General features: G+C 68.3%; 38 protein-coding genes and 1 tRNA gene (1 of these 39 running past the window's edge). 21 read left to right on the top strand and 18 right to left on the bottom strand.

Going from position 1 to position 57,671, the window contains the following annotated elements; genetic code table 11:
• Window positions 1–2,255: 2,255 nt before the first annotated feature.
• The 3 genes from HUA78_RS43830 to HUA78_RS43840 all read right to left on the bottom strand — a co-directional run bounded on the left by HUA78_RS43830 (window position 2,256) and on the right by HUA78_RS43840 (window position 9,508).
• Window positions 2,256–2,329, bottom strand: a tRNA-Arg gene (locus HUA78_RS43830).
• A gap of 118 nt (window positions 2,330–2,447) precedes the next feature.
• Window positions 2,448–7,616 (bottom strand): Ig-like domain-containing protein, encoded by a 5,169-nt coding sequence (locus HUA78_RS43835; RefSeq protein WP_174478916.1) that lies wholly within the window; start codon window positions 7,614–7,616, stop codon window positions 2,448–2,450.
• Window positions 7,613–9,508 (bottom strand): OmpA family protein, encoded by a 1,896-nt coding sequence (locus HUA78_RS43840; RefSeq protein ID WP_174458791.1) that lies wholly within the window; start codon window positions 9,506–9,508, stop codon window positions 7,613–7,615. The genes HUA78_RS43835 and HUA78_RS43840 overlap by 4 nt, the downstream gene beginning before the upstream one ends.
• Window positions 9,509–9,765: 257 nt before the next feature.
• Between HUA78_RS43840 and HUA78_RS43845 the strand changes: the two genes are divergently transcribed.
• The 19 genes from HUA78_RS43845 (at window position 9,766) to HUA78_RS43935 (ending at window position 34,531) form a co-directional block, all read left to right on the top strand.
• Window positions 9,766–12,030, top strand: coding sequence for a type VI secretion system Vgr family protein (locus HUA78_RS43845; protein ID WP_141648217.1), 2,265 nt, complete (start codon window positions 9,766–9,768; stop codon window positions 12,028–12,030).
• 178 nt (window positions 12,031–12,208) lie between these two features.
• Window positions 12,209–12,793 (top strand): type VI secretion system lipoprotein TssJ, encoded by a 585-nt coding sequence (gene tssJ / locus HUA78_RS43850; RefSeq protein ID WP_371745809.1) that lies wholly within the window; start codon window positions 12,209–12,211, stop codon window positions 12,791–12,793.
• Complete coding sequence (gene tssK, locus HUA78_RS43855) at window positions 12,790–14,157, top strand: type VI secretion system baseplate subunit TssK (protein WP_174463750.1); 1,368 nt, start codon at window positions 12,790–12,792, stop codon at window positions 14,155–14,157. Before tssJ ends, tssK begins: the two co-directional genes overlap by 4 nt.
• Window positions 14,158–14,172: 15 nt before the next feature.
• Entirely contained in the window at window positions 14,173–14,904 is a 732-nt protein-coding gene (locus HUA78_RS43860) for a DotU family type IV/VI secretion system protein (protein WP_141648214.1), read from the top strand.
• Window positions 14,901–18,614 (top strand): type VI secretion system membrane subunit TssM, encoded by a 3,714-nt coding sequence (gene tssM / locus HUA78_RS43865; RefSeq protein WP_174466534.1) that lies wholly within the window; start codon window positions 14,901–14,903, stop codon window positions 18,612–18,614. The genes HUA78_RS43860 and tssM overlap by 4 nt, the downstream gene beginning before the upstream one ends.
• Window positions 18,614–19,549, top strand: coding sequence for a type VI secretion system-associated protein TagF (gene tagF / locus HUA78_RS43870; protein ID WP_174466533.1), 936 nt, complete (start codon window positions 18,614–18,616; stop codon window positions 19,547–19,549). Before tssM ends, tagF begins: the two co-directional genes overlap by 1 nt.
• A gap of 21 nt (window positions 19,550–19,570) precedes the next feature.
• A complete protein-coding gene (gene tssA / locus HUA78_RS43875; RefSeq protein ID WP_174478917.1) occupies window positions 19,571–21,427 on the top strand; it encodes a type VI secretion system protein TssA in 1,857 nt (618 codons plus the stop codon).
• A gap of 82 nt (window positions 21,428–21,509) precedes the next feature.
• Window positions 21,510–22,004, top strand: coding sequence for a type VI secretion system contractile sheath small subunit (tssB, locus tag HUA78_RS43880; RefSeq protein WP_141647905.1), 495 nt, complete (start codon window positions 21,510–21,512; stop codon window positions 22,002–22,004).
• A 24-nt stretch (window positions 22,005–22,028) separates the two neighbouring features.
• Window positions 22,029–23,513: a type VI secretion system contractile sheath large subunit gene (gene tssC / locus HUA78_RS43885; protein ID WP_141647906.1), complete on the top strand. Its 1,485-nt coding sequence runs from the start codon at window positions 22,029–22,031 to the stop codon at window positions 23,511–23,513.
• 117 nt (window positions 23,514–23,630) lie between these two features.
• Window positions 23,631–24,122 carry a type VI secretion system tube protein TssD gene (tssD, locus tag HUA78_RS43890; RefSeq protein ID WP_141647907.1) on the top strand — a complete coding sequence of 164 codons (492 nt, stop codon included), beginning with the start codon at window positions 23,631–23,633 and terminating at the stop codon, window positions 24,120–24,122.
• Window positions 24,123–24,196: 74 nt separating this feature from the next.
• Window positions 24,197–24,592, top strand: coding sequence for a type VI secretion system baseplate subunit TssE (gene tssE, locus HUA78_RS43895; RefSeq protein ID WP_141647908.1), 396 nt, complete (start codon window positions 24,197–24,199; stop codon window positions 24,590–24,592).
• Between the two features lie 28 nt (window positions 24,593–24,620).
• Window positions 24,621–26,375 (top strand): type VI secretion system baseplate subunit TssF, encoded by a 1,755-nt coding sequence (tssF, locus tag HUA78_RS43900; RefSeq protein ID WP_174458797.1) that lies wholly within the window; start codon window positions 24,621–24,623, stop codon window positions 26,373–26,375.
• Window positions 26,339–27,382 carry a type VI secretion system baseplate subunit TssG gene (tssG, locus tag HUA78_RS43905; RefSeq protein WP_174458798.1) on the top strand — a complete coding sequence of 348 codons (1,044 nt, stop codon included), beginning with the start codon at window positions 26,339–26,341 and terminating at the stop codon, window positions 27,380–27,382. Before tssF ends, tssG begins: the two co-directional genes overlap by 37 nt.
• An 85-nt stretch (window positions 27,383–27,467) precedes the next feature.
• Complete coding sequence (gene tssH / locus HUA78_RS43910) at window positions 27,468–30,125, top strand: type VI secretion system ATPase TssH (RefSeq protein WP_174478918.1); 2,658 nt, start codon at window positions 27,468–27,470, stop codon at window positions 30,123–30,125.
• A 6-nt stretch (window positions 30,126–30,131) separates the two neighbouring features.
• The gene (locus tag HUA78_RS43915; protein ID WP_174458800.1) at window positions 30,132–31,205 is read left to right on the top strand and encodes a hypothetical protein; all 1,074 of its coding nucleotides are present in this window, start codon (window positions 30,132–30,134) and stop codon (window positions 31,203–31,205) included.
• Window positions 31,206–31,326: 121 nt separating this feature from the next.
• Window positions 31,327–31,716 (top strand): HPF/RaiA family ribosome-associated protein, encoded by a 390-nt coding sequence (locus HUA78_RS43920; protein WP_254614770.1) that lies wholly within the window; start codon window positions 31,327–31,329, stop codon window positions 31,714–31,716.
• A gap of 116 nt (window positions 31,717–31,832) precedes the next feature.
• Window positions 31,833–32,384: a TlpA disulfide reductase family protein gene (locus tag HUA78_RS43925; protein WP_174458801.1), complete on the top strand. Its 552-nt coding sequence runs from the start codon at window positions 31,833–31,835 to the stop codon at window positions 32,382–32,384.
• Window positions 32,385–32,521: 137 nt separating this feature from the next.
• On the top strand, window positions 32,522–33,490 hold the full coding sequence (locus HUA78_RS43930; protein ID WP_217441895.1) for a nitronate monooxygenase family protein: 969 nt from the start codon (window positions 32,522–32,524) through the stop codon (window positions 33,488–33,490).
• A gap of 57 nt (window positions 33,491–33,547) precedes the next feature.
• Window positions 33,548–34,531: an alpha/beta fold hydrolase gene (locus tag HUA78_RS43935; protein WP_141647914.1), complete on the top strand. Its 984-nt coding sequence runs from the start codon at window positions 33,548–33,550 to the stop codon at window positions 34,529–34,531.
• Window positions 34,532–34,544: 13 nt separating this feature from the next.
• On the opposite strand, the gene HUA78_RS43940 is transcribed toward HUA78_RS43935, so the two are convergent.
• The 9 genes from HUA78_RS43940 to HUA78_RS43980 form a co-directional block, all read right to left on the bottom strand.
• Window positions 34,545–34,976, bottom strand: coding sequence for a hypothetical protein (locus HUA78_RS43940; RefSeq protein WP_141647915.1), 432 nt, complete (start codon window positions 34,974–34,976; stop codon window positions 34,545–34,547).
• Between the two features lie 31 nt (window positions 34,977–35,007).
• Entirely contained in the window at window positions 35,008–35,277 is a 270-nt protein-coding gene (locus HUA78_RS43945) for a hypothetical protein (protein WP_174463757.1), read from the bottom strand.
• A gap of 53 nt (window positions 35,278–35,330) precedes the next feature.
• Entirely contained in the window at window positions 35,331–37,325 is a 1,995-nt protein-coding gene (locus HUA78_RS43950; RefSeq protein WP_174463758.1) for an AarF/ABC1/UbiB kinase family protein, read from the bottom strand.
• A complete protein-coding gene (locus HUA78_RS43955) occupies window positions 37,322–37,582 on the bottom strand; it encodes a phosphopantetheine-binding protein (protein ID WP_121763088.1) in 261 nt (86 codons plus the stop codon). Before HUA78_RS43955 ends, HUA78_RS43950 begins: the two co-directional genes overlap by 4 nt.
• Window positions 37,579–38,865, bottom strand: coding sequence for a type III PLP-dependent enzyme (locus HUA78_RS43960; protein WP_174463759.1), 1,287 nt, complete (start codon window positions 38,863–38,865; stop codon window positions 37,579–37,581). Before HUA78_RS43960 ends, HUA78_RS43955 begins: the two co-directional genes overlap by 4 nt.
• Entirely contained in the window at window positions 38,862–40,400 is a 1,539-nt protein-coding gene (locus HUA78_RS43965) for a class I adenylate-forming enzyme family protein (RefSeq protein ID WP_174478919.1), read from the bottom strand. Before HUA78_RS43965 ends, HUA78_RS43960 begins: the two co-directional genes overlap by 4 nt.
• Before the next feature lie 20 nt (window positions 40,401–40,420).
• Entirely contained in the window at window positions 40,421–43,345 is a 2,925-nt protein-coding gene (locus HUA78_RS43970; RefSeq protein WP_174463761.1) for an alpha/beta fold hydrolase, read from the bottom strand.
• Between the two features lie 185 nt (window positions 43,346–43,530).
• Entirely contained in the window at window positions 43,531–46,842 is a 3,312-nt protein-coding gene (locus HUA78_RS43975; protein WP_254624229.1) for an RCC1 repeat-containing protein, read from the bottom strand.
• A gap of 325 nt (window positions 46,843–47,167) precedes the next feature.
• Window positions 47,168–48,514, bottom strand: a complete 1,347-nt coding sequence (locus HUA78_RS43980) for a family 16 glycosylhydrolase (protein ID WP_174478920.1) — start codon at window positions 48,512–48,514, stop codon at window positions 47,168–47,170.
• Between the two features lie 189 nt (window positions 48,515–48,703).
• Between HUA78_RS43980 and HUA78_RS43985 the strand changes: the two genes are divergently transcribed.
• A complete protein-coding gene (locus tag HUA78_RS43985) occupies window positions 48,704–49,492 on the top strand; it encodes a hypothetical protein (RefSeq protein ID WP_174478921.1) in 789 nt (262 codons plus the stop codon).
• Window positions 49,493–49,503: 11 nt separating this feature from the next.
• Here HUA78_RS43985 and HUA78_RS43990 read toward each other — a convergent pair whose 3' ends face one another.
• Genes HUA78_RS43990 through HUA78_RS44010 form a run of 5 tightly spaced genes read right to left on the bottom strand, consistent with a single transcriptional unit; the run spans window position 49,504 to window position 54,648 of the window.
• On the bottom strand, window positions 49,504–50,577 hold the full coding sequence (locus HUA78_RS43990) for a sulfate/molybdate ABC transporter ATP-binding protein (RefSeq protein ID WP_174478922.1): 1,074 nt from the start codon (window positions 50,575–50,577) through the stop codon (window positions 49,504–49,506).
• Window positions 50,574–51,425, bottom strand: a complete 852-nt coding sequence (gene cysW, locus HUA78_RS43995; protein ID WP_174478923.1) for a sulfate ABC transporter permease subunit CysW — start codon at window positions 51,423–51,425, stop codon at window positions 50,574–50,576. Before cysW ends, HUA78_RS43990 begins: the two co-directional genes overlap by 4 nt.
• Before the next feature lie 5 nt (window positions 51,426–51,430).
• The gene (cysT, locus tag HUA78_RS44000) at window positions 51,431–52,273 is read right to left on the bottom strand and encodes a sulfate ABC transporter permease subunit CysT (RefSeq protein WP_174458812.1); all 843 of its coding nucleotides are present in this window, start codon (window positions 52,271–52,273) and stop codon (window positions 51,431–51,433) included.
• Window positions 52,274–52,276: 3 nt separating this feature from the next.
• Window positions 52,277–53,305: a sulfate ABC transporter substrate-binding protein gene (locus HUA78_RS44005; RefSeq protein ID WP_174478924.1), complete on the bottom strand. Its 1,029-nt coding sequence runs from the start codon at window positions 53,303–53,305 to the stop codon at window positions 52,277–52,279.
• An 11-nt stretch (window positions 53,306–53,316) separates the two neighbouring features.
• Window positions 53,317–54,648, bottom strand: a complete 1,332-nt coding sequence (locus tag HUA78_RS44010) for an OprO/OprP family phosphate-selective porin (protein WP_174458814.1) — start codon at window positions 54,646–54,648, stop codon at window positions 53,317–53,319.
• A 388-nt stretch (window positions 54,649–55,036) separates the two neighbouring features.
• On the opposite strand from HUA78_RS44010, the gene HUA78_RS44015 reads away from it, so the two are divergent.
• A complete protein-coding gene (locus HUA78_RS44015; RefSeq protein ID WP_174478925.1) occupies window positions 55,037–57,628 on the top strand; it encodes a LamG domain-containing protein in 2,592 nt (863 codons plus the stop codon).
• Window positions 57,629–57,634: 6 nt separating this feature from the next.
• Here the strand turns inward: HUA78_RS44015 and HUA78_RS44020 are convergent, their stop codons facing one another.
• Window positions 57,635–57,671: the end of an aminotransferase class V-fold PLP-dependent enzyme gene (locus HUA78_RS44020; RefSeq protein WP_254624230.1), read on the bottom strand. It continues 1,661 nt past the right edge of the window; 37 of the gene's 1,698 nt are visible here — the last part of the coding sequence; the start codon falls outside the window, past its right edge — the gene reads right to left on this strand; it ends in the stop codon at window positions 57,635–57,637.

Raw genomic sequence — 57,671 nt, forward strand, 5'->3', positions numbered from 1 at the left:
GCCCGGAACGGGTGCTCACCATGCCCGGAACGGGTGCTCACCATGCCCGGAACGGGTGCTCACCTCGGGCCGGAATCGGTGCTCAGCATGGACCGGAATCGGTGCTCACCATGCTCCGGTACACGCAGCCTGCACTCGCCCCCATCGGGTGGTCAGCTCGGCACCTCAGCCGAGGCGACTTCTTCCCTGACACAGGGGGCTTACGGGTACCCGCACGTCACGGCGCCGGCGAATCGGCAGGTGGCCACCGAGGGCACACCCGGGGTGAACCACAAGCGCGTCCACCGGGCGATGAAGGCCACGGGCGTGCTGTTGGCGCGTCACACCGGCAAGCCCACGCGGGCACGATTGTGACTCTCAAGAGCAACCTGCGCTGGTGCGATCCACCGGCCGAATCCAGCCCGGAAGAGATCAACAGCCACTCCTTGAGACTCGGATTCAGCTTGGCCCATGTCCCTCCAGCGGTAGGCGATGCCGCTGGTACCTTCTCTCATGTCGCACAATGGACTGACACCAGACGCCTGGGTCAACCAGACTCGGGGCGGGTCACGCGTCCTCCTGCACGCGCGATCAGTGGCACGGTGCCGGCCCTCTATGGTCGCGTGAGGGCATGCGACAAGTATGGATAGTCCCCCTCCTCGCTCTCGTCGGAGCCATTCCCGGATGCAGCCTCTGCGACAACGAGGTCCCGCAAACACATAAAGGGGCGGTGCTCACGGGATGCTCGGGCCAGCCCAAGGACGAGATTGCCTGCTGCTCCTACAGCAGCAGTTCGTGCCTCTATACGCTCTGCCGCGACAGCACCTGTGGCGACTGGGAAGAGGAGAGCTGGTCGTGCAGCCAGACCCCAGGCCCATCGTCGAACTACACAGCAGCGCAACGCACTGCATGGGCAGCAGAGTTGAAACACGCCTCATTTCCGACCATCACCTTCAAAGCATATGACCCTCCACGTGACACCGAGTTGGCGGCTCAGTCTGAAACGTGGACTCGGGAGATGGCGTACTACCTTCTCCATGACCGATGGTTGCAGACACAAGCGAAAGAACGTGGTTTCACTGAGATAGTCGCAGCGGGCCAAACCATGGTGAACGGAGTCAGGCTTCATTTTGTTTGGGCAGCCAACCTTCTCACTGGTGAGGTGGCCACGAGCGGGTACCTCCCTGGCGGGGAACCGTAGCTGGCGACGTCGCAGGGGTCAGGGAAACCGATTCGGGCGTGTCGCCACGCTTGGCACCGTGCTGGCGCTCCCGGGATGCGCGCAGCACTCGCCCCTCCATGTCGTGCTGCACGCGGGCCCCTTGAACTTATCCTCGCGCTCGACGACGAGGTGGCCATCCTCGATGCCGGTGGAGTCTAGGATGAAGAGCGCAGCCAGGGCGCATGGCTCCAGCTTCTGGATGTCCTCGGAGATGATCATCGGGCGCCCCGTTCTTGCGTGGGGACGGTGAAGAGGGGCGCCAGCTCCGCGAAGACAGGAGCACGAGAGTGCATGGCCCTGTCTTCGCGTCGACCGAGTGAACTGCCTGGATCCTTCGGACCGCTGATTACGAGAGTTGAAGTTCTCGGCGGTGCCGTTCTGCCAGGGCTTGCCCGGTGCGATGTGCGCCAGCTCAATGCAAGCTTCCGCAGCCCACCGCAGGATGGCCGAGGCCACGACCTCCGGCCCGTTGTCACCGCGCATGTGGCCTCGGAGCCCCTCGCTAGCGCACCAGCTTCGACAGCACCTCGCCCGCCCTGGCCGGAGCCGCTAACACCCCCGACGTCGATGGCCATGGCGACCATCTGCTCTTCGCGGAACCGACTCTTCTGCACTGCCCGCCTCCGTGGTGGCCGGAGACGGCATCCCTTCGAGCCTCAAATGGTCCGAAAACCGCAGGGCATGTCACCCACGGAATCGAAATGGGCGACGGCAACAGTCGAAATGGCGGAGAGGTGCTTCTCGAGCCACCGCACTCGGGCACGAAGCGATGCGCCACCGGCGACATCAGCAGGACCCGCAGCCAGCCGGAGAACGCCGCCAGCAGAGGAGTCTTGGCGCTCAGGATGCGCGTTAGCCGAGCCAGGCCCGGAAGAAGGGCGGCTCATCGCACACCCTCCACCGCACATGGAACATGCGTCACCGCTCTCCCCTTGACCAGATTGGCGGTCAGAGAGCGTCTCAAGTGGGCAACAGGTGGGCGGGGTACCGGAGCGGGGGTCAGGGCCCGAGATGCTCGGGAAAAATCCCCAAGCATCCCGGGCGCTTCCCTCTGCGCGCGATACAGGATTCGAACCTGTGGCCTTTGGCTCCGGAGGCCAACGCTCTATCCAGCTGAGCTAATCGCGCAGAACCGCTACAGCGAGGGCACAAGTAGCCGAACTCCCCGGCCGACGCAAGCCCGCATTCCGCCCAGGGCTGACGGGAGAACACCCCACCGCAGGGGTCCCCCGCCCGCCCAGGAGCCTCAGCTCGCCCTGCGACGCCGGCCCACCAGCAGGACCAGCGCCCCCAGGCCCAGGAGGACGAGCGATGAGCCCCCTCCCTCGCCCGCCGAGGCACAGCTCAAGCCACCGCCTCGGGCATCAATCTCCAGCGACGGATCCAGCACGAAGTTGACCACGGAGGACTGCACCGAAACGTTCCCCGCGTCATCCGTCGCCACCAGCGTCACCGTATGGCTGCCGTAGTCCAGCTCGTTGCGAGGAACGAAGCGCCAATCACCGCTCGCGTCCGCCCGGACCTCACCGGTCTTCACGCCATCCACCAGGACGGAGACCATCGTCCCGGCATCCGCGTCGCCCTGGAACGTGGGCGTCCGCACCGACAGGATGTCGTTCACCCGAGGAACGGACAGCGAGGGCGCCCCAGGGGCCCTCAGGTCCACCTTCCAGCGGAACTCGGCGGGAGTGGGGTCCTCGTTGCTCGCCGGATCCCGCGTCTTCACCCGCAGGACATACTCAGTCTCTTCCGCATCCTCCCGGCCCAGTCCCGTCAGCCGGTACTCCGAGGGGTTGCAGCTCACGAAGTCCGCCCCATCCAGGCTGCAGAAGTACTGCATCTCCAGCTCGTCTCTGTCCTGGAACGACCCAAACGAGAAGACCGCTTCCACTGAGTTGGAGAGCTCCTTCGGCTTCGTCTCGATGCTGGTGTCCGGCGTTTTCGTATCGCTGGTCCACGAATGCGTCACATACAAACTCTCGAGCGTGAGGTTCCCCGCGATGTCCTTTCCCCTGATCGTCAGTGTGTGGGCCCCATCGCCGATATTGGGCCGGGTCAGCGGGCTCGAACAGGGCGTGAAGAGCGGCGTGTCGAGCGCGCATTCATACGTCTCCAGCACCTCCGACGTCTCGAACTGGAAGGTGTAGCCCGGCACGTTCGTCAACGTGGGAGGTCCCGAGAGAATCGACACCACGGGTTCATCGACATCCACGATCAGGGTGTAGGGCGCGGAGACCGGTCCCAGATTCGTCGCCAGGTCGGTGAGCGTGGCGGTGATGATGTACTGACCGCTGAGCAAGTCGAACGGGGGCGTGAAGCTCCATGTCGCGCCCGTGGCTCTAGCAGTCCCCCAGAACACCCCATCCTTGTAGAGCGTGATGGTCCCCTCCTCCGGGGTCTCGCCCTGGATGCCAGGCTTCTCCTGGTTGGTGGGGTGGTTGGCCCGGGGAGCCGTCACCGAGGGAGCCGTCGGAGCCGTGCGATCCACTTTCCAGCTGAGAGAGGCTGGAATGCCATCCCGCTCCCCCGCGAAGACAGCGCGAACCGAGAGCGTGTAGATATTGTCCGGCAGGCCTTCGTAACGGGCGACATCGTAGTCGTCACCAGGCCCCTTGGGACACGGAGCGAAGTCCGGGGGAGGGTTGTCCGGGTTGATGGACTTCTCGAGCTTGCACTCGAAGTCCACCACGCCCTTGTTCGACCACAGCGAGAAGATGGCCTCCGCCTTGTTGGTGAGTCCTCCGTCAGCAACGGGGCCCTCGAGGATCTCGGTATCCACCGCGCCGGTGCTGATGCTCCACGTGTGGGACGCCGGCGAGTCGTCACGGTTGCCCGCCGCATCCACGGCGCGAATCAGCAGCGTCTGAGAACCGTCACGCAGGTTGGACTTCTGGATGAAGCTCTCATCCACCTCCGGCCCCGGAGGAGGCCGCTCGCACGGGGTGAATACCTGCTCATCGTCCTCCGGCTGCCCCGGTTCCTCTTCTTCCGTTTTGTAGATGTGCCGGCACTCGTAGGTCAGCGCTTCAGGCCACGCGAGTCGGAACTCGGCCGTGGTGTCACCGACACGAAGGTCCGGAGCTTCGAGGATGGTCGTCTCCGGCTTCGTCACGTCCACGATGAACGACACCGGGTCCGAGTCCATGAAGCGCCCCGCACCATCCGTCGAGCGGACGAACACCGTGTTGGGCCCCTCATTCAGCGGCGTGGTGCGCAGGTAGGTCCACTGGCCGCCAGGTCCCACGCTCACCGTGACGGGCTCCGGCAGCGGTCCGAAATAGACCTGCACCGAGGTTCCCAACTCCGCGGTACCAGTCAACACGGGATACTGGGTGTTCACATACGTGCCGAGCGGCGCCACGATGGGCTTCGCCGGGTCCTTCCGGTCCACATGGAACGTGAGCGTGCCGGAGAACGCGCTGACGTTGCCCGCCGGGTCCTTCGACATGGCGCGAACCCAGTGGAAGCCATCATCCGCGGGCGACGGTGAATACGTCACCGACCAGGCCCCTGACGCATTCACCGTGGCCGGCGGCAACACCACCAAGTCATCCACATACACCGTCACCTCGGTGTTGGGATTGAGCCCCACCGTGGACTCGAGCACACCGTCCAGAGTGATGGGCACAGCGGTGTAGTGCTCGCCCAGGATATCTGGATTGAGCACGGGGCGCGCGGGCGCCACCGTGTCCACGGTGATGCCCACGTCCGAGGACTCCACGAAGTTCCCCGCCGCATCGGTCGCCCGAGCGCGAAGGATGTAGCGCTCCTGGTCCAGCGCGGCGGGCACGACACTCCAATTTCCCGAGGGACTGCTGGCCACCGTGCTCAAGGTCTGCAGTGTGGTGCCCGAACTCGTCAACCGCACGGTGACCACCACGCGTGCTCCCGCCTCCGTCGTCCCGGCGATTGTCGGCGTGAGTTCGCGCACCGCACCCGCGCTCGGGGACGTCACCTGGATGGACGCGGGGGCCGCGAGGTCCACCCGCCATGCGTGACTGATGGGCGACGGGTCCACGTTGCCCGCGGCATCGATCGCGCGCACGTGGAACTGCTGGGGGCCGGACGTCAGCCCGGTGAACGTGCGACTGCCTGACCCCGTCCCAGGACATGGCGTCGAGGTGAAGGTGACGCCGTCGACGGAGCACTGGAACGTCGCCGTGGAGTCATCCGGGCTCTGATAGTCGAAGAGCGCGCTCGACGAGTTGCTGTCGGTCGCGGGCACCGCGGTGAAGGATGTGTCGGGAGCGAGGGTGTCCACGCGCCACGCGCGCGACGCGGGGCTCGGGTCCGGCGTCCCCGCCGCGCTGTAGGCCGTCACCTCCAGCGTGTGGGCACCTTCGTCCAGGTTCGTATAGGTCTGGGTCGGACCGCAGGCCGTGGCCGGGCCAACGTCCAGCGAGCACTGATACGTGACCCCACCCGTGAAGGTGAAGACCGCGGTCTTCGAGCTCGTCGGCGCGCCTGGGGGACTGGCAACGGGCCCCCCCGTGATGGCGGTGTTGGGGACGGAGGTGTCCACCTTCCAGGTGTAGCTCTTCGGGTTCGGGTCCTGATTGCCCGCATCATCGATGGCGTAGACCGTCAGCCGGTGGTCCCCGTTGCCGAGCGCGCCGGACGAATACGAGGCCGGGCATGGACCGAAGGCCGCATCTCCCAGCGGCGGCGTACTGTCCAGCGCACAGCGATAGCTGGACGTCTCCGTCGAGGTGAAGGTGAAGTTCGCGACCGTGGCGCTGGAGATCGGCGGAACCCCATTGGGCGTGAGCGTCGTCGTCGGAGGAACGTTGTCGAAGGTGAAGTTGAACTCCGTGCCGATGGCGCTGTAGGCACCGAGGAACCCGGCTTGCGCCGCGACGCGATAGGCCGTGCCAGGCGTGCTGCTCGGAGGCACGAACGAGTAGACGAAGGCCTTGAGGCTGTCCGATGCCGTCCTCCCCCAATACGTGTACGTGAGGTTCGGGGTCGTGCCGGTGACTTCGTAGAGGATGACCTCCGACAGGCCCTGCTGCGTTGTTCCCCTCAGCAAGGGATTGTTCGTCCGAGCAGGCGGTCCCACTGGCGTGAGATCCGGAACGCCGGGCGTGGTGAAGGCCGTGTCCACGAGGGTGACGGTGCCCGCGTGATTCAGCGCGGTGGCCGCGTCATTGGGCATCGCGCCATCGGTGGTGGCCCCAGGGGCCGTGCCCTGGGTTCCCGCCATGCCCGAGGGAGTGGTGGGGATACAGGAGGCCCCTCCTGAAGCCTGGAAGAACACACGCCCTCCGCCACCTCCGCCTCCGGGCCCGGCCACGCCGACAGCGCCATTGCCACCCGCCGCGCTGACCTTGTTCGGGTCACACGTCCCGCTGCCCGTGAAGCGCAGGTGCAGGGTGCCACCGGCTCCACCACCATGGCCGACATTCGTTCCCGTGGTCGCCAGGGCGCTCTCCCCATGGGCCAGGATGCTTCCAGTCCCCGAGAGCGAAGTGGCGCGGATGAAGATGATGCCGCCGCCTTGGCCACCTGCCCCCGTCGTCAGGGCGCTCTGGGCATGCCCACTGCCTCCGCCACCACCAAACGTGAGGAAGCTCAAGGACGAACCACTGAGCGCCGCGCCGCCATCGCCCCCCGAGTTGTCCCCCTCGTTCTGCCCTCCCACGCCACCGGGCCCACCATTGCCACCGCCACCGCCGCCACCACCGCGACAGGAGCCTCCGCCTCCACCATTCGTGGAGTTGTCGGCCGAGTCCTCCTGGTCGGGAACCACGTCCTCTCCCCGGCGTCCCGTATTGCCCGGGTCCGAGCCCGAGCAACCGCCGTTCGCGTCACCGACGAAGGCCGCGCCCCGGAGCCCGAGCCCCGTTGCCTGAATCGTTCCGTTGTTGATGAGCGGGCCATTGGCCAGGAACGCCAGCACGCCGCCCGAGCTCCCGTTCCACTTGTCCGCGGTGACGGTGACGTTCGCGTTGACGGTGACCGCTCCGTAGCGAGGCACGGTGACCACCTGCGCGCCCGCGCTCTTGTAGCTGTGCAGCAGGGGCGCGGTGAGCGTCAGCGAGGTCGACGTGGGGCCCCCTGTCTTGACCTGCGCGAACTCCCAATGTCCCACCGTGGGCGTCGTACCGACCGCCAAGTCCACTGGCGTGCTCGTGCCCGGCGCGGGCGCGGGGCTCAACCCGGTGGTCTGGATGACCATCACCAGGTTGGTGTTGGCGAGCTCCGGGAGCGCCCCGAGCAGCACCAGCGTGTCCGTCCCCGCGTTGGCATTGGCGTTGAGCTTCGTATGACTGTTGATCTTGTGCGAAGAGCCCGCCGTGGAGAAGACCCTCGCCGTGCCTCCACCGCCCAGCCCGAACCGGTCCCGTTCCGCGCTCGCGGTGCCGCACAGCAACAGCACGCCCCACAACAGCGCTCGCATCAGCAGCGTCCTCATTGGCGCACGTCTCCTGGCTTCGCGGCCCCATCGGCGGGGAGCGCTCCTCGCGACTCCTGTGGGTCGATGAACTTGAACTCGATGCGACGGTTCTCTTCGCGGTCCTGATACGTGTTTTCGGGGAACACCTTCGGCTTGGTCTTCCCGAAGCCCACGGCCATCAACCGGTCCGCCGGAGCCCCTTTGCTGATGAGGTACTGGCGCACCGCATCCGCGCGGGCCTGCGACAGTCGCCGGCTGGCATCCAGGGGCGAGCGCAGGTCCGTGTGCCCACCCACCACCACCATGGGCAGCTCCGGGTGCTCCCTCACGATGCGCGCCACCCAGTTGAGCTGCTCGAGCGAGCGGCTCTGGATGACCACGCCCGAGGCCTCGAAGTAGATCCGCTCGAACAGCTCCAGGTGGCCCGGTTTGATCTCCACCAGCGGCGGCACGTTCGCGGGGCAGCCCAGGTTGTTCGCCGCGCCCACGTCCTTCACGCAGCTGTCCAACCGGTTGGGCACGCCGTCCTTGTCCGAGTCCATCTCCGGGCAGCCCTTGCGCTCCGGCGGCCCCGGCTCGTTGGGACACTCGTCGTTGTCGTTCACGATGCCGTCCTTGTCGAAGTCGACCACCGGGCAGCCCTCGTTGTCCGCCGGCCCCGCATGCTCCGGGCATCGGTCCTTGCTGTCCTCGACCTCGTCCTTGTCCTTGTCATCCATGGGGCAGCCATTGCGCGCGGGAGGGCCGTTCAGGTCCGGGCACTCGTCGAGCGTGTCCTCGATGCCGTCTCCATCCGAGTCCTTCGCCGAGCAGCCTCCGCGCGCCGCGTCTCCGGCCACCAGCGGACAGCGGTCCACGCTGTTGATGATTCCATCCCCATCCTCGTCGGAGCCGGGGCACTCCTGGATGGGGTCCGTCAGCGTCTTCACCAACCCCGGCTCGCAGCGCACCGACGACTCACCGGGCCCGCGCGTCGGCACCACCTTGCCGAACGCGCCGCCCACCATCAGCCGGAACAGCGGCGTCCCCGGGGCCGAGCCCACACCCATGCCCGCCAGGGCGAAGAGCTCCAGCGACGGACTCGCCAGGTAGCGCGCCCCCGGCAAGAGCTCCACCGCGCCGGGCTGGTCCGTCAGGGGCAGCATCGCGCGCACGTTCAGCTCCCAGCGCAGCCGCTTGCCCGTCGTGGAGAGCGCCGCGCCCACGCGCACCTCGTGCCCCACCTCGTCCTCCAGGTCGCCCACGCGCTCGGTCAGCAGCATCTTCTCCCGCTGGACGTAGCCGACCTCCAAGCCCGCGCGGATGCGCCCGAAGTGCCGCCCCAGCATCAGCCGGGGCGACAGCCGCACCGAGCCATCATCCCGCGAAAACCCCTCCGCGCTGCCCAGGGGAACACCCACCCCCAGCTCCGCCGCGAGGTCCAGCACGCCCGACGACTCCTGCGTCAGGAGCCCCACCCGACCACTCAGCGATGGCGTGGAGAGCGTCTGCGCGCGCGGCTCCGGGATGCCCGCACCCGCCAACCCGGTGCTGTTGCCACCCTGAAACGCCACCAGCGGCACCTGCAACCCCACCTGCAACCAACTCAAGGGCGCATAGGCCGCGGCCAGGTGCGCCGTCGCGCGGCTGCCCACGACGGCGAGCTTCTTCCCGGTGTTCATGTACACCAGCGGCTCGTGGGCGTACTGCATCGCGACCGTGGCTCGGAAGTCACCCGCTGGAAGCAGCTCACCCAGGCCCACGAGCAGCGCGCCTTCCGCGCCAGGATTCAGCTCCAGCCGCTCCAGGTCGAACCCCCTCAGGGGCGACGCATTGGGGACGGGGGGCACGTCGTCCTGGGCCCCGGCGCTCGCGGACGCCAGCGCGAACGCAAACGCGAGCACGCCTCGCAGCAGCCTGCTTCGTCTCATGATTCTCCCGGATGAATGGCGTGTGGGTAACCCGGAGCCGTCCCACGTTTCAAGCCGGCCCCCCGCGTTCACTCTACACCAGATGCCCCCCTCCTCTGGCCAGCCCGCACCCATCGGGTCGCCCGGCGCGCGAGGGCCGAGACAACGCTGTCACTGAAATCTCAGACCAGGGATTCCCGCCCGGTCAATTCGTGGCATGCTGGCGCATCACTCACCTCCCCGCGGCTCGCGCGGGGTCTGGCGCCGGGGGCACTCTGATGATCGCGAACGCCGCGTTGCTCGCGAACCAGGCCGAGTTCGAATTCGAGGCAGGTTCGTTCACGGCCGCGGAGCTGGCGGTGCTCGGCTTCGAGGCCGAGGAGACGCTCTCCCAGCCCTACACCGTCGAAGTCGCCCTCGCCGTCCGGCCCGACCTCGAGGTGGAGGAGAAGCTGCTGCTGGGCAAGGACGCGCGGCTGACGGTGATGCTCGGAGACGGCACCGCCCGCTTCTTCCAGGGCGTCGTCGCGCGGATGACCCGCTGGGACGAAGGCAGCGGCCCCGAGCGCCGTCGCTACCGCGTCACCGTCGTGCCGCGCCTGTGGACGCTGCGCCACCGCCGCAAGAGCCGCATCTTCCAGGAGCTGACCGTTCCGCAGATCGTCCACAAGGTCCTGGACGAGGCCAAGGTCGAACACCGCCTGGCCCTCACCGGAACCTACCCGGTGCGCGACTACTGCGTGCAGTACCGCGAGTCAGACCTGGACTTCGTCTCGCGGCTCCTCGAGGAGGAAGGCATCTTCTACTTCTTCGAGCACGCCGAGAGCTCACACATGATGGTCCTGGGAGACGGCTCGTCGGCCAATCCCTCCATGCAGGGTGAGTCCAAGCTCGTCTTCCGCGAGCGCTCGCACATGATCGCCTCGCAGGAGTACGTGCACGAGCTGGTGGCGCGCACCGAGGTCCAGCCCGGCGTCGTCGCGCTGCGCGACTACAACTTCCTGCGGCCGGCCCAGATGCTGGGCGCGGAGGCGGAGGCGGACGACGGCGAGACGGCGCTGGAGATCTACGACTATCCCGGCCGCTACGAGGAGCCGGGCCCCGGCCGAAACCTTGCCCAGGTGCGCCTGGAGGAATTGCGCGCGCGCACCCAGACGGTAACGGGCGCCAGCTACAGCCGCCGAATCTGTCCCGGCCACGTCTTCGAACTGGCCGAGCACCCCGACACCGCCGTCAACCGCAAGTACCTGCCCATCTCCGTGCGACACACCGGCCACCAGTCGGAGGCGGTGAGCATCGACCAGTCCACGCTGCGCTCGCGCGAGGGCTACCGCAACGAGTTCCTCTGCCAGCCCGCGGACGTGCCCTTCCGGCCGTCTCGCGTGACGCCCCGCCCCGTCATCCCCGGCGCGCAGACCGCGCGCGTCGTGGGCCCCGCGGGCGAGGAGATCCACACCGACGAGCATGGCCGCATCAAGGTCCAGTTCCACTGGGACCGCGAGGGCAAGGCCAACGACAAGAGCTCCTGCTGGATTCGCGTCAGCCAGGCCTGGGCGGGTCCGGGCTGGGGCGCGCTGTACCTGCCGCGCATCGGCCACGAAGTGGTGGTGGAGTTCCTGGAAGGAGACCCGGACCGCCCGCTCGTCACCGGCAGCGTCTACAACGGGCAGAATCCGCCGCCCATCGACCTGCCCGGCAGCAAGACGCAGAGCACCCTGCGCTCCAGCTCCAGCCCTGGCGGTGACGGCTCCAACGAGCTGCGCTTCGAGGACGCGGCGGGCTCGGAGCTCGTGTATCTGCACGCGCAGAAGGACTTCAACGTCGTCGTGGAGAACGACAAGACGCAGGAGGTCCGCGGCAACGAGACGTTGCTGGTGAAGAAGGACCGCGCCCGCGTCATCGAGGGCAACCAGTCCCTCGAGGTGAAGAAGGACGACGACAGCACCATCAGCGGCAACCAGTCCCTGGCCGTCACCGGAAACCGCTCCACCACGGTGGCGGGCAATCACACCGAGTCCGTCAAGGGTGACCAGTCCATTGGCGTCAGCAGCAGCCAGAGCCTGTCGGTCAGCCTGGCGTCGGCGGAGACGGTGGGCCTGGGGAAGATGCTCACCGTGGGCGGAGCGCTCGCCATCAGCGTGGGCGCCGCCTTCAACGAGCTGGTGGGCGGCGTCAAATCCGAGCAGGTGGGCGGCGCCAAGGTGGAAGTCGTTGGCGCGAAGAAGTCCGAGTCCGTCAAGGGCGCCCGCTCCACGCAGGTGGGCGGGGACCTGTCGGAAGAGATTGGCAAGTCCCGGACGCTGAAGGTGGACAAGGACCTCATGGTCAGCGTCGGTGGCAAATCCAATCACGTCACCAAGGACGCCTACGTCCTGTCCGCCAAGGAAATCGCCCTGGTCGCCGAGGAGCAGTTCACCCTCAAGGTCGGCTCCGCCACGTTGCAGGTGAAGAAGAACGGGGACGTCGTCATCAAGGGCGCGAAGATTGAAGTCACCGGCAGCGGCGACGTCATCATCAAGGGCTCCAAGATCTCCGAAAACTAGGCCGGTCCAGGCAGACCCCGGGGGGGGGTGGCTTGAAACAGGTCCACTGTGTCTGGCACTTTACGCTTCGCACGGAACCGACGACGGGGCCGGGCCCTCAAAAAGGAATGTGAATTTGGCGCTAGGACACACTGGCGCCGGTGCGGCGGGGGTGGCCGGCCGGTGCCTTCGGTGGGGTGTGGTCGCCGCGCAGGCGCTGGGCATGAGCGTGGGAGCGGGCTGCGCGAAGCGCGTGCCCTTCTCCTGTGAGACACCGCCACCGTTCCAGGTGGTGGTGGACGCGGCCGAGCAGCTCAACCCGGACTCCAAGGGCCGCTCGTTGCCCACCGTGGTCCAGATTGTCCAGCTCAAGGACAGCGTGAAGCTGGAGCGCGCGGGCTTCCGAGACTTGTGGGGCAAGCCCGAGGTGCTGCTGAAGGATGACCTGCTGCAGGTGGCCGAGGTGGTGGTGGCACCCGGTACGCAGGAGAAGCGCTGGATACAGCGGGACCCGAAGGCGCGCTTCGTGCTCGCCATGGGCCTGTTCCGACAGCCCCTGGGTTACTCCTGGCGCGCGGTGGCGACCTTGCCCGTGGTGCAGGAGTCGCGCTGCGTGGAGCGTCCCGCCGGAGACCAGGGGCCACCGCAGGAGGACGATGAGGTCTTCCGCTACCGGCTCCAGGGCTATCAGATCGACTTGATGTTCCGGCCCCTCAGCGTGGCGCCGGAGCGACACAACAACCCCGAATCCGGCGACCGAGAGTCGCCCCGGAGAGGCGCATGAAGTCCGCGCAGCGCGTCGTGTGGTCCGAGGGCATGTTCATGAGCCCCCACCACCTCCAGCAACAAGACCTCTATCACGAGCAGCTCTTGGAGAACCGGCTGGGGGCCTTGGAACCCTATCCGTGGGGCGTGGTGGCCATGGAGCTGGACCAGGAGGCGCTGCGCGCCGGCCAGGTGCAGTTGTCGAACTTCGTCGGCGTGCTGCCAGACGGGTTGACGGTGTCCTTCGAGTCCGGAGACGCCGAGGCCCCCTCCGCGCGCCCCGCCGAGGGCTACTTCCCTCCCGCGCAGCGCACCCTGGACGTGTACCTGGGCGTGCCGCGCGAGCGCAGCGGCGTGGAGAGCTACGGCAGCGGGGAGCGCATCGGTGGCAGCCCGCGTTACACGCCCGTCACGCGGCCCATCAGCGACCTGACGGCGTCCACGTCCATCTCCCAGGTGGGCTTCGGCCAGCGCAACGTGCGGCTCTTGTTCGGCACCGAGCCGCGCGACGACTTCGAGGCCATCAAGCTGTTCGAGCTGACGCGGGACAAGTCCGGCAGCCTGGCCGTGGTGGACGCCTATGTCCCGCCCTGCCTTCGCATCGACGCGGCGCCCTACATCATGGGCGAGCTGCGCACGCTCTTGCGGCTGATGGTCTCCAAGCAGCGCCAGCTCGCCTCGCGCCGCCGGCACCGGGATGCGTCCGCGCTGGAGTTCACCGCGGGCGACGTGACGCTCTTCCTGGAGCTCAACGCCCTCAACGGCACCATCCCCTTCCTCCAGCACGCGCTGGACGCGGGCAACCTGCGGCCCCGGGATTTGTACCTCACGCTGGTGCAGTGCGCCGGCCAGCTGTGCACCTTCTCCTCCAGCGCGGACCCCACGACGCTGCCGTCCTTCCAGTTCACGAACCTGAGGGCGACGTTCGAGGAGCTGTTCCGCCGCCTGTCGGAGCTGATGCGCTCGGTGGCGCTGGAGCAGTGCCTGACGGTGGACCTCTCCGCGGGCTCGGACGGCATGTTCCGGGGGAAGCTGGAGGACGAGCGGCTGGAGCGCTGCGGCGCCTTCCTGCTGGCGGTGAGGAGCGATTTGCCCGAGCGCGTCGTCGCCGAGCAGTTCCCCAAGCTCACCAAGGTGGCCTGCTGGGATGACATCCCGGGCCTCGTCCGCGCCGCCGCGCCCGGGGTGCCGCTGGCCGTCACGTACCGCCCGCCGCCGGAAGTCCCGGTGCAGCCAGGCACCGTGTACTTCAGCCTCTCGATGAATGACGGCTACTGGAAGAACGTGATGAGGGATCACAACCTCGCGCTCTATCTGCCACAGCCGTTCGACGCGGCCCGAACGACCGTCGAGCTGCTCGCGGTCCCCACCGCCAATCGCTGACGCGCAGGGATTCCCATGGACCGAGTGACGGAAGCCACGAAGGACTGTTTCGACGCCGCCATCCACCTGCGCGGCTCGGAGGCGGCGGCCATTCCTCCGCCCGAGACGCTCTATCACCGCCTGCGCGGAGTGGTGGACGAGCTCTTGCGGCGCGCCGCCGTGCTCGGCTTCAGCCACCAGGATGCCCAGGACATGGCCTACGCCATGGTGGCGCTCATCGACGAGGTCGTCCTCAGCCGGCCGGAGGAGTACCGGCAGTTCTGGATGACCAACCCGCTGCAGCTGCACTACTTCAACGAGAACATCGCGGGCGACGGCTTCTTCGCCAGGCTGGACCTGGTGCGAAAGGATCCGCACCGCGCCGAGGTCCTCCAGGTCTACTACCTGTGCATGCTCTTCGGCTTCCAGGGGCGCTACCGCATCCGCGGCGGCGAGCTGGAGCTGATGACGCTCATCGACACGGTGAAGAAGGACCTGGAGCGCGCGCGTCCGTTCGACTTCGACGTGCTGTCACCCCACGGTGACCGTCCCACCGACTCGCTGCTCTCCAAGCGTCGCAAGACCCCCATGCTGGCCCTGTCCGCGGGCTCGCTGGCGGTGGCGGTGCTCTTCTACGGCGTGCTGCAGTTCTTCCTGAAGGACAAGGTGGACGAGCTCAAGGGCCGCATCGAGCTGCACGCCGCCAAGAACGTCGCCGGCACCCTGGCTCCGCCGCAAGCGGGCGCCAACCCGGGAGGCACGCAATGATGGCCTACCTGCTACCGCTGCTGGGTATCGGCGCGCCCATGTTCGCGCTGATGACCTACCTGGAGCTCAGCCCGCCCCAGGCCGCCATCGTCGCCGCGCTCGCGGGCCTCTTGGCCATGGGCGTGGTGTGGGTGGTCAAACGCATCCGCGCGCGCCGCGCCGCCAAGAAGCTGGAGGGCGCGCTCGCGGCCCAAGGTGAGGAGCAGGCCGCCACGGTGCGGCCGGACCTGCAGCCCGAAATCAAGGCGATGCAGGACGAGTTCACCAAGGCGGTGGGCGCGCTCAAGGCGTCCAAGCTGGCGCGCGGCGGCAAGGACGCGCTGGCGGTGCTGCCCTGGTACCTCATCGTCGGCCCTCCGGGCGCGGGCAAGAGCACCGCGCTGCGCAACTCCGGCCTGAAGTTCCCCTACCTGTCCGCGCGCGGTGGCGTGCGCGGCGTGGGTGGCACTCGAAACTGCGACTGGTGGCTCACCAACGAGGCCGTCATCCTCGACACGGCGGGCCGCTACACCAGCGCCGAGGAGGACCGTCCGGAGTGGATGGCCTTCCTGGACACGGTGGTGAAGCACCGCCCCAGCCGCCCCATCAACGGCCTCATCGTCGCCATCAGCGTCAGCGAGCTGATGACGGCGGACCCGCAGGCCGTGGGCGAGATGGGGCAGACCATCCGCGAGCGCCTGGACGAAATCACCGGCCGGCTGAAGATGCTGGTGCCCGTCTACGTGATGGTCACCAAGTGCGATTTGCTGCCGGGCTTCGTGGAGATGTTCTCCGACTTGTCCCGCGTGGAGCGCGGACAGGTCTGGGGCTTCACCGTGCCGCTGGAGCACCAGAAGGACGCCAGCACGGACCTGTTCCGCGAGCGCTTCGACGAGATGCTCTCCGTGCTGGAGCAGCGTTCGCTGCGCCGGCTGGGCCAGGAGCGCCGGCTGGAGACGCGCGAGAACATCTACGGTTTTCCGCAGCGCTTCGACGCGCTCCGCAAGAACCTGGCCGAGTTCCTCCAGCCGCTCTTCCTGGAGAACGTGTTCCAGGACACGCCCGTCTTCCGCGGCCTGTACTTCAACAGCGGCACGCAGGACGTGCGCGCGGTGGACAAGGTGTCCCCGTCCGCGGGCGAGATGTTCGGCACGACCAACGGGCGGCCGCAGACGGATGGCGCATCCGCCGAGGGCCGCAGCTACTTCCTCTGGGACGTCTTCACGAAGGTGATGTTCCAGGACCAGCAGGTGGCGGTGCGCAGCTCGCTGGAGGAAGCGAGGGTGCGCCGGCAGAGCATGGTGCTGGCGGGCGCGGCGATGGCGGCCACGGCGCTGCTGTTGTCCATGCCCACCCTCTCCTATTTCCAGAACCGCTTCCTGGCGGAGGCGGTGACCAAGGCCATCACCGACGTGAACCTGGACCCGCGCGATGACGTGCGCCGGGTCGAGGACCTGCTGCCTCTCAGCAAACGCCTGGAGGAGCTGACTCGGCACGAGGAAGAGGGCGCCCCGGTGTGGATGCGCTTCGGCCTCTACCAGGGCCACAAGCTGCTGCCGCAGGCGCGCCAGTTCTACAACACCGCCCTACGGCGGGTGCTGCTGGGCAAGCAGTTCGAGCTCATCGAGCAACGCCTGGAGGGCTTCGCCCGCAGCCCGGACATGCTCACGCTCCGGGACCCCAAGGAGCACGCGGAGCACTCGGCGAAGTTCAAGCAGTACGTGGATGACCTGAAGATGTACCTGCTGGTGACGACGCCGCGGGACCCCAAGGAGCCGGAGCTGGACGAGACGCAGCGCCGGTGGCTCGTGCGCCAGATTGTCGAGCACTGGGCGAGTTTGCGCGGCGTCGCGCTCGACGAGGAGATGGTGACAACCCACGCGACCACCTTCATCAAGATGCTGGGCGCCGAGCAGGCCCTGCCCGACGAGCAGAAGCCCGCGCGCGAGGAGCGCATCGCGTTCCCCCGGGAGCGCTCGATCATCGTGGGCGCCCGCCGCGCGCTCATCCGAGTGCCCCTGGAGAAGCTGGAGCTGGCGCGCATCGTGGAGACCACGCGCTCACAGTACGGAGACGTCACGCTGGAGCAGTTGATGGGCGCGGTGCCGCAATTCAGCGCCAGCAGGATGGTGCGCGGCGCCTTCACCCGCAACGCCTACGATACCGAGGTGAAGCAGCAGCTTGACTCTGCGTTCTCAGACCAGGACGCGTGGGTGCTGGACCGGGACGTCAACATGGACGTGGAGGCGTCGCGGCGCACGCTGCGCTCACTTTACTTCTCCAGCTACATCCAGGAGTGGAAGGACTTCCTCAACGCCATCCAGGTGGCCGAGCCCAGGGACAACCTCCAGTTGGAGGACCTGCTCACCAACCTGACGCGCGGCACGCCCAAGCCCTACAGCCGACTGTTCACCTCCATCGTCAACAACGTCCAGATTGAGCGACGTCCCCCCAAGGTTGAAGCCACGAGCACGAACAAGCTGACGGCGTCCGTGCAGAAGATCTTTGGCTCCGGTGACGACGCCGTCACCGAGAAGAACCGGCAGCAGCTCAATCCGCTCGCGCCTTCCGGAGAAGAGGAGATCCTCCCCCGGGACGTGGCACGCGAGTTCGCCTCCATCATCCGGTTCGCCACGGAGCGCTACAAGACGGACGACGGCGAGGAGACGCTGACGGCGCTCGTCGAGTACGAGGAGCAGCTCGTCACAGTGCACACGGCGATGCTGGCGTCGAAGGACAAGGTCGGGGAAGGCGCGGAGCTGACCAAGAAGAGCAACGCCGCGCGCAGCTATGTGGAGATGCTCATCCGCAAGCAGACGGACAACATCGCCATCTTCGAGCGCCTGCTCTTGCCTCCCTTCAAGGACACCATCGTCGTCATCGCGCAGGGTCAGGCCCAGCAGAAGAGCAAGCTGTGGTGCGAGCAAGTGGCCGTCCCCTTCAACCGGGCATTCAAGAACATGTACCCGTTCACCCCCGGCTCACAGAAGGACGCGCCGCTGCTCGAGGTCGCGGAGTTCCTGCGGCCCGACACCGGGGTGCTCCGCAAGTTCATCAAGGAGCAGCTCAGCGAGCAGCTCGTCGCCACTGGCCGCAAGTGGGACTTCACCTCCTCCGCTAGCACGCACTACCGGCCCGAGCTGCTCTCCTTCCTGGAGAAGACGCAGGCCCTCGCGGCCACCCTGTTCCCGGGCGGCGAGTCGGCGGGCATGGTGGACCCACTAGTGCGCTTCCAGGTGCGCATCCGTCCCGGCGTCTCCGTGGACGGCGCTGCTTCGAAGATCGCGTCCATCATCTTCACGCTCGACGGCACCGACGAGGTGTACCGCAACGGCCCCGACACGCTGTGGAAGCCGATGATCTGGCCCGGTCAGGCCGGCAAGCTCGGCGCGCGCCTCGTCGTGCAGAGCGTGGAGGGCAACACCGAGTCCGTGCAGGACGAGGAGGGTGACTGGGGCCTGTTCCGGCTTCTCGAGCGCGTGAAGAAGATTGAGCCCAGCCCGGACGGGCGCTACTTCACGGCGACGTGGGACATCGATGAAATCGACGGCGCCCAGGTCTCCATCGACTTCCGGCCGGAGCGCACGACCAACCCCTTCTTCGGGCTGGCGGGCAACACGTCCAAGCTGATGGGCATCTTCCGGGACTCCGGCATGAAGGTCCCGATGGGCATTGCGCTCAGCGGCAAGGGCTGCGAGCCGGAGGCCGTGGCCGCGGGTGGAGCCCCCTGATGGCGGTGCAGCAACCTCCTCGCATCGGCCTGCTGGGAAAGACGCCGCGCCAGGCGGAGTTCATCCGGTTCAACGCCTCCACGCCGCTCGCCCTCCACCTCTACGGGTGGATGGAGGCGGGCGTGGAGCGTGCGCGCAAGGCGCGGATGGACCTGCCCTCGGATCCCGCGCACTTCGTCTTCACCGCCCCAGGCCAGAAGCAGGCGCTGGTGGGGCTGATGGCGCCCAGCGTGGACAGCGTGGGCCGCGCCTTTCCGCTGGCCGTGTTCACCGAGGTGCCCTCGGCCAGCACCGCGCTCCGCTTCGCGCTGACACCAGAGGCCTACCAGCCCTTCCTTCGCGCGGCCGGGGCCCTGGCCCACGCGGCGGCGGAGCTGGACGTGCCGCGACTCACCGAGCGCGCCACTGCGCTGCCCGTGCCGGGCCCGGGTGACTTCAGCGTGGCGGAGCGCCTGCGCGACAGCGTCCTTTCGGAGCACCACCTCGCCGACCTGCTGGGACCCGTGACAGAGGGCTCGCCCGCCGGAGGGCAGTACTACGCGCTGCACACCTTCCTCACCGCGTGCATCGGTGAGCGCGGACGCGAGCAGTCCGCCGCGGGCGTGGTGCTGGACTGCCCTTTGACGGCGCGCGTGGGCCCGGTGGCGTGGTTGGAGCTGTCCTCGCGCCTGTTGCGCTGGCCCCACCAGCCGCCGTCCTTCTTCTGGTCCGAGGGAGACAAGCCCCGGCTGCTCTTGAGCCTGGGCTCCGCGTCGCCCTCCGTCTTCCTCGCGCTCGCCCAGCCCGGCCGCCCCGGCGCCCAGGTGTGGCCGCTGCGCACCGAACGTCCCGCCGCCATCGACAACGCGCGCAAGGGCCTGACGGCCTCCGCGCGCCAGGTCATCGACTCCCCCACCACCACCCTCGACCAGCTCCTGCGCGCCTTGTCGCGCTGAGGGCACACGATGCCTCACACCATGCCTCCCACCCTCGAAGAGCTCCGTGAGCGCGCCCGTCCCTGGGTCGAGCCCGTGCCCGGCACCGCGCCCGCCGGAACGCAGGCGAAGCACGACCCCGCCTACGAGGCCATCACCGCCGAGGTGGCGAAGCTGGAGTCCCCCGCCAGCAACGCCGTGCGCTGGGACGAAGTCGTTCGCGGCGCCGACGAGCTGCTCAAGGGCACCACCAAGGACCTCTGGCTCGCCTCGTATCTGGCCTACGGCCTCTACGTCACCCGGGGCATGGACGGCGCCGCCACCGGCGCGGCCCTGCTCGCGGAGGTGACGGAGCGCTTCTGGCCCGACCTCTTTCCGGAGGTGAAGCGGCTGCGCGCGCGCGCCAACGCCGTGGGCTGGTTCGTGGAACGCCTGGGCAGGCTGCTGCCCACCATCGACCAGGCCAGCGTGAGCGCCGAGTCCCTCGATGCGCTGGCCTTCGCCATCAAGCGACTGTCCACCCTGTCGCGTGAGCGCTTCGCCGACCAGACCCCCGCCTTCGGTCCGATTCAGGACGCCATCGCCCGGCTGCGCGCCGGCCTGCCCGAGCCCCTGCCCGAGGCGCCCCAACAGCAGGACGCCGCTTTGGCCGAGCCCGTGGACAGCGCGCCGACAGCAGCTCCCGTGACGGGCCCGGAGTCGTCCTCGAGCCCCGCGCACGCCGACGCCGCGTCGGCCGTGAACACTCACACGGCCCCGAGGACCGAGCCGCCCGCGTCCCCGAAGGCCGCGCAGCCGTCGGCACCGTCGCGCCCCGCGCCCCCTCAGGTCGGCGCCCAGCCTTCCGCGCCCCCGCGCCCCGCGCCCCCGAAAGTCGCCGCGCCCAGCACCGTCGTCGTGCCTCCGCTCCCCACGCTGCCCGCGCAGCCGGACCTCTCCAGCACCGAGGCCGTCACCGACTTCCTGCGCAACGTCGGCGCCGCGCTCCTGGGCGCCGCGAGCGCGCTGCGTCACGCGAGCAGCGCGGACCCCGTCTCCTACCGTCTGCTGCGCAACGGCGTGTGGCTGCACCTGGCGCGGCCGCCTGGCACCGGTGCCAACGGCCGCACGACGCTTCAGCCGCCACCGGACTCGCTGCGCTCCAAGCTGGAGACCCTGGAAGCCAACCAGCGCTGGAGCGAGCTGCTCGACGAGGCCGAGTCCGCCGTCGCCCAACACCGCTTCGCCCTGAGCCCGCACCGCTTCAGCGCGGCCGCGCTCAAGGGGCTGGGTGAAACACACACCACGGCCCACGCCGCGCTGGTGCGGGAGTTGCGTGTGCAACTGCGCCGCATGCCGGGCGTGGAGGACCTGCTCGCCGCCGACGGCTCTCCCCTCACCGACGAGGCCACGCGCGCCTGGCTGCGCGCCGAGGTCCTCCAGGCGGCCCCCCGCACCACCGCGTCCCCGGTCCGCGCCCCGACGACAGCCATCCGCCTGCCGCCGCCGTCACTCGACGCGGAGTCCGCCGGCGCGCAGCCCCTGGGCGAGGAGGAAACCCAGGCGCTGCTGGCCGAGGGCCGCGTGCAGGAGCTCGTCGCGGGGCTCCAGGCGGATGTCGCCGCCGCGGGCACGGGCCGCGCGCGCTTCGTCGCCCGCCTGACCCTGGCGCGCCTGTGTGCCCAGGCAGGACAACTTCCGCTGGCGCGCGCGCTTTTCGACGCGCTCGACGAGGAGGTTTCCTCTCATGCGTTGGACCAGTGGGAGCCCACGCTGGCGGCGGCCTGTCTCGAGGGATGGCTCGCCACCCGCACCGTCGAGGAAAAGGAGGGGGGACGGTTGGCAGCAAAAGTTCGAAACCGCTATCGTCGTCTCGCACGGCTGGATTCTTCCGCCGCGCTCCGCGTCGTCGGCCCCTGACGTTCCCAGGTTGTTCCGCGGCGAAGCCTCCCCCATGCGACGCCCGCGCATTTCTACGTAGGTCTCAAGGAGAGAGCCGCAGATGAGCAAAGAGAGTTCCGTCGCCCCTACCGAGCGCGTCAACATCGTCTACAAGCCCGCCACCGGCAATGCGCAGGAGCAGGTGGAGCTGCCCCTGAAGGTCCTGATGATGGGGGACTTCACGGGCCAGGCGGATGACCGGCCTCTGGAGCAGCGCGCGCCCATCAACGTGGACAAGGGCAACTTCAACGAGGTGATGGCCCAGCAGAACCTCAAGGTCACCCTCACCGCCGCGGACAAGCTGTCCAGCGACGCGGGCGCGACCATGAATGTCTCGCTCCAATTCAAGAACCTGTCGGACTTCACGCCCGAGAGCGTCGTCAATCAGGTGCCCGAGCTCAAGAAGCTCCTGGAGCTGCGCAGCGCGCTCAACGCGCTCAAGGGGCCCCTGGGCAACCTTCCCGCGTTCCGCAAGAAGCTTCAGGCACTCCTGGCCGACGAAGAGGGCCGCAAGGCGCTCATCAAGGAACTGGGGCTCGAGGAAAAGTCCAAGTAACCGTTTACGGGGAACAGAGACACCATGCCTACCGAGACCCTGACCCAGAAGTCGCCGGTTGCCGGCGCCGATGCCTCGCTGTCCCTGCTCGACGAAATCCTCTCCGAGGCGAAGCTCAAGCCCAAGGACGAGGGTTACGACGTCGCCAAGCGCGGCGTGCAAGCCTTCATCACGGAGATGCTCGCGCCCAACCGCTCCGAGGAGCGTGTGGACAAGGCGCTCGTCGACGCGATGATCGCCGAAATCGACAAGCGCCTGTCGTCGCAGGTGAATGAAATCCTCCACGCCTCCGAGTTCCAGAAGCTGGAGTCGTCCTGGCGTTCGCTGAAGTTCCTGGTGGACCGCGTGGACTTCCGCGAGAACACCCGCGTGGAGATGCTCAACGTCTCCAAGGAAGACTTGCAGAAGGACTTCGAGGACGCGCCCGAGGTCGTGAAGAGCGGCCTGTACAAGCTCGTGTACTCCAACGAGTACGGCGTCTTCGGTGGCAAGCCCTACGGCATCATCTCCGCCAACTACGACTTCGGCGTGGGCCCGCAGGACATGGAGCTTCTGCGCAAGTGCGCGTCGGTGGCCGCCATGGCCCACGCGCCGTTCATCGCCAACACCGCGCCGGAGACCTTCGGTGAGCCTACCTTCCTGAAGCTGCCGGACCTCAAGGACCTCAAGTCCCTGTTCGAGGGTCCGCAGTACGCGCGCTGGCACTCGTTCCGCGAGAGCGAGGACGCGCGCTATGTGGGCCTGGCCCTGCCGCGCTTCCTGCTGCGTCTGCCTTATGGCGAGAAGACGGTGCCGGTGAAGGCTTTCAACTTCACCGAGGACGTCGTCGGCAGCCACGAGAAGTACCTGTGGGGCCATGCCTCCGTCGCGCTGACGTCGCGCGTGGCGGACTCCTTCGCCAAGTTCCGCTGGAGCCCGAACATCATCGGTCCCCAGTCCGGCGGCGCGGTGGAGAACCTGCCCCTGCACCAGTACGAGGCCATGGGGGAAATCCAGACCAAGATTCCCACCGAGGTCATGCTCACCGAGCGGCGCGAGTACGAGCTGTCCGAGGAAGGCTTCATCGGCCTGGTGTTCCGCAAGGACTCCGACAACGCGGCGTTCTTCAGCGCCAACTCCACCCAGAAGCCCAAGTTCTTCGGCAACACCCCGGAGGGCAAGGCCGCGGAGACGAACTACCGTCTGGGTACGCAGCTGCCATACATGTTCATCATGACGCGCCTCGCGCACTACATCAAAGTGCTGCAGCGCGAACAGATTGGCAGCTGGAAGGAGAAGGCCGACCTGGAGCGTGAGCTGAATCACTGGCTCAGCCAGTACATCTCCGACATGGACGACCCGGCGCCCGCCGTGCGCTCGCGCCGCCCGCTGAAGGCCGCGCGCGTCGTCGTCGAGGACGTGGAAGGTCAGCCCGGCTGGTACCGCTGCAGCCTGCAGGTGCGCCCCCACTTCAAGTACATGGGTGCGTCGTTCACCCTGTCCTTGGTGGGTAAGTTGGACAAGGAGTGATGGACCCGCTTCACCGTGTGTCGTTGAGATCAGCTATTCTGTGGGCTCCACTCCCAGGCTCGAAATGAGCCTGGGCCACCCGCGCGCCTTCGCGCGCACAGCAAAGAGGTTGGTTCCATGGCTGAATCAGTTTTCGTGTACCTGAAGGCAAACGGGCAGGATATCGCGGGTGAGAGCACCCAGACGAGCCTCGGCCGCGAGGGCGCCATCGAGGCCATCTATTACGAGCAGAAGGTGTTCACCGCTCGTGAGGCGGGCTCGGGTCTGGCCGTGGGTCGCCGTCAGTACGAGGGCATCACCATCCGCAAGCGCATCGACAAGGCCTCGCCGCTGCTGATGAAGGCGCTGTGCGAGAACACCGTCATCGAGGCGACGTTCAAGTTCTTCCGCCCGAACCCCTCTGGCGACGGGACGACCGAGCAGTTCTACACGACGTCCATCAAGAAGGCGCGCATCAACAGCATCAAGCAGTTCGTGCCGGATGCGTTCGTGCCGACCAGCTCCAACAGCCCTCCGCTCGAGGAGCTGAACATCGTCTTCCACACCATCAACTGGACGTACAGCAACGGCGGCCAGACGCACGAGGACACCTGGGACACCCAGCGCTGATGCGTGCTCCTCCACCGGTCGTCCGTGGCGCAATCGACACGGGCGGCCGGGGGTGGCCTCAATAAAAGACACGCATGGGCTCCCGAGGTTTGTTGTCACGTATCGCCGAAGGCAATGGCGCGCTCGCCCCACCCGGCGACGTGGTGGAGTCCATCGCGGAGCACCTTCGCGCGTTGCTCAACACGCGCAAGGGTGAGTCCGTGGCCTCACCGGCCTTCGGCATCCTGGACTTGAACGACATCGTCCACACGTACCCATCGGCGGTGCCGCGAATGGCGCAGTCCATCCGCACGGCCATCCAGGACTTCGAGCCGAGACTGAAGAGCGTGGTGGTGAACCACTCGCCGGACCCGGATGATCCGACGGCGCTGCGGTTCGACATCACCGCGCAGCTGGCGACGCGCACGCGAAAAGGCACGGTGCGCTTCCACACGCAGATGAACCCGGGCGGGCGCGTGGACCTGTGGTGAACCGCGGGGTGTTGGGCGGAGGGCGAGGATGTTCAGCAAGTACTACCTGAGCGAGCTGACGTACCTGCGGGAGATGGGGCGGGCCTTCGGGCTGGCCAACCCGTCGCTGGCGGGCCTGCTGGTGGAGCGCGGCGCGGACCCGGACGTGGAGCGGCTGCTGGAGGGCTTCGCCTTCCTGACGGCGCGCATCCGCGAGCGCGTGGACGACGACGTGCCGGAGCTGGTGCATGGGCTGACGGAGCTCTTGCTGCCGCACTACCTGCGCCCCCTGCCCGCCGCGTCCATCGTCGAGTTCTCCCCGCACCTGCGCGCGCTGCGCGGCCGCTCGAAGCTGGCCGCCGGGGCGGAGGTCGCCTCGCAGCCCATCGACGGCACCCGCTGCGTCTTCCGCACCACGACGGACGTGGACCTGCTGCCGGTGCAGCTCACCGACGCGATGCTGGACCGCTCGTCGATTACCTCCCCCGTGCTGCGGCTGTCGTTCCAGACGACGGAGCAGGGCCGCGCCGAGGTCTTCCGCCAGCAGGGCCTGCGCCTGTTCATCCACGGAGAGCTGTCCGCCTCCGCCGTGGTGCTGCTGTGTCTCTTGCGCTACTGCGGACAGGTGCGGGTGCGCGGCGCGTCCTCACAGGGCGACGGAATCAAGCTGCCCGCGGGCTCCCTCCAAGCGGTGGGCTTCCAGCGCGACTTCCGCCTGCTGCCGTGGCCGCGAGCGAGCGAGGGCTACCGGCTGTTGCAGGAGTACCTGACGCTGCCGGAGAAGTTCCTGTTCTTCGACGTGAAGAACCTGGACGCGGCGGCGATGAGCGTCCGTGAGGACCGGTTCGAAATCGCCTTCCACCTGGAGCGGCCACCGCCCCTGGACGCGCGCATCCACCGGGAGATGTTCCGGCTGCACTGCGCTCCGGTGGTCAATCTCTTCAGCGCCCCGGCCAACCCCGTCCTCCACCACGCGCTGGACCGCGAACACCTGCTGCGCGCCGCGGACCTGCCACCCAACCACGCGGAGGTGTACTCCGTGGATTCGGTGACGGGCCTCCAGTCGGGCCGCAACGAGCGGCGCGGCTACCGGCCCTTCTTCGAGTTCAGCCATACGGCGGGCGGCGACGCGGAGCAGTCCTTCTACCGGCTGCGGCGCATGCACTCGCCGTTGGATGAAGGCATCGACATGTACATCACCCTGGAGACCCCGCGCGACGTGGCGCCGGTGCTCGGGGCCGAGGAGGCGCTCTCCATCGACCTGACGTGCACCAACCGCACGTTGCCGTCGCGCCTCCAAGTGGGTGACTTGACGGAGTCCACGTCCGCCAGCCCCACCCAGGCGAAGTTCAAGAACATCTCCCCGGTGAGCCGGCCCGCGCGCGCGCCGCTGGGCGCGGAGCTGCACTGGCGGCTGTTGTCCCATCTGGCCATCAACCAGCACTCGCTCGCGGACGCGGCGGCGCTGCGGCGGCTGATGGACCTGTACAACTTCCACTCGCTCACCGACAACCTGGCCGCGCGCGCCAGCCGCCTGCGCATCAACGCCATCCGCGCGGTGGAGACCAAACCCGTCACGCGCTTCCTGGAGGGCGCGCCGCTGCGAGGCCACCGCACCCGGGTGGACCTGGACGAGGAGAACTTCATGGGCGTGGGGGACTCGTTCCTCTTCGGCTGCGTGCTGGAGGAACTGCTCGCGTCCCACGTCACCATCAACTCCTTCAACGAGCTGAGCATCCGCCTCCACCCCTCGCAGACGGAGTACATGTGGCTTCCGAGGAACGGCTCTCAGACGCTCTTGTAGAAGAGGCCCGGAAGCTGGCCGAGGCGGCACCCCGGGTGGGCTTCTTCCCGCTGGTGGCCTACCTGGAGCGGCTCACCAAGGACGCGGTGCGCGTGGGCGGGCCCGGGCCCGTCAACGAGGAGATGATCCGCTTCCGACATGACCCGTCGCTCGGGTTCCCTTCCGGCGACGTCAGCGAGGTGACGCTGCGCTACGTGCCGGTGCGGCCGGAGGACCCGTCCTCACGCCGCCCCTTGTTCGAGGTGGTGACGCGCTTTCTGGGACTGACGGGCGCGGTGAGCCCCCTGCCCCACTACATCGCCGAGGAAGTCGCGCAGGAGGACCCGGACGCGCCCGTGCGGCGCGAGTTCCTGGACCTGTTCCACCACCGGCTCCTGTCCCTGCTGTATCGAATCGAGTCGAAGTACCGCATCACCAGCGAGACGGACACGTCCTTCACGGACCAGTGGTCCCGGCGGCTGCTCGCCCTGGGCGGCTTCGACACGTACGAGCAGCCCCGCAAGGGAGGCCTGCCGACCTGGCGCCTCCTGCGCATCGCCCCGCTGCTCGCCAGCCGCTCCCGCACGGCGGAGCAGTTGGAGGTCGCGCTCCAGGACGTGCTGAACGAGGACCTGGAGGGCGCGAAGGTGTCGGTGCGGCAGTTCGTGGGCCGCTGGGTGGACATCGACGCGCGGGTGCAGTTGGGGCGGGCCAACCATCAGCTCGGCCGCAACATGTTGCTGGGGGGCAAGGCGTTCGACCGGACGGGGAAGATTCAGCTGCACATCAGCCCGCTGCCGCCGCGCGCCTACAAGCGGCTGATGCCGGATGGGGACCTGCTACCGCTGGTGCGGGAGGTGGTGTCGCTCTTCGTCCGGGACCCGCTGGAGTATGATCTGGAGCTGGGTCTCACCGAAGGGGTGCGTCAGCAGTTCCGGCTGTCTCGCAAGGAGCCGAGCCAGCTCGGCCGCGACACCTGGCTGGGCTCCAGCCAGCAGACACACCTGAGTGTTCCCGTCGTGAGATGAGACGCTCCGGGATGGGCGGCCCCGGGGTGCGGGGATTTACGGCGTAACAGCCGCCCGGTATACCGTCGACCACCGTTGTCACAGCTTGGGGGCTCCCATTCGCGTCGATCCGAAAGCGCTTGTCCGTCGCCTGACGCCCACCTCCACCCGCCTGTTGGAAGCGGCGGTTGCTCGCGCGAGCGCGGGACGGTTCTACGAAATCGTCCCCGAGCACATGCTGGCGCAGATGCTGGAGCCCGAGGACTCGGACGTGGCGCGCCTGCTCCACCACTTCGGGGTGGACAAGCGGCACCTGGCCACCAGCATGGAGCGCGCCCTGCAGGGCCTGCGCGCCGGCAACGCGGGGCGGCCCGTCTTCTCCGAGACGCTCTTCCAGTGGTTCGAGGAGGCGTGGCTCCTGGCCTCGGTGGAGCACGGCGCGACGCGGCTGCGCTCGGGGCACCTGTTCGTCCAGTTCATCACCCGCCGCTCGCGCTACACCGCGGAAATCTTCCCCGAGCTGGACGCCATCTCCCGCGACGAGCTGCTGGGCTCGCTGGACGTGCTGCTGGAGCCCTCGCCGGAGAACGTGGAGGTCACCACGGCCGACGGCGCGGCGAGCGGCTCGGGTGGCGGCGCTGCGAGTGCGCCAGGAGGCCGGGGTGACGAGGCGCTCAAGCGCTTCGCGACGTCCTTCACCGGGCGGGTGCGCGAGGGGAAGATCGACCCCATCTTCGGCCGTCACCGCGAAATCCGGCAGATGGTCGACATCCTCTCCCGCCGCCGGAAGAACAACCCCATCCTGGTGGGCGAGCCGGGCGTGGGCAAGACGGCGCTCGTGGAGGGCATGGCCTGGGCGATTGTGCGGGGCGAGGTGCCGGAGGCGCTGCGCAACGTGGACCTGCTCGGCCTGGACCTGGGCCTGCTGCAAGCGGGCGCGGGTGTGCGCGGCGAGTTCGAGAACCGGCTCAAGGCCGTCATCGCCGAGGTGAAGGCATCCCCCACGCCCATCATCCTCTTCATCGACGAGGCGCACACCATCATCGGCGCGGGTGGCTCGCAGGGCGGCAGCGACGCGGCCAACCTGCTCAAGCCCGCGCTGGCGCGAGGCGAGTTGCGCACCATCGCCGCGACGACGTGGGCCGAGTACAAGAAGTACTTCGAGAAGGACGCGGCGCTGGAGCGGCGCTTCCAGCCGGTGAAGGTGGACGAGCCCAGCGAGGCGGACGCGGAGCTGATGCTGCGCGGCCTGCGCCCCACGTATGAGGCGTCCCACGGCGTCACCATCCGCGACGAGGCCGTCACCGCGGCCGTGCGACTGTCCAGCCGGTACATCTCCGGCCGGCAGCTCCCGGACAAGGCGGTGGACCTGCTCGACACGTCGGCTGCCCGCGTGAAGATCGAGCTGTCCACGCGGCCCGAGGAGCTGGTGGCGCTGGAGCAGGAGATCTCCGGCCTGGAGCGCGAGCGCGACGCGCTCAAGCGGGACTTGGCCGACGGTGAAGGTGGGGAGGACGCGCAGGAGGCACTGGCCGAAGCGGAGGCGAAGCTGCGCGCCACGCAGGACTCGCGGGCCTCGCTGCACGCGCGTTGGGAGACAGAGCGCGCGGCCGTCGTCGCGCTGATGGACGCTCGCAAGGCGCTGCGAGAGCCTGCCCCGGGTGCCGAGCCCGCGGCGCTCAAGGAAGCGGTGGACGCGGCGGCGAAGTCGCTCGCGGCGGCGCGCGGCGAGTTTCCGCTGGTGCACTCGGACGTGGACGCGGACATCGTCGCGCGCGTCGTCGCGGGTTGGACGGGCGTGCCGGTGGGGAAGATGCGCGGTGACATGTTGGAGGCCGTGCTGAACCTGGAGGACCGGCTGCGCACCCGCGTGCGTGGACAAGAAGCGGCGCTCAAGAAGGTGGGCGAAATCATCCGCATCTCCCAGGCGGGCATCCGCAACCCGGACGCGCCGATTGGCGTGATGCTCTTCGTGGGGCCCAGCGGCGTGGGCAAGACGGAGACGGCGCTGGCGCTGGCCGAGTCGCTCTACGGCGGCGAGCGCTTCATGACGACGCTCAACATGAGCGAGTTCCAGGAGAAGCACACGGTGAGCCGGCTCATCGGCTCGCCGCCGGGCTACGTGGGCTACGGCGAGGGCGGCCTGCTCACGGAAGCGGTGCGGCAGCGGCCCTACTCCGTCGTGCTGCTGGACGAGTGCGAGAAGGCCGACCTGGAGGTGATGAACCTCTTCTACCAGGTGTTCGACAAGGGGATGCTGACGGACGGAGAGGGCCGCGCGGTGGACTTCAAGAACACCGTCATCATCCTCACCAGCAACCTGGGCTCGGACCGGGTGATGAAGATGTTCGAGGACGGGCTGGAGCCCTCGTCGGAGCAGGTGCTCACGGCCATCCGCCCCACGCTGAGCCAGCACTTCAAGCCCGCGCTGCTGGCGCGCATGACGGTGGTGCCCTTCGGTCCGGTGCAGCGCGACGTCATGCGGCAGATCGCCGAGATGAAGCTGAACAAGCTGGTGGGCCGGCTGCGCGAGGCCCACGACGTGGAGACGACGCTGGCGCCGGAGCTGCTGGACGAGCTGGCGCGCCGGTGCACGGAGTCGGAGATGGGAGCGCGCAACATGGAGCAGATCCTCCAGGGCTCGCTGATGCCCGTGCTCTCCCGCGAATTGTTGCAGCACCTGGTGGGCGGCGCGGTGCCCCCCAAGCTGCACGTGGCCCTCACCGCGGAAGGCGACTGGGACCTCCGGTTCGCCGAGGCCTGAGAACCCATGAAACGAACGCTTCAGGTCTGCGGTGTCGCGCTGTCCCTCCTGGCCGGCTGCGCCAGCGTGCCCAAGCCGGCGATGTGCTTCGCCGAGGCGGGCCCCAACGCACGCTCGTTCCCCACGCCGGACACCTGGTTCGCCCTGCTCCTGCACGGCTATGACAAGGACGCCGGCACGGCTCCGCACCCCGCGGTGGACTGCGCGGGCGCGCCCGTGTGGTGGCAGGACCCGACCGCCGACGAGTGCGTGGAGGCCGGCCCCGACGCCCTGCCCCTTCCGCCGTCGCAGAAGCTCACCGAGGAGGACCTGGTGCTGGAGACGCTCCAGGCCGGCCAGCGGCTGGCGTGGGTGATTACGCGGCGCTTCACCAACGGCGAGGCCCTCGGGCCGGTGGCGCTGGTGGAGACGACGGAGCTGGGCTTCCGCGTGGAGGCGCTGGGCTCGCTGCGCTCCATGCCGAAGAACGCGAAGCTGCGGCTGGAGCGCGTGGGTGGCACGGATGTCCTCGTCGCGGAGGGCGACGCCTGCACCACGGACGGCACGGACGTGTGCCGCCGGCACGCGCGCATCATGCCGCTGCGGCGCAACCGCTTCTTCACGGAGTCGGTGTCCAACCCGGAGCGCACATGTCTGGGCGCGGCGTGGTTCCCGCTGTCGCGCGAGCTGACCTTCAAGCTGCCCAACAACCTCACCCGCAAGTTCGAGCTGACGTCATCGCTGTCCTTCAGCGAGGCGGGCATCGGCGTGCAGGAGCAGGTGCAGGTGAGCGACTCGGACCCGGCGCAGCCGGACGTGGGGCCGCGCATCTACCGCCGGGCCCAGGACACCCGGACGCTGGTGCTCGCGGACAACGCGCTGGTGAGCACCAAGGCGTCGCTGTGGTCTCGCATGGTGGAGCAGCAGGTGCGCATCGGCGCGAAGATCGAGCCGGAGAAGCCGCTGGTGCCCATGCCGCCGAAGAACAAGCCGGCGACGGCGGAAGCCGCGCCCGCGACGACGCCCCCCGGGGACGCGAGCAAGCCCGTGGCTCCGCCCGCGAAGACGCCTCCGGCCGCGGCGAAGAGCGGCGGCCCGTAAAGAGCGAACAGCGCGTCGCGCGTCCTCATTCCGCCCCGGAACCCTTCGTTTTTTCGAGGGTCCTCCGGGGCTTTTCCTATTGGCGCCGAAACTCCCGGGCCTGCAGATAGGAGATAGGCCCATGGTGGGCCAGAAGGAGCCGAGGATGCGAATCGAAATCCGAGCCCGACACTTCACCCTCACCGACACCCTGCGTCACCACGTGGAGCGCCGCGCGCGCTTCGCGATGGGGAGACTGTCCGACAGGGTCCGTGAGGTCATGGTGCGCTTGGAGGACATCAACGGCCCACGCGGCGGCGTGGACAAGGTGGCCAAGGTGACGGTCCAGCTCGAACAGGGCGGGCAGCTCGCGGCGGAGGCCGTGGACGCGAGCTTCGCCGGGGCGGTGGACCGGGCCCTGGAGCGCGCGGGCCACGCGGTGGGCAAGTCCCTGGGACGCACCCACCGGAGCGATGGGGAGAGCGTGAGGACCGCGCCCTGGGAACCCGAGGAGCTGCCAAGTCCCTCCTGACGTGAGCTGAGCCGCGTCAGGGTCCTTCCACCCGGAGGGGCCCTGACGGTGGCAGGATGATTCGGTGCCGCGTGAGCCCTGGCGCTCGCGCGGCACGGTGTGTGTGGAGGTCTTGGATGCAAAGCAGGTCCGGAGCACTGGCCAACGTGCGTGCCGCCTGGGCGCGAGCGCGTCAGCGCTGGTGGGTGCGGTGGGGCGTGGACCTGGTGTTGCTCGCGCTCGTCTTCGTGGCGGTGGCCGCCTGGCAGACGCGACACCTTCCAGGCTCGGGCGCTCCAGCGCCGGACTTCACGCTGCGCACGCTCGAAGGCGAGACGGTGTCGCTTCAGTCGCTGCGCGGCAAACCCGTGGTGCTCGCCTTCTGGGCGCCCTGGTGCGGCGTGTGCGGCGCGGAGTCCTCCAACCTCTCGCAACTGCGGCGGCTCGCGGGAGACTCGGCGCACGTGGTGTCCGTGGCGCTGGCGTACGAAGACGAAGAGGCCGTGCGACGCTTCACCCGAGAGCACGCGGTGGACTACCCGGTACTGCTCGGCGACGACTCGCTTCAGCAGGCATGGCGGGTGAACATGTTCCCCACGGTGTTCTTCCTCTCGCCCGAAGGGCGCATCGAGCGCTCCGTGGTGGGCTACACCACCCTGGCGGGGCTGTCCTGGCGGTGGATGCTGTAGCCCTGTCGAGCCCGGCGAGACATTTCGCGTGAGGCATCGACGTATCAGCCAATAAACAACCGGCACCGTGGGGCCTTTGTCGGCCTCGTCAACATTGGCCTATGAGCGCCAGTGTCCCCGACCCCCGGTGCCTCGTCATGAAGACTCGTTTCACCGAACGCTTCGAGCTGAAGTATCCCATCGTCTGCGCGCCCATGGCCCTGGTGGCCGGCGGGCTCCTGGCGGGAGCCGTCAGTCGTGCCGGTGCGATGGGCCTGATTGGCGGGGGCTACGGCGACGCCGATTGGATTGCCAGGGAACATGCCCTCGCCGGTGACGCTGTCGTGGGCGGCGGCCTCATCACCTGGTCGCTCGACAAGAATCCCCAGGTCCTCGATGCGGCGCTCTCCCACAAGCCGCGCGCCTTCATGCTGTCTTTTGGAGATCCCCGTCCCTACGCCGCGAAAATCAAGGCGTCGGGTGCGGCGCTGATTTGCCAGATTCAGCGACTCGCCCAGTTGGACCTCGCCCTGGAGGCGGGTGCGGACATCATCGTCGCGCAGAGCAGCGAGGCGGGCGGCCATGGCATGACCAACCGGGCCACCATCACCCTGGTCCCCGAGGTCGCCGACATCCTCGCCGCGCGCTCACCGGACACGCTCCTGCTCGCGGCCGGAGGCATCGCCGATGGGCGGGGGCTGGCGGCGGCGCTCGCGCTGGGCGCGGACGGCGCGCTGGTGGGCTCCCGGCTGTGGGCCAGCCGCGAGTCGCTGGGGAACAGCGCCTCCAAGGAGATGGCCGTTCGTTTGACAGGAGACCAGACGGACCGCTCCATCGTGTTCGATATCCTACGCGGGTTGCACTGGCCACCGGATTACACTTTCCGTGCCCTCCAGAACACGATGACGGAGCGCTGGTCCGGTCGCGAGGAGGAGCTGCTGGCCGTCGTTGACGAGGAGCGCGCGAAGTTCCAGGCCGCGCTGGCCGCGGGCGATTACAGCATCGCACACACCCCCGTCGGACAGGCCGCGGGCTTGATTCGAGACATTCCCACCGCGGCGCAGATACTTGAGCAGATGGACAGACAGGCCGGTGACGTACTTCTGCGGCTGAGTCTACGGACCTAGCTTCCGCGCGCGCATGAACGGGACTCGTGACGAGGACCGGGCGCGCTCGGAGGCTTCATGAATCGCGCGGCGAAGTGGGCGATCGGTCTGGGTCTTGCGGGGGGCGCGGCCCTCGCGTTGGCGGTTCGACGGGACCGCCCCGCGGGCGAAATCGAGGCACGACGCGCACGCAAGCCGTCGAAGTTCATCGACGTCGACGGCCTGCGGACGCACTACCGGGACCAGGGCACCGGCCCGGTCCTCGTGCTGCTCCACGGTTCCAACGCATCGCTGCACACCTGGGAAGGCTGGATGGACGCGCTGACGCGCGAGTACCGGGTCATCACCATGGACCTGCCGGGGCAGGGCCTCACCGGGCCGGACCCCCAGAATCGCTACAGTCCGCTGGAGGAGGTCGCCTGGCTGGACGCCTTCGTGTCGGCCCTGGGGCTCAAGCGCTTCACGCTGGGCGGAAACTCCATGGGGGGCGGCCTCGCCTGGCGCTACACCGTGGTCCATCCGGAGAAGGTGGAGCGGCTCATCCTGGTGGACGCCTTCGGCCTGCGGCGCGACGAGCCGATACCGTTCTCCCTGCGGCTCTACGAGACGCCCGTGCTCAGCCGCGTGGTCCGCTGGACGACCCCGCGCTTCATGGTGAAGCGCACCGTGAAGGGCACGTATGGCGACCCCCGGCGGGTGACACCGGAGACCGTGGACCTCTACGTGGACATGCTCCTGCGCGAGGGCAATCGCGAGGCCACCCGGCAGCGCTTCGCCCAGAAGGACGGGGACCCGTCACTCGAGGCGCGGCTGTCGGAGATAAAGGTCCCCACGCTCATCCTCTGGGGCAGCCGCGACGAGTGGATCCTCCCCAAGTACGCGCGGCAGTTCCAGTCGCGCATCCCCCAGTCCCGTCTGGTGATGATGGAAGGACTGGGGCATGTGCCCATGGAGGAAGACCCCATCCAGACGGTGGCCGTCGTCCGGGACTTCCTCCAGCAGACGTCGCCCCGGCTGGCCCACGAGCCCGCGACACGGCTCCAGCCCGCACAGCAGGGCTAGGGCCGTAAGCGCGCTAGCGACCCAGCGGGCCGGCGATGAACCGCGCGACGGCCCGCACCTGCTTGCGGTTGCGCTTGTTGTCGATGGTCCGGGTGAGGTCGAGAGGCACCTTGCTCAAGGTCTTCAAGGAATCGCTCGCCGCCTTGCCGGAGTTCTTCATCAAGTCTCGCAGGGCGCCGTCCTTCTTCTTCTCGGCCGAGGCCTTCTGCTCCCGACGATAGGTCTTCAGCCCGTCGGAGACGGACGCGGACAGGTGCTCCATCGCACGACTCGCGTTGTCGTGCGCCTTGTCCAGGTTCTTCAACCCCTTGCTCGTCTTGCGCTTCTTCTTCTTGCCCTGCGAACGGGTGCGTTCAATCACCACCTCGGTCGCGACCATCTGTCCACCGTTGCCATCCACCCTGACGGCCGTCTCGGTGGTCACTTCCTTGCCTGGAATGCTCATGACTTTCGCTCCTCGAGTCCACTGCGTGGGTTCAGGGCATGAAGGGGGGCATGAACGGCAGCGACAGCCCACCCCGCTTCTTCTTCTTGGCCTGCTTCCGGTAGATGAGGACGACGGGGACCAACTGCTTGCCAAAGGCCTCTTCGCCCAGCCTGTCCCGGACTTCGTTCAGGGCCTCGCCCACTTCGAGCATCAGCGCGCCTCGGCCTCGCTTGAGGTCCTTGAGCTTCTTGTTCCGCTGCTTGCCCATGTCGATGACGACGGGAATGGAGCTGATGCCGTTCGGGGATTCAATTGTCATATCAGTATTCTCCCTTCATGTTGTCCGGGCCCTGCCGCCCACGTGCGGGCCAGTCAGAGCGCGGTGCGTGAGCCCGCTTCTCGGTCCTTATCCGAGAGCCTGAAGCTGATGCCTCGCAGCGTCACCGCCAAGGCAAGCAGCACCGCGCCCAGGAACAGGGGACTGAGCAGCGTCTGGCTCCAGGCCTGGCCAGACAACACCTCCGTGGCGAACGCCTCGCCCGCACCCTGCCCTCGCCGGGTGATTCCCACCACCGCCGCCCCCACGCGAACCGTCAGCGCCCCCAGCAACAGCCAGCTCCCCGCCCGCAGCGCCTGCGACAGGGCGAAAGAGACGGTCCGCTCCGTCACCGCGAACCGATAGGTTGAGGAGTCGAGGAAGCGCTGGACTCGATAGAAGCCGGCCACAGCCGCTTCGTAGAACTGTTCGTAGCGAATGAACGAGCGGTCCTCGGACAGACTGTCCAGTTTCCGGTTCAATCGCTCTCGCATCCGTCGGCCGAGCTGCACCTCGTACCGGCGGTACTCCCGATAATGGTCTATGCGGGGTTCCAACCGGGCCGCCAGGCTGTCGGAGAGCATGGTGGAGCGAATCATCCGCAAGGTGTTGAGGTTCATCGGGACCCTGTACTCCTGGGCCAGCTTGAAGAACCCTATCCAGAGGTTGGCGGAGGTGCGCTCCCACCAGCGCGAGGTGCGACTCTTGTTCGCATAGAGGTCCTGCCAGAAGATGCCCTCCAGCTTGCGGGAGAACTCCTCCACGTCCACCGCGGGCAGGGGTTCAAGCAGCGCGAGCACCGCGGACACCATCCGCCCCACGTCCTCGTTCGCCTGCGCGTCCGCGATTTCGCGCCACACCCGGCGCTCCCTCGCCGTGAAGGCACCGCAGGACCCAAAGTCGATGAGCACCAGCCGGCTGTCCGGTTGAACCATCACGTTCGCCGGGTGCAGGTCCGCGTGGAAGAAGAGCCCTTCCTGGGCGCAGAGGCGGGCAATCTTGAGCAGCCTGCGGGCCACCTTGCGGGGCACGATGCCCAGCGTGGCGAGCGACGACAGCCCCGGCTCATCCTTGCGCTCGGCCGCGGAGATGAGGTCCTTGAGCCAGATGCCGGAGACGAACTCGGTGACCAGCACCTCGTGGTTGGACAGCTCGCCATACACGCGCGGCGAGCGCACGAAGCGCTGGCCCAGCTTGTCCATCCGGTCCTGGAAGAGCTCCGTGTAGCGGGCCTCCCGGACGAAATCGAGCTCCTCGTAGAGCATGGTGCTCAGCTCGTGGAGCAACTGGCGCGAGTAGCCGGGAGGAACGAACCACAGCTCCGCGAGCCCGAGAATCCACCCCAGCGCGCGCATGTCCGCGGCGAAGAGCGAGCCGACCCCGGGCCGGCGGACCTTCACCGCCACCTCCTCCCCGCCATGCAACACCGCGCGGTAGACACAGGCGACGGAGCCGGAGCCCACGGGCGCCGCGCTCAACTCGGAGAACACCTCTGCTATCGGCCGCTGGAGGGACCGCTCGACGATTTCGCGCACCTGGGAGAAGGGAATGGGCGGCGCGGCGTCGAGCATCTTCTCCAGCTCCTGCGCCACCGGATACGGGAGCAGGTCCACGCGGATGGCCATCTGCTGGCCCAGCTTGATCCACGTCCCCCCCGCTCGCTCAATCAGGCGCCGCAGGTGCTGGCCTCGCGACTGGATGGAGTCTCGCCGCCGGAGCACGTCCGCGCCGATTCTCACCAGCAACCACAGGGCCCCGAAAATCCAGACGCCCAATTGGAGCAGTGTCTTGCCAATGCTGGCGCGGTACTGCTCCGCCTCGCGCTGGTGGGGCGTGGGCGGGGCCTCCCAGGACCGCGCCCGGAGCTGCTGCCCCAACGCCTTGGCCGCCTCGATTCTCGAGTCCTGCGCCTCGCGCTTGCGCCAGCGGTCGACCGCCGAGGACACCCGCTGCTCGCGCGCCACGGGGGTGCGCGCCGGTGAGGAGGGGGCCGCCTCCTTCACCGGCCGCGCCGGCTCCACCTTCTCTGGGACGGCGCGGAGCGAGCTCACTGGGCGGCGCCGCGCAGTTGATGGACGATGGTCTCCAGGCTCGCCGGGGAGTGGAAGGTCTCCGCGGTGAGGAGCGCGTCCGGGAAGGAAATCTCGAACGCTCCCTCGAGCGCGAGCATCAGATTGATGGCGTTCATCGAGTCCAGCCCCATCTCGTTGCAGGGGCGCGCCATCTCCACCGGCTCGTCGGGCGCCACGCGGGGAAGGAACTCGCGAAGCACCTCGATGAGCCTGGTCCTCACCTCGTCCGTATTCATCGTGTCTCCTCCGACGAAAGCGACCCTTGGATGGGCAAGCGCGTGTGGGGCTCGTGTCCCCAGCGCAGCCGGTGCACCGCGATGACCTCCCCGTCCCGGTGGGCCAGCTCCAACGGCGGCGGCCGGCTCAGGAACCCCGTGAGGCTCGCGGTCGCCCCATAGGCTCCAACGTTGGGGATGAACACCCTGTCTCCCACCCGGAGCGGCGGCAGCTTGAGATTGCGTGCGAAGCAATCCAGCGGCGTGCACAGCGGCCCCACCACGTTGACCTCCTCCAGCACTCCGGGCTCCACCTCCCCGCCCGCCCGCGCGACGCCGATGCCGACCAGCGGCACCCGCCCCAGACCCGACATGCCGCCCAGGTGGTGGATGCCACTGTCGAGGACGACGTACTGCTTACCCTTCGAGCGCTTCACGTCCATCACCGTCGACCAGAGCGTGCCCGAGGAGCCGCAGAGGCGACGCCCCGACTCGAACCACAGCGAAGCGGACGCGGTCCTCCGTCGCTCCGCGGCCAGTTGCGCGAGCGGCTCGCGCAGGGGCGCCAGTTCCGGTCCGACACCGGGCGTGGCGAAGGGCCAGGGGAATCCGCCTCCCAGGTCCATCACCTGGAAGGGGAGCTCGAACGCACTGGAGAGCGACTCCCCCACCTCCAGCGCCACCCGCAGCGCGGAGAGCAGCGCGGGAATATCCGCGAGCTGGGTGCCCTGGTAGATGTGCAACCCCATCAGCTCGACGGCACCGAGCGCGGCCACGCGTGCGCGGCCCTCGCGCCACTCCGCCTCGTCGAGACCGAACTGGCTGCTCACGCCACTCATCGCCAGCCGGGCCACGGGAGGCGCATCCGGGTTGACGCGCAGGAGGACTCGCGCCCGAAGCCGAGCGGCTCGCGCGGCCCGGTCGATGCGCTCCAGGTCCGTCCACGACTCGGCGGAGAAGCGCGTCACGCCAGCGCCGAGCGCCCCACGCACCTCGTCGGCGCTCTTGCCCGGGCCGGAGTAGAGCACCCGCTCCGGAGCGAAGCCCGCGGCCACCGCCACCGCCAGCTCTCCAGGCGACGACACCTCCGCATCGCAGCCGAGCCGGCAGAGCGCCTCCGCCATCGCCGGAAGCGGGTTGGCCTTGAGCGAGAACAACACCCGGCTGCCCTCTGGCAGGACGGACATGAGCTCGCGCGTGCGCCGCTCCACGTCCCCCAGGTCGTAGACGTAGAGGGGCGAGCCGTACATCTCCAACCATGCCGCGGCCCGAGCCGCCAGGTGCGGACTCATCGGCGCGCTCATGGCTGTCCTCCCGCCGTCAGCAGACTCGCGAGGGCCGCCCGGTCCAGCTTGCCGTTGGCCGTCCTCGGCAGCTCTGGCACCCAGTGCACCTGGTCCGGAACCTTGTAGGGCTCCAGGCGACTGGCGAGCGCATCGAGCAGCCCGGCCTCGCGCGGCGGCGGCGCGCCTGGGAGGGAGGTGACGAAGAGGTGCAACCGGTCGACCTGCGCCTCTTGCACCACGCCCGCCTCCGCGACACCGGGCAGCCCGCAGGCCACCTCTTCGATTTCGAGCGGGTGCATCCGGAAGCCCCGGCGCTTGAGGAGGAAGTCCCGGCGCCCGACGAACTGGAGGAAGCCCTCCGCGTCCATCCGGAACAGGTCACCGGAGAACAGCACGCGGCCCAGCCCGCGCGGGTGCACGCGATAGCGCAGCGCGGTCTCCTCCGGCGCCCGCCAGTACCCGAGCGCGACGTGGCGCCCCTGGATGACCAGCTCCCCCACTTCGCCTGGCGGAAGCACATGGCCCTGCTCGTCCAGAATCATCGCCTCCGTGCCGGGCAGCGCGCGCCCCACCGAGCCCGGGTGTGCCTCCAACTCCTCGGGCAGGAGGATGGAGACGCGCTTGCACTCGGTCAGTCCATACATGGGGAACACGGAGACACCCGGCAACTGGCGCCGCAGCTGCTCCACGTGGCTGGCCGGCAGATGCGCGCCCGTGTTGGTGAGCGCCCTCAAGCGGAGCGCGCCCGCCCCACTCCGGCCGAGCAGCTTGAGCAACGCGGCGAACAGCGTGGGCACGCCGGGAAGCACGGTGACCCGCTGTCGCTCCAGCGTGGTGACCAGCGCCGGCCCGGCCAGCTCCGCGCTCCCGACGAACACGCCCGCCCCCACCTGCGCGGCGAGGAACACCTGATACAGGCCGTAGTCGAACGAGAGCGGCAGGAAGACGCCCACCACGTCCTCGGCGCGGTACTGGAGCCGCTCCTGGATGGCGGCCACCACGAAGAGGATGTTGTCGTGGCTGAGCGTCACGCCGCGCGGCGCTCCCGTGGAGCCGGACGTGTAGATGAGACAGACCGGATCCACGTCCACACCCGAGAAGGGCGGACACTCCGCGGGCTCGCTGTCCAGGATGCGCGACAGCCGCATTCCCGAGGCCGGCTCCGCGCCCTCCCCCACCCAGACGATGGGCACGTCGGCGAAGGCAGGCGCGAGGTGCGCGGTGGACTCGTCCAGGAAGGCCACGGTGGGCGTCACCTGCTCCAGAATCCTCCGCAGGCCCGGCTCGCGAATCGCGCCATGCAGCACCGCGAAGATGCCGCCCAGCCGCGCCGTCGCGAACGCGGCCAGGGCCGCCTCCGCGCGGTTGCGGGTGAGGATGACGGCCCTGTCTCCCCGCCGGAAACCCTGGCGTGAAAGCCAGCCCCCCAGACGCCGGGTGGCCGTGGCGAGCTGGGCATAGGTGAGCGAGGCCCGGTCGTCGGACAAGAACAGCCGGTCCCCATGATGGCGCTCGGCTTCTTCCAGCAAACCGCAGAGGTGATGGGGCGACATGCGTGTCTCTCCCAGACAGGTCAGGACAGCCGGTCGTCGGTGAAGATTTCCTTCTTCACCATGAACCTCGTTGTCTTCGAGAGGATGCGCTCGTTGAAGGCCACGCGCTCGGGATGGGCCAGCAGCTCGTTGCGAAGCTTCAGCGGCTCGGGCAGCCCCACGTCCTTGTAGATGTCCGGGTTGTAGAGCTTCTGCATCGACGTGAGCATGAAGCGCTTGAGCGCGCGCTCCACGTCCCGCAGTCGCTCTACGCCGTGCTTCGCCCGCAGCCCCTGGTGGAGCCGCTCGATGTTCAACCGCCCGTAGCTGATGTGGCGTGTCTCATCCGAGTGGTGCAGCCGGTTGATTTCACGCACGAAGGGCGGCAGACGCATGTCCTTCGCCATGTGGCTGTTGTAGCCGTCGACAATCTCCTCGAACACCAGCACCGTGGCGAAGGCCAGGAACTCCTTGATGTCCGTCTCGGGGAAGGTGTCGTAACGGATGCGGCGGTCCTTGTATATCTTTCCGCCGTACGTCAGGCAGAACCGCGAGAAGTACCACATGTGCTCATTCTCCTCGAGCACCAGGTGGTGGAGGTATTCGGAGGACACCTCGTAGCCGGGGGTGTGGATGCGACTGATCATCTCCGTGAGCAGCTCGCGGATGCCCGTCACGTTCAGGCTGAAGAAGTTGATGCACTCCCACTTGCTGAGCCGCAGGAGCTGCTCCTGCGTCAGCTTCTGGGCCCAGGGCGTGCCATGGACGGAGAGCAGCTCCGGGCTCATCCAGGGCTGGTCCTCGGGGAGGGACTTCTCCCAGACGAGCTCCCGAAAGGGATTGGAGGTGTCCGCGTTGGAGAGGTGAATCAGCCGCTCCAGGGTGCGCGCGAAACCATCCCCGGAAGGCTCCACGGGAAGCGCCCCGGAGGGCGCGTGCTGGGCGAAGTCCTCAATCATGGTGGCCATCCCTTCGTCATAGAAATGGGAGAAGTGGTCCGCGGTCGGCTGGAGCACTGTCTTCGCGCCGACGAGCCGGGAGGCCAGGAGCGCCACCTGGTCCGGGTGCGAGATGGCATCCGCTCCACCTCCGAAGACGAGCACGGGCTGCTTCACGGAGGACGTCCAGGCGTCCTCCCGCTCGCGGAAGAGCGCGCAGACCATGTTCGCGTATCGGAAGAGACTGGACGGCGTGCGGAACGGCACGCTGGTCATGTAGAGCAGGTGGGGGTCCGTGGAGGTGAGGACGCTGGCCACCACCTTCCGGTCCTCGCTGTTCGACGCCTCGGCTCCGGGGCTGCCTCCGAAAATCAGCTTGCAGTAGCGCTCCGCCACCCGGGGGTTGGCGGCAATCTGGGGGAAGAGCTGGCGGAGGTTCTTCTCGAAGGACGTCATCGGGTGGTCCGCGGTCGCCGCCAGCGACACCGTCCCGTTGAGCAGCACGCCGCTCGCGAACCGCTCGGGGTGTTCGGCCAGCGCGCGCAGCGCCACCTGCGCGCCACTGCTCCAGCCCACCACCGTCTCCACCCGGGAGATTCCCAGCCGGTCGAGCACGGCGATCAGGTCCGCCACATGGACGCTGGAGTCACACTGAGAGGGATTGAAGTCCGGCGTCGGCGTGGGCAGCCAGCGGGTGTTCCACGTCACCACCCGCCAGTTCTGGGCCAGCCGCTGCGCGAGCGGAGCCAGGAACTCCTCGGGCATCGCGTAGGCGTTGCAGAGGACCAGCACCGGGCGCGCGGGGTCCCCCCGGGTGAAGGCACACACCTCCGCCCCATCCGGGGCGCGAACCTGCACGGGGGTGAACACCAGCCCTTCGCGCTCGCGCGCCAGCTCCGCGAGATAGCTCGAAAGGTAGACATCCAGGTCCGCGAGGGAGAGCGGCGGGTGCGGAGGGAGCGCGCGGGCGAACCGCTTCGGGTTCAGGCCGTAGCTTGCGTAGAAGGCGCCGCGCAAATCGAACAGCTGTTCAATCGGGGACGCTTCCGTCTCACGGTGCGTGGTGAAGCTGAGGATGGGCAGCCGGAGCGCATGGGACATCCGGTCCACCATCCCCGTGGCCGGAAGCTCCACGGGCCCCACCAGGTGATGCACCGGCCCGCCCTCGAACCGGGTGGCGCTCAGCCGGAGCATGTCCAGCACCACGTGGTCCACGGGCACCATGTTGACGCCCGCGCCCTCGTGACCCAGCAGCCGCAGCGGGTCCGTGACTTGCGCCAGCTCCCGGCGCAGCCGGTACAGCTCCCGCACGAAGCCATAGATTCCGAACCGCGTCCCCCCGCTGCGTCGGCTCGCGCTGGGGCCGATGATGACCGAGGGACGGACGATGCTGTAGGCGCGACCGGCCTCCTCACAGGCACGAGAGACCTCGCGCTCCGCCTGCGCCTTGCTCTCCTCGTAGTAGTTGTTGAAGTCCGCGGCACCGCCCGTGGGTTCCGGATGCAGCGCTTCGGGAATCACTCCGCGCCGGGTGCCCGCCGTGTAGGCGGTGGAGACATAGACAAACCTCTCGGCCCCTACCTTCCGCGCGACCTCCAGGATGTTTCTCGTCCCGATGCAATTGTGTGCATGGATTTTGTCCCGGTGGCGATTCTCATACGCGAGGCTGGCCGCGGAATGCCACACCTCCTCCAGCCGCGCCTCTTCCAGTCGCCCCAGGTCCTCGGGTGAGAGGCCACAGAGCGGGAGGGTGATGTCGCCGACGAGGCAGACGACATTCTTTTCGACGGCCTCCAATGGAACGGGGACGTCATACGAGGCCGCGGCCTCCGCGAGAGATTCCAGGAGTCTCTCGCGCGCATGCTCCGGCGACGTGCCACGCACCAGGACGAAGAGCCGTCCCCCTGCCCTCAGTCGCCAGAGGAGGAAGTGGCTTCCCAGGAACCCCGTGCCCCCGGTGAGGAGAAGCCGGGTGGGACGAAGCTCTCGTCCGTCATACTCCAGGGGATTCGCATATGTCGCACCCATGGGCCGCTCCGCTGGGTAGGGCTGCAAATGCAGCCAACCTTATGCGGGGCATATCGCGACCTGTCAACACGATTACGGATTGTCTCGTATGACATTGATTGCATCGCAAGGCGATTGAACCATACGATTCTCGACAGAGTCCCGGGAGGGGACGACGCCCCCGGGACCCACGCCTCATGTATGCGTTACCAGACGTTCACAGGCAAGGTGCGGTGCGGCAGAACGCCGTTGCCCAGCTGGCCATGGAGGTTGAGGCCCCAGCCCCACAGCGTCCGGTCATCGCGAATGGCCAGCGAGTGCTGGTCGCCCGCCATGACAGACAGCACGCCCGTGAGGCCCGGCACGACCACCGGCAGGTTCCGCGCGGCATTGCTCCCATCGCCGAGCTGCCCCGCGCTGTTGGCGCCCCACGAGCGCACCGTGCCATCCGCCATCAAAGCCAGTACATGTTGGGCTCCCGCCGTCACGGAGGCGACTCGGGTCAACCCGAGCACCTGCGTGGGCACCAGGCGGTTGAGATTGCCGCCATCCCCCAACTGCCCCGCGCTGTTCTGCCCCCACGTCCACACCGTCCCGTCTGACTTCAACGCCACGGAGAAGGAATCCCCGGTGTCGATGGCGAGCACATTCGACAGGCCACCCACAGGCACGGGAGCTTGACGGCTCGTGAGGGTCCCGTCTCCGAGCTGCCCCTGGGTGTTGAAGCCCCAGCTCCAGACGGTTCCGTCTGCCTTGAGCGCGAGGGCGTGATTGCGCCGGGCGGAGATGGCCACGACGCCGGAGAGGTTGGCCACCATCACTGGTGAGTACCGCGTGTTCGTGGCAGTGCCGTCACCGAGCTGGCCCTGCCAGTTCTCGCCCCAGGCCCAGACGGTGCCGTCCGCCCGAAGCGCGAACGAGTGCCAATCACCGGCGGCGACGGCCACCGCGTTGGTCAGCGTCGGCACCCATGCGGGCGACAGGAACACCGGCGCGCTGTTCTGCCCCTGCCCCAGTTGTCCCGACGTGTTGTAGCCCCAGGCCCAGACGATGCCGCCCGCGCGGAGCGCCAATGCATGATTGGGACCGGCATCCAGGCTCAGCACATTCGAAAGGCCGCTGGCGGAGACGGGGGTTCGCCGCACCACCGTGCTGCCATCCCCCAGCACACCGTTCGACGAATTGGTCCCCCAGCTCCACACCGTGCCGTCTCCCCGTACCGCCAGCGAGTAGGACAAGCTCGCGCTGGTGGCTCGCGCCCCGGAGAACAAGGTCTTCGTCGGCGCCAGCGACATGGCGGAGACGCCGTCACCCACCTGCCCCGAGGTGCCCGAGCCCCAGGCCCACAAGGTGTTGTCGTCCCGGGCCGCGAGGAGGTGAGCATCCCCCGCGGCGAGCGACATCACATTCACCAGACCCACGACACGTCCCGCCGCCAGGCGTTGGTTCGTGGTGCCATCCCCCAACTGCCCCGAAGAATTGAAACCCCAGGTCCACACGGTGCCATCCGACTTCAGCGCCGCGGAATAGGAGCTTCCCGCGCGGATGGCGGAGACATCCGTGAGGCCGAGGACCCGCGTGGCCACCAGTCGCTGCGTGGTGGAGCCGTCTCCGAGCTGCCCCGTGTAGTTGTAGCCCCATGCCCAGACGGTGCCATCCATTCGCAAGGCCATGGAGTGGAGGTACTTCGAGGAGAGGGACACCACGCCCGTCAAGCCCGGTACGGCCACGGGAAGAAGCCGCTGGGTCGTCGTGCCATCCCCCAACTGTCCAAACCCGTTGCTACCCCATGCCCACACCGTTCCGTCCCGCTTCAGCGCCAGGGAGTGGGAGTTGCCGCCCACCACCTCCACCATGGCGGTGAGTCCGGGGACCTGGGCGGGCACTCCACGAGAAGTGGTGCCGCCGTCTCCCAACTGCCCTGATTGATTGGAGCCCCAGGACCACACCGTCCCATCCGCTTTCACGACGAGCGCATGGTTGTCGCCCGCCGAGACGCTCACGACATCGTTCAACCCCGCGACCTGCTCGGGGACACTTCGCGCGGTGGTCGTCCCATTCCCAAGCTGACCGCTGGCGTTTTCGCCCCACGTCCAGACGGTGCCATCGGTCTTCAAGGCCAGGGAGAAACCGCGCCCCGCCGCGAGCGCCAGGACGTCCACGCCAAGTCCCACCACCTGCACCGGAGCGGCCCGATGCGTCGTCGAACCGTCACCCAGTTGTCCGAAGTTGTTGGAGCCCCAGGCCCACACCGAGCCGTCTGGCTTCATCGCCAACGAGTGATTCGTTCCAGCCGCGGTCTCCACGCGCACGGACATGGCGGCCGCTCGCGTGGGCTCCGTCCTGAGCAGCCGGGTGCCATCCCCCACCTGCCCGTCCGCGTTGTTTCCCCAGGACCAGACCTCGCCCCCGGCCCTCATCGCGACCGAGTGCTGTCCTCCGCCCGCCGCGACGCCCAGCACGCCCGTGGTGACTTGCACGGGCACGGGAGAGGGACGCTGCGTCGTCGTGCCATCGCCCAGCTGACCGCGCGCATTGCCGCCCCAGCCCCACACCGTGCCGTCCGACTTCAGCACCAGCGAGTGCTGTCCCCCACCCGCCACCGCCGTCACGTTCGACATCCCCAGGGCCTGCACGGGAGCGGAGCGCCCCGTCGTCGTCCCATCTCCGAGCTGGCCGAAGGCGTTCTGCCCCCACGCCCACACCGTTCCATCGACCTTCAACGCCATCGAGTGCGAGCCGCCGCCCACGATTGCCACCACCGTCGCCAGGCCCGGCACCAGGCCCGGGACGATTCGCTGCGTGACGCCACCGTCACCGAGTTGCCCATCCGCGTTCGCACCCCACGTCCACGCCGTGCCGTCCGCCTTGAGCGCCAGCGAGTGTGAGTTGCCCGCGCCGATTTCGGACACGCCCAGCAGGCCGGGAACAGCTACGGGAAGAAGCCGCTGCGTGGTGGTGCCGTCACCGAGCTGGCCGGTCGCATTGTTGCCCCAGGCCCACACCGTGCCGTCCGCCTTCAGCGCCAGCGAGTGCGAGAAGCCCGCGACAATCCGCACCACGTCCGTGAGCCCGGGGACGCGCACAGGCGACAGGCGCATCGCGGTGTCACCAAGCCCCAGCTGTCCCCGCTCGTTGTTCCCCCAGGCCCACACCGTGCCGTCCGCCTTCAGCGCCAGCGAGTGCAGGTCTCCCGCGGAGACGATGCTCACCGACGACAGCCCCCAGACCCGCACGGGCGTTCCATGGGTCCGCGTGGTGCCATCTCCCAGTTGTCCGAACGTATTCGCGCCCCAGCTCCACGCCGTTCCATCCGGCCGCAGCACCAGCGAGTGGAGCCGACCCGCCGAGACGGTTTGATTTCTCGGAAGCCCCTCGGCGGCCTTCACCGCCCCTACTTCGGGCGAGGAAGGCTCCCGTGAAACAGGCTCCGTACAGCCCAGGGCCCACGGCCCGCACAACAACAACAGACACGCCCAGGCCGCCGGGCCACGCGACATCTTCTCTTCACGTCTCATCGGTTCCCTCCCCAGCACCGTGCGAACACTCCAGTGAGGCGAGCGCCTCGCACGGAAGTCAAATTATTCAAACTAAGCATGAATAAGTCTGGAAAAGGAAACCCATCCCGGAAACCGAGGCGGGTCTTTCGGAACATCGCCCGGTACTTGGATGAGGGTGCCCGGAACCCGGTACGGCATGGGACCGCGTCCTCTCGCTGGCCCAGGACGCCGCACCCCTGCCCCGCATCAGCCCAACGGGGACCTCTTCACCTGTCTGATACTTTCGTCACACAGTAGCACTTAGGGGTGGAGCCGGACTCGCGCTCCACCCCTCGGTCATTGGCTACAGGCGCACCAGCTCCACGTCATCCATGTGGATGAAGTTGGCGCCGTTGCCCGTGGTCGCCCGGGTGTGGAACCCCAGCTCCAGGTAGCCGCCGGTGACGGAGATGGCGGGAGACTCCACCAGCGTCCACGCGCCATACGTCCCCAGCTCCGTGAAGGCCGGTGCGCAGGAGCCGCACGTCTTCGCCTGGATGCGCGCCAGCTCGAACGAGCCCCCCTTGCGAACCCACGCACGGACCTTGTAGTTGCCCGACGCCAGCCCCGACACGGCCTGAAAGGTCCACACCTCGAAGGGCGTCGCGTTGGTCCAGTGCGACAGGTGGTAACTGCCCGAGTGGCCGCCGTTGTACGTCTCGCTGAAGTCCGCCGCCTCGGTGCCGTTGGGGCTCCAGGTCGACCAGCCACTCATGTCCGCCTCGAAGCCCGGATTGGCCAACGAGACGCCACTGGAGCTGCCCGCCTGGTACCAGCGCACCCACTCCACCTCCATCGTCTTGCGCTGCCCCAGCGGCAGGTCGACGGCGGCGGGCGAGGTGTTGTTGTACCAGTTCCCACCCAGGGCCAGGTTCAGCAGGATGTAGTGGCTCTGCTGGAACGCCGGGTCATTGTGGAAGAAGTCCGCGTTCGCCCGGACCTGGTTGTCCAGCTTGAACACCATGCGGTCCGCGGCCCACTCCACCTCGTAGATGTGGAAGGCATCCGCCAGGCTGTAGCCCCGGTTGGCTCCCGAGCCCCAGTGCTGCACACCGTTGGACGAGTGCGTGGCGACCTTCATCCACGACGGCTCGTTGGAGTGCCACTCCAGGATGTCGATTTCGCCGCTCGCCGGCCAGCCGACGTTGGAGATGTTCGCCCCCAGCGTCCAGAACGCCGGCCACATGCCGTACCCGGACGGCACCTTGATGCTGGCGACGAGCTTGCCGTAGCGCCGCTCCACCTTGCCCTTGGTGTGGATGCGCCCCGAATAGAACGAGCGCGGCCCATACCCCGCGCAGCGCGAGTCATACGGCCCATCCGTCGTCCGCTCGGCGGTGAGGATGAGCTTGCCCCCGCTCACCGTGACGTTCTGCGCGCGCGGGAACTCCAGCTCCCCCGTGCCGAAGTTGCAGTTGTTGGTGACGGGGTCGTGGTTGCTCGTCAGCACGTTCCAGTTCGCCGCGTTCAAACCCGTGCCGCCGAAGTCGTCCTGCCACACCATGTTCCAACCCGCCCCCGGGTCGTACGCCTGCTCCTTCTGCGCCTGGCTCGCCAGCGGCACCGCCTCGGGCTCCACCGCCACCTCACTGCCACAGCCGCCCAGCACCAGCCCCGCCGCCACCAGCCACGTCTCGGTCCGTCCTGCCATGCGTACCTCCCGGAATGGGTTAGACCTCCATTTCGAGAAATAACAGCATTTCAAACTTCCTTGCAGGTTCGTCGTGGCCTGCTGGCGCCCTCCTGTCCGGCCGACGCTCGGTGGTGTGAGTGGGGGCAATGCCTAGCTTCTGACACATCCATCCAGTGGCACCCGAGAGATGCGGGAGTGGGGGAAGTCATGAGCAGCGCGGCGGCAATGTTCCGTGAAGTCACCACGCCCTGGGGGCATCGGAGCTGGCGGTTCAAGCTGGCCCGGGCCGCGCGCGGCTACCTCCACAGGCCCCGGCTGCGCATCCCCTCCGGAGCCACGGACGTGGAGTCAGCGACGCGGCGGGTGCTGCTCTACTTCATGCTGCCGGCGTGGCTGGTGCCGGGCGTGGTGGACTGGGTGTGGCACAAGCGCACGGATATCGAACACACCAGTGGCGCGGGCGAGTCACTCATCCACTGCCTGATGATGACCGAGGTGGGCGTACCGGTGATGATGGGGCTGTTGATGGAGATCAACCCGCTCACCCTCTCCGTCATGCTGGGACACTCGCTGGCGCACGAGGCGACGGCCTTCGCGGATGTGGCCTATGCCATCAACCACCAGCGGGACGTGGAGCCGCGCGAGCAGCACACGCACAGCTTCCTGGAGGTGCTGCCCTTCATGGCCGTGTCCTCCATCGTCTGCCTGCACTGGGACCAGTTCCTGGCCATCTGGGGCATCGGCGGTCGCAAGGGACGGTGGCGCTTCGCGCTGAAGAAGCAGCGGCTCCCCGCGGGCTACCTGCGCAACATCCTGCTCGGCATCGGCGCCACCATCGTGCTGCCGTACGCGAACGAGCTGTGGCGCTGCATCCGCGCCCAGCGCCGGGGTGAGGCGCTGCCTCCCTGGAAGGTCGCGCCCCACGAGCCGGTGGTGATTCCCGAAGCGCTGGCGGCGCACAGCCCTCATGCGCCGTCGGTCATCGAAGCGCACTGAAGGCGCGTCCGTCAGATGGCGTAGTCCCCCACGAAAACGGACGCGGTGAGCACATCGGCGCGCACCGCGTCCCCCTCGACGACGCCGAGCGCCTCGAACTCCGAGCGAGGCACCTGGACGGTGACCTCGTCCCCGGAGGGCATGCGCAACAGCACCTTGACGAAGCCGCCCACGGGCTTGAAGCGCTCCACCCGGCCCATGAAGGGCGTGCGCTCCCCTGCTCCCGCCACCGAAACGGAACGGGCCAGCTTGATGTCGTGAGGCCGCACGAAGGCGTGCACCGCCTCGCCCTCCCGCGCGGCGGCGGGTACGGACAGCGCGAGCGAACCCAGCGCCGCCCTGCCCTCCAGGACGTGGCCACGGAGGACACTCGCCCCGCCGATGAACGACGCGACGAAGGGCGACGCGGGCCGGTCGTAGATGTCCTCCGGTGAGCCCGCCTGCGCCACGCGTCCCTCGCTCATCACCACCACGTGCTGCGAGATTTCCAGCGCCTCCTGCTGGTCATGCGTCACCAGCAGCGTCGTCAGCCCCGTGCGCTCGTGCAACTCATGGAGCCACTCGCGCAGCTCCTCGCGCACGCGCGTGTCGAGCGCGCCGAAGGGCTCGTCCAGCAGCAACACCCGGGGACGGATGGCCAGCGCTCGCGCGAAGGCCACTCGCTGGCGCTGTCCGCCGGAAAGCTGCCCCGGATGGCGCGAGCCCAGCGCCTTGAGCTGGACCAGGCGCAGCATCTCGTCCACGCGCGCCTCCACCTCGTCTCGGGGAAGCCGCCGCACGTTGAGTCCGAAGGCGATGTTCTCCCGCACCGTCATGTGCCGGAACAGGGCGTAGCTCTGGAAGACGACGCCCACGTTGCGCTTCTGCACGGGCAGCGCCGTACAGTCCTGCCCGTCGATGAGGACGCGACCGACGTCGGGGACCTCCAGCCCACAGATGAGGCGCAAGAGCGTGGACTTTCCCGCGCCCGACGGCCCCAACAGGGAGGTGATGGCGCCCGCGGGCGCCTGGAACGAGACGTCCGAGACGGCGGGACTTCCGCCCGGAGAGAAACGCCGGGTGAGCTGCTTGACGATGATGCTCATGACGCCTCACTCCTCCACTCCACGTACTTCTTCAGCACCAGCGTCACGAGCGCGAGCAGCGTGAGCAACGACGCCACGGCGAAGGCCCCCGCGAAATCGTATTCGTTGTAGAGAATCTCCGCGTGCAGCGGCAGCGTCGTGGTGACACCGCGCACGTGCCCGGACACCACCGAGACGGCCCCGAACTCGCCCATCGCCCGCGCGTTGCAGAGGATGACGCCGTAGAGCACGCCCCACTTCACCTTCGGCAGCGTGACGCGCAGGAAGGTGCGCCAGCCGCTCGCGCCCAGCGTCAGCGCCGCCTCCTCCTCGTCACTGCCCTGCGTCTGCATCACCGGCAGCACCTCCCGCACGACGAAGGGCAAGGTGATGAACACCGTGGCGAGGACGATTCCCGGCACGGCGAAGATGACGTGGATGTCGTGCTCGAACAGCAACGGCCCCAGCCAGCCCTGCCGCCCGAAGAGCAGCACGAAGATGAGTCCGGCGATGACGGGCGACACGCTGAAGGGCAGGTCGATGAGCGTCAGCAGCAGCGCGCGTCCCCGGAAGCGGAAGCGCGCCAGGAGCCACGCCGCCGCCAGGCCGAAGACGAGGTTGAGCGGCACCGCGATGACCGCCGCCGTCAGCGTCAGGAGGATGGCGGAGCGCGCCTCCGGCTCCGTGATTGCCGCGAGGTAGGCCTCCCAGCCCTTCTGGAACGCGAAGGAGAAGACGGCGACCAGCGGGACGACCAGGAAGACGGACAGGAACCCCAGCGCCACGGTGACGAGCGTCCACCGGACCCATGGGGACCCTTCCAGGGTCCGCGTCTTGCGACGCGGCAGGTGTATCGAGGGAGCGAACATGTCCGTCACGCTCCGGACCGGGCTTCCAGCCGGCGATGGCTCCAGCGCTGGAGCAGGTTGACGGCGAGCAGCAGGAGGAACGACGCCAGCAGCATGACGACGGCGATGGCCGTGGCCCCCGCGTAGTCGTACTGCTCCAGCTTGGTGACGATGAGCAGCGGAACAATCTCCGTGCGCAGCGGCATGTTGCCGGAGATGAAGACAACGGAGCCGTACTCCCCCAGCGCCCGCGCGAAGGCCAGGGTGAAGCCGCTGAGCAGCGCGGGGACGATGGCCGGGAACAACACGCGCGTGAAGGTCTGCCACGGCGTGGCCCCCAGCGTGGCCGCGGCCTCCTCCACGTCCACGTCGATGTCCTCCAGCACGGGCTGCACCGTGCGCACCACGAAGGGCAGGCCAATGAAGGTCAGCGCCACGGCCACGCCCACGGAGGTGTAGGCCACCTTGAGGCCCCAAGCCTCCAGGTACTGGCCGTACCAGCCCTTGGAGGAGAACAGCGTGGTGAGCGTCAGCCCCGCCACCGCCGTGGGAAGCGCGAAGGGCAGGTCCACTAGCGACTCCACCAGCGAGCGGCCCGGGAAGCGATAGCGCACGAGCACCCAGGCCACCAGGAGCCCGAAGACGACGTTGGCCAGCGCCGCCGCCAGCGACGCGCTGAAGCTGAGCTTGTACGCCGCCAGCGCCCGAGGCGCCGTCACCGTCTCCCAGAACTGCGGCCACGTCAGGGAGAACGTCTTGAGGAAGAGGCTGGACAGCGGAATGAGGACGAGCAACCCGACATAGGCCCAGGTCAACCCCAGCGACAGCCTGAAGCCGGGCAGGACATGGCGGCGAGAGCGCGGTGCCATGGCTCAGCGCGCCTGGGGGACATAGATGCGGTCGAAGACGCCACCATCGTCGAAGTGCGCGGCCTGCGCCTTGCGCCAGCCCCCGAACACCTCGTCGATGGTGAACAGCGTCACCTTGGGGAACCGGGCGCCGTGCTTCTGCGCCACCGCCTCCGAGCGAGGACGGTAGTGGTGCTTCGCCGCCAGTCGCTGTCCCTCCTCCGAATACAGGAACTGGAGATACGCCTCCGCCACCACGCGGGTGCCGCGCTTGTCCACGTTGCGGTCCACCAGGGCGACGGGAGGCTCGGCGAGGATGCTCACCGACGGGACGATGATTTCGAAGCGCTCCTTGCTCACTTCGTCCGTCAAGAGGAAGGCCTCGTTCTCCCAGGCGATGAGCACGTCACCCAGACCTCGCTCGGCGAACGTCGTGGTGGCGCCCCGGGCTCCCGAGTCCAGCACCGGCACGTTGCGGAACAGCGCGCCCACGAAGGCGCGCGCGGACTCCTCCGTGCCTCCAGGCTTTCGCAGGGCATGGCCCCAGGCCGCCAGGTAGTTCCACCGCGCGCCCCCGGAGGTCTTCGGATTAGGGGTGATGACGGAGACCCCCTCGCGAATCAGGTCGTCCCAGTCGCGGATGCCCTTGGGGTTGCCCTTGCGCACCACGAAGACGATGGTGGACGTGTACGGCGCGCTGTTGTGCGCGAGCCGCGCCTGCCACCCGTCAGGGATGAGCGACGCCTTGTCGTGGAGCATGTCCACGTCGTACGCGAGCGCCAGCGTGACGACGTCCGCGTCGAGCCCATCGATGACGGCCCGCGCCTGCTTGCCGGAGCCGCCATGCGATTGCTTGATGGAGACCTTCTGCCCGTGCGTCGCCTCCCAATGCTTCGCGAAGGCGGCGTTGACGTCCGCGTACAGCTCCCGCGTGGGGTCATACGAGACGTTGAGCAGCGTGACGGAGCTCGGAGCGGAGGACTCGCCCCCGGACTTCGAGCACCCGGTGAGGGCGAGCACGACGAGCAGGGACAGCCGGAGAGAGAAGCGCATGGAGGGACCTTTCACCAGCTCACCTGGAAGCGGGACATGACGACGTCTTCGGGGATGCGGTCGCCGTCCACGGAGCCCCCTTCGAAGCTCGTGTGGTCATATGAGGTGGCCACGCGGACGTTGCCGTTGAGGTACCAGTTCGCGACGGCGCCCCACCCTCGCGCCTTGCGCGCCGAACGCGTGGGGTCCGCGTAGATGGGGAAGGCGTCGGGGTCCACGTCGAGCGCCGCGTAGCGCGCGCCCAGCTCCACCGCGCCCCAGCCGCCGGCCTCCGCGCCCACCGGGTCCGTGGGCTTGACGCCGTCGTAGGCCGCCCTGCCGCCGAAGACGACGTACGACGCGCTGGCCTGCCACGACTCGAAGCGCAGGCGCGCGTGCTGCTGTCCCAGGTTGACCTCCTGCGTGGACGACACGTATTCGGCCAGCGCGCCCACGGGCCCCACGTAGAGGTAGCCCTGGGGCGACAGCCGCAGGTGCTCGCCATGGGCAATCACCGTCTCGCCCGCACCCGTGCCCGTCCGGAAGATGAAGAACGTCTGCTGCCCCATGGTGCGCAGGGGTGCCTCGCCCGTGGTGGAGGCGGAGCCGAACTGCAGGCCGCGCGACGCGGCGATGCCCAGTCCCAGGCCGGAGAGCTGCTTGAGCTTCGTGGCCCGGAACGGATGCGCGAACAGGCGCGCCGCCAGGTCGAAGCTGTCGTCCAGGTTGGTGTCCGCGCTGGCGCCGTCCGCCGTGCCGTTGAAGGCCCCCACCGCGTAGTTCAGCGTGCCGTCATACAAGTCACCGTGCACCATCACCCCCACGTCCCGGTTGGGCACCAGGTCCGTGGGCAACGCGCGCTCGACGAAGAGGGTGTTGATGCCGGACTGGTTGCGCTCGAGTCCCACCGGGGGGCGGAACTTGCCCACCCGCACGCGCACCTCCTTGCGAGGTCGGTACTCCAGATAGGCATCCCAGAGTGGCGGCGCGTTGGCCGCGAAGTCCGTCAGCAGCCGGAAGTCGAACAGATTGAAGAGCGTCCCCTCCAGCAACGGTCGCGCGCGACGGATGAGCAACGTGGTGGAACCCGGCCGGTCCGCCTTGCTCTCGAAGAAGCGGCCATCGAGCTGGATGTAGCCGCGCAGCTTCAACATGACCGCCTTGTCGGGGGACGAGACGGAGATGCCCTCGGACGTCGCCTTGACGGCGACTCCACCGGGCGTCGGTGACGGCGTTGCGGGGGGCGACGACGGCGCGGCGGGAGGTGCTTCCGGCACAGGTGTCTGCGCCGCCGCCAGCGGGGTGAGCAGCCACGTCAACGCACCAGCGAGGAAGGAGAACCGATGAGGTGTGGGACCTGCCATGCGGGACCTCGAAAGCGAGAGGAGCGCGATGGACGGTGGACTCCGGAGCCAGAAAGCCGAAAGCCCACCTCCTCGCGGATGGTGGGCTCTTCGAACCAGCTCAACCCAGGCTTTTCAGGCCACGGGTCGACAGGCGCCCACCGCTGGTGCGTGACAGCAGCAACAAGCGTGGGTCGTCAGGCGGGTCATGAAGTGCCACCACGATGCCCGGCACCTCCGGGCTTGTCAACGCGCCCCCCTCATGACGAACCCACCGACTCCTTCCCTTTCCAGCGTCGTGAGCGACGTCCTCCGTCCACGGAAACGCCACGCATCCGGCCTACCTGGCGCAATGAGTATCTCAGCCCGCAATTCAAGTATAATCTGAACTCCAAGTCTGGAGGCATTCATGCGCACTCGTCGCTGTCCGCTGTGGGTTCCACGACTCGCGTCACTGCTCGCGGTGCTGATGGCCGCTCCAGGAGCCCTTGCCGCGGAGCGCCCCTCCCTGGTGAACACACGCATCGGGACGCCGTTCGGAGCGAACGGACATTCATCCACCATCGACGGGCGAGTCTTCGTGGGCAACATCCGCGAGGACCACGCGACGACGACGACGACGTGGCTGGCGCGAGTGTTCCGGCCTGAAGCGGTGACGTACGACGCCCAGGGCAAGCCGAGCTTCTCCACGGCCTTCTCTCCAGGACTCAGCACGCAGGTGAGGAACGGAGAGAACGCGCTGGCGTTCTGCTTCACCAACCCGGCCCAGCCCTATGTCCTGTCGGGAGGGCTCGCGGTGTACCAGCCGCTCCTGTTCGACTCGCAGATGTTCAACGGGCCCAACCGCTTCCGTCGCCGTCCGGTGGACCTCCGGGTGTCCCAGCCCTTCACGCCGCAGGCGGACATCTCCTCCTTCACCACCGGCAACCTGGACTATCTGACCACCGTCACCGGCGCGAGCATCCGCGGCATCGAACCGACGATGACCTCCGACGGACGCCTGCTCATCTATCAGGGCGGTCCCGCCAACGACGGTGGCATCGACCACCTGATGTATGCGTACAACCCCACGCCCTGCGCGGCCACGGGCTGGAGCAATCCGCGCCCGCTGTCGATGATGTACAGCGACCCCACCGCGGGCGTGAAGCGCTACCCGCTGGCATGGCAGAAGCTGAAGGCCTCCACCGGGGAACTCTTTGGTGAGACGACCTCTGGCCCGCTCATCCGGGCCGCCTACGCCTGGGTGGACCACGAGGGGCGCAACGTCACGTACACGGGCGTCGTCTACACGGATGGCGCGCGCCGCGAAGCCGTGAGCCTCATTGGCGCGGACACGGGCTGGACGGCGTACCACATCGACGGTGCCATCAACACGGACCGCAGCGACATCGCGCACCTCTTCTATTCCGGGCCCATGTGGAACCTGGAACAGGAGCGCGCGCCAGAACAGAACTTCCCACCGGGCTCGAGCAACGAGAGCCACTACCTGCCCGTCACCAAGACCCACGACGTGCTCGCCCTCTTCGGCAGCAACACGGCGGACTACAACGACGTGGACATCGGTGAGCTGGTGGACCCCTTCCACGTGCTCTACCTGCCCATGAACGAGCTGGTGACGCGCGCGGGCGCGTATGACCTGACGCGCACGCCGGACCTGTCCGGGCGCTTCTTCACAGGCACTCTCGTGGGCACGGCGTCCATCTCCGCCGGCAACGCGGTGACCCAGCCGACGTCCGGCTCCCTGTGGGAACCGCACGGCAAGGGCAAGGCGCTGGTCGTCCCGGGTGGCGGAGCGCTCGCGATGAACCTGACGGACGCGACGTCCACCGTGCCCGGCGTGGGCGGCTTCGTGCGGGGCTTCACCGTACAGCTCGCCGTGCGCCCGGACGCGAACATCCACCAGGGCTGCACCACGGGGAACCCCTACCGCTACCTCTTCCAGAAGGGCGGCGCACTGGACCTCATCTACGAGTCCGACAACACGGTGCAGATGTCCTTCGTCATCAACGGCGCGCGCGTGCGCCTGGGCCGCAGCCCCGCGCTGCCCGTGGGCGCGTGGACCCACCTGGCCTACACCTGGGACGGCGTCACCGGCGCCTTTGGCGAGTACCTCAATGGCGTGCCCACGGGGCGCTCACTGCCCGTGGCCACGGGGACGTTCCGCCTGGGCACCGGCGCGCTGTCCATCGGCGCTGGCAACACGCTGGACACGCAGACCTGTCCCGCCAATGGCGAGGGCTCCTTCCGGGGCGCCATCGATGAGGTGCGCTTCTTCACCCATGCGCGCTCGGCCCGCTCCATCTGCATGACGTCGTATGGCGCGGACTGCCGCGACGAGGCCATCCAGGAGACTCCCACGGCGGGACAGTTCGGCATGAGCCAGCAGCAGCCGGCCTGCAACAGCTACGCGGCCCTGGGCACGCTGGCCTGTGCCTCGTCCATGCACAGGGTCTGCGCTCAGCGCGGCGCCCATGACGCCCTGGCCACCAGCACCAACGTCCTCGAGACGATTCAGCAGCTCATCGGAAACCGTCCGCCCATCTCACTGCTGGGCGCGCTGGCGGGAGCCACGACGACGGACGCGACGGTGGCGTGCGCGCCCATCCAGCACGAGAGCCTGGGCGTCACCTTCGAGGAGCTGGCGCGCAAGCACGCCGGCTGCGTGGACGAGCGCGTCGCGCAGAGCTTCGACTGCTCGGCCGCCGTGCACCGCTGGTGCAACAACCTGGGATGGAGCACGGGTCAGATTTTCGAGATGACCTCGCGCCCGTGGGTGGGCTGCTTCAACGCCGGGCTCATCCAGGACGTCGCGAAGGACCAGCTCGGGCCCGCCTCCAACGCGGGCAGCTTCAGCTCCACCGACTCCAAGCTGGAGGTCAGCAGGTGGTGCCAGACGAAGGGCTATGGCGCGGGCGTGGTGCAGGAGCTGGGCGCGGGCCTCTACGCCAACGTGCACTGCTTCCAGCCCGCCGTGACGGTGCCCTGGAAGCTCAATCCCTGAGGCGACTCAAGGGGCCCCCTGGAGTCGGAAGGGGGCCTCCGAG

It is taken from the genome of Myxococcus sp. CA033 (genome assembly GCF_013336625.1).
Taxonomy (GTDB): domain Bacteria; phylum Myxococcota; class Myxococcia; order Myxococcales; family Myxococcaceae; genus Myxococcus; species Myxococcus llanfairpwllgwyngyllgogerychwyrndrobwllllantysiliogogogochensis.

What these genes read in the sequence shown, in the direction of transcription:
- HUA78_RS43835 (WP_174478916.1), bottom strand. Translation starts at nt 7,616, where the DNA reads ATGAGGACGCTGCTGATGCGAGCGCTGTTGTGGGGCGTGCTGTTGCTG.
- HUA78_RS43840 (WP_174458791.1), bottom strand. Translation starts at nt 9,508, where the DNA reads ATGAGACGAAGCAGGCTGCTGCGAGGCGTGCTCGCGTTTGCGTTCGCG.
- HUA78_RS43845 (WP_141648217.1), top strand. Translation starts at nt 9,766, where the DNA reads ATGATCGCGAACGCCGCGTTGCTCGCGAACCAGGCCGAGTTCGAATTC.
- tssK (WP_174463750.1), top strand. Translation starts at nt 12,790, where the DNA reads ATGAAGTCCGCGCAGCGCGTCGTGTGGTCCGAGGGCATGTTCATGAGC.
- HUA78_RS43860 (WP_141648214.1), top strand. Translation starts at nt 14,173, where the DNA reads ATGGACCGAGTGACGGAAGCCACGAAGGACTGTTTCGACGCCGCCATC.
- tssM (WP_174466534.1), top strand. Translation starts at nt 14,901, where the DNA reads ATGATGGCCTACCTGCTACCGCTGCTGGGTATCGGCGCGCCCATGTTC.
- tagF (WP_174466533.1), top strand. Translation starts at nt 18,614, where the DNA reads ATGGCGGTGCAGCAACCTCCTCGCATCGGCCTGCTGGGAAAGACGCCG.
- tssA (WP_174478917.1), top strand. Translation starts at nt 19,571, where the DNA reads ATGCCTCCCACCCTCGAAGAGCTCCGTGAGCGCGCCCGTCCCTGGGTC.
- tssB (WP_141647905.1), top strand. Translation starts at nt 21,510, where the DNA reads ATGAGCAAAGAGAGTTCCGTCGCCCCTACCGAGCGCGTCAACATCGTC.
- tssC (WP_141647906.1), top strand. Translation starts at nt 22,029, where the DNA reads ATGCCTACCGAGACCCTGACCCAGAAGTCGCCGGTTGCCGGCGCCGAT.
- tssD (WP_141647907.1), top strand. Translation starts at nt 23,631, where the DNA reads ATGGCTGAATCAGTTTTCGTGTACCTGAAGGCAAACGGGCAGGATATC.
- tssE (WP_141647908.1), top strand. Translation starts at nt 24,197, where the DNA reads ATGGGCTCCCGAGGTTTGTTGTCACGTATCGCCGAAGGCAATGGCGCG.
- tssF (WP_174458797.1), top strand. Translation starts at nt 24,621, where the DNA reads ATGTTCAGCAAGTACTACCTGAGCGAGCTGACGTACCTGCGGGAGATG.
- HUA78_RS43915 (WP_174458800.1), top strand. Translation starts at nt 30,132, where the DNA reads ATGAAACGAACGCTTCAGGTCTGCGGTGTCGCGCTGTCCCTCCTGGCC.
- HUA78_RS43920 (WP_254614770.1), top strand. Translation starts at nt 31,327, where the DNA reads ATGGTGGGCCAGAAGGAGCCGAGGATGCGAATCGAAATCCGAGCCCGA.
- HUA78_RS43925 (WP_174458801.1), top strand. Translation starts at nt 31,833, where the DNA reads ATGCAAAGCAGGTCCGGAGCACTGGCCAACGTGCGTGCCGCCTGGGCG.
- HUA78_RS43930 (WP_217441895.1), top strand. Translation starts at nt 32,522, where the DNA reads ATGAAGACTCGTTTCACCGAACGCTTCGAGCTGAAGTATCCCATCGTC.
- HUA78_RS43935 (WP_141647914.1), top strand. Translation starts at nt 33,548, where the DNA reads ATGAATCGCGCGGCGAAGTGGGCGATCGGTCTGGGTCTTGCGGGGGGC.
- HUA78_RS43940 (WP_141647915.1), bottom strand. Translation starts at nt 34,976, where the DNA reads ATGAGCATTCCAGGCAAGGAAGTGACCACCGAGACGGCCGTCAGGGTG.
- HUA78_RS43945 (WP_174463757.1), bottom strand. Translation starts at nt 35,277, where the DNA reads ATGACAATTGAATCCCCGAACGGCATCAGCTCCATTCCCGTCGTCATC.
- HUA78_RS43955 (WP_121763088.1), bottom strand. Translation starts at nt 37,582, where the DNA reads ATGAATACGGACGAGGTGAGGACCAGGCTCATCGAGGTGCTTCGCGAG.
- HUA78_RS43960 (WP_174463759.1), bottom strand. Translation starts at nt 38,865, where the DNA reads ATGAGCGCGCCGATGAGTCCGCACCTGGCGGCTCGGGCCGCGGCATGG.
- HUA78_RS43965 (WP_174478919.1), bottom strand. Translation starts at nt 40,400, where the DNA reads ATGTCGCCCCATCACCTCTGCGGTTTGCTGGAAGAAGCCGAGCGCCAT.
- HUA78_RS43970 (WP_174463761.1), bottom strand. Translation starts at nt 43,345, where the DNA reads ATGGGTGCGACATATGCGAATCCCCTGGAGTATGACGGACGAGAGCTT.
- HUA78_RS43975 (WP_254624229.1), bottom strand. Translation starts at nt 46,842, where the DNA reads ATGAGACGTGAAGAGAAGATGTCGCGTGGCCCGGCGGCCTGGGCGTGT.
- HUA78_RS43980 (WP_174478920.1), bottom strand. Translation starts at nt 48,514, where the DNA reads ATGGCAGGACGGACCGAGACGTGGCTGGTGGCGGCGGGGCTGGTGCTG.
- HUA78_RS43985 (WP_174478921.1), top strand. Translation starts at nt 48,704, where the DNA reads ATGAGCAGCGCGGCGGCAATGTTCCGTGAAGTCACCACGCCCTGGGGG.
- HUA78_RS43990 (WP_174478922.1), bottom strand. Translation starts at nt 50,577, where the DNA reads ATGAGCATCATCGTCAAGCAGCTCACCCGGCGTTTCTCTCCGGGCGGA.
- cysW (WP_174478923.1), bottom strand. Translation starts at nt 51,425, where the DNA reads ATGTTCGCTCCCTCGATACACCTGCCGCGTCGCAAGACGCGGACCCTG.
- cysT (WP_174458812.1), bottom strand. Translation starts at nt 52,273, where the DNA reads ATGGCACCGCGCTCTCGCCGCCATGTCCTGCCCGGCTTCAGGCTGTCG.
- HUA78_RS44005 (WP_174478924.1), bottom strand. Translation starts at nt 53,305, where the DNA reads ATGCGCTTCTCTCTCCGGCTGTCCCTGCTCGTCGTGCTCGCCCTCACC.
- HUA78_RS44010 (WP_174458814.1), bottom strand. Translation starts at nt 54,648, where the DNA reads ATGGCAGGTCCCACACCTCATCGGTTCTCCTTCCTCGCTGGTGCGTTG.
- HUA78_RS44015 (WP_174478925.1), top strand. Translation starts at nt 55,037, where the DNA reads ATGCGCACTCGTCGCTGTCCGCTGTGGGTTCCACGACTCGCGTCACTG.